At 71.5% G+C, this 57671-nt stretch carries 48 protein-coding genes (1 of these 48 running past the window's edge); 30 read left to right on the forward strand and 18 right to left on the reverse strand.

Annotated elements, in window-relative coordinates; translation table 11 throughout:
- Nucleotides 1-8: 8 nt before the first annotated feature.
- From OO014_RS02150 to OO014_RS02170, 5 genes are read left to right on the forward strand one after another with little or no spacing between them, the layout of a single operon-like run.
- Nucleotides 9-1139: an MFS transporter gene (locus tag OO014_RS02150; protein ID WP_272460672.1), complete on the forward strand. Its 1131-nt coding sequence runs from the start codon at nt 9-11 to the stop codon at nt 1137-1139.
- A gap of 11 nt (nt 1140-1150) precedes the next feature.
- Entirely contained in the window at nt 1151-2305 is a 1155-nt protein-coding gene (locus OO014_RS02155) for a cupin domain-containing protein (RefSeq protein ID WP_272460620.1), read from the forward strand.
- On the forward strand, nt 2302-3165 hold the full coding sequence (locus OO014_RS02160) for a fumarylacetoacetate hydrolase family protein (RefSeq protein ID WP_272460621.1): 864 nt from the start codon (nt 2302-2304) through the stop codon (nt 3163-3165). Before OO014_RS02155 ends, OO014_RS02160 begins: the two co-directional genes overlap by 4 nt.
- Nucleotides 3165-3884: a maleylpyruvate isomerase family mycothiol-dependent enzyme gene (locus tag OO014_RS02165; protein ID WP_272460622.1), complete on the forward strand. Its 720-nt coding sequence runs from the start codon at nt 3165-3167 to the stop codon at nt 3882-3884. Before OO014_RS02160 ends, OO014_RS02165 begins: the two co-directional genes overlap by 1 nt.
- Before the next feature lie 33 nt (nt 3885-3917).
- Nucleotides 3918-5198: an FAD-dependent oxidoreductase gene (locus OO014_RS02170; protein WP_272460623.1), complete on the forward strand. Its 1281-nt coding sequence runs from the start codon at nt 3918-3920 to the stop codon at nt 5196-5198.
- 15 nt (nt 5199-5213) lie between these two features.
- On the opposite strand, the gene OO014_RS02175 is transcribed toward OO014_RS02170, so the two are convergent.
- Both OO014_RS02175 and OO014_RS02180 read right to left on the reverse strand, forming a co-directional pair.
- Nucleotides 5214-6290 carry an FUSC family protein gene (locus tag OO014_RS02175; protein WP_272460624.1) on the reverse strand — a complete coding sequence of 359 codons (1077 nt, stop codon included), beginning with the start codon at nt 6288-6290 and terminating at the stop codon, nt 5214-5216.
- A gap of 114 nt (nt 6291-6404) precedes the next feature.
- On the reverse strand, nt 6405-6824 hold the full coding sequence (locus OO014_RS02180) for a CBS domain-containing protein (RefSeq protein ID WP_272460625.1): 420 nt from the start codon (nt 6822-6824) through the stop codon (nt 6405-6407).
- A 197-nt stretch (nt 6825-7021) separates the two neighbouring features.
- On the opposite strand from OO014_RS02180, the gene OO014_RS02185 reads away from it, so the two are divergent.
- From OO014_RS02185 to OO014_RS02205, 5 genes are all read left to right on the forward strand, one after another.
- Nucleotides 7022-7558: an ASCH domain-containing protein gene (locus OO014_RS02185; protein ID WP_272460626.1), complete on the forward strand. Its 537-nt coding sequence runs from the start codon at nt 7022-7024 to the stop codon at nt 7556-7558.
- Nucleotides 7559-7727: 169 nt separating this feature from the next.
- Nucleotides 7728-8294 carry a dihydrofolate reductase family protein gene (locus OO014_RS02190; RefSeq protein ID WP_272460627.1) on the forward strand — a complete coding sequence of 189 codons (567 nt, stop codon included), beginning with the start codon at nt 7728-7730 and terminating at the stop codon, nt 8292-8294.
- Nucleotides 8295-8313: 19 nt separating this feature from the next.
- The gene (locus OO014_RS02195) at nt 8314-8718 is read left to right on the forward strand and encodes a hypothetical protein (RefSeq protein ID WP_272460628.1); all 405 of its coding nucleotides are present in this window, start codon (nt 8314-8316) and stop codon (nt 8716-8718) included.
- A gap of 81 nt (nt 8719-8799) precedes the next feature.
- Complete coding sequence (locus tag OO014_RS02200) at nt 8800-13602, forward strand: ATP-dependent helicase (RefSeq protein WP_272460629.1); 4803 nt, start codon at nt 8800-8802, stop codon at nt 13600-13602.
- Nucleotides 13603-13626: 24 nt separating this feature from the next.
- A complete protein-coding gene (locus OO014_RS02205; protein WP_272460630.1) occupies nt 13627-14505 on the forward strand; it encodes an Fpg/Nei family DNA glycosylase in 879 nt (292 codons plus the stop codon).
- A gap of 3 nt (nt 14506-14508) precedes the next feature.
- Here OO014_RS02205 and OO014_RS02210 read toward each other — a convergent pair whose 3' ends face one another.
- From OO014_RS02210 to OO014_RS02225, 4 genes are all read right to left on the reverse strand, one after another.
- Nucleotides 14509-15195 (reverse strand): exonuclease domain-containing protein, encoded by a 687-nt coding sequence (locus OO014_RS02210; RefSeq protein WP_272460631.1) that lies wholly within the window; start codon nt 15193-15195, stop codon nt 14509-14511.
- Entirely contained in the window at nt 15192-17054 is a 1863-nt protein-coding gene (locus OO014_RS02215; protein ID WP_272460632.1) for a DUF294 nucleotidyltransferase-like domain-containing protein, read from the reverse strand. The genes OO014_RS02210 and OO014_RS02215 overlap by 4 nt, the downstream gene beginning before the upstream one ends.
- Before the next feature lie 126 nt (nt 17055-17180).
- The gene (locus tag OO014_RS02220; protein ID WP_272460633.1) at nt 17181-18353 is read right to left on the reverse strand and encodes a hypothetical protein; all 1173 of its coding nucleotides are present in this window, start codon (nt 18351-18353) and stop codon (nt 17181-17183) included.
- A 36-nt stretch (nt 18354-18389) separates the two neighbouring features.
- Nucleotides 18390-20102: a glycerol-3-phosphate dehydrogenase/oxidase gene (locus OO014_RS02225; RefSeq protein ID WP_272460634.1), complete on the reverse strand. Its 1713-nt coding sequence runs from the start codon at nt 20100-20102 to the stop codon at nt 18390-18392.
- Between the two features lie 230 nt (nt 20103-20332).
- Between OO014_RS02225 and OO014_RS02230 the strand changes: the two genes are divergently transcribed.
- Both OO014_RS02230 and glpK read left to right on the forward strand, forming a co-directional pair.
- The gene (locus tag OO014_RS02230; protein WP_272460635.1) at nt 20333-22555 is read left to right on the forward strand and encodes an immune inhibitor A domain-containing protein; all 2223 of its coding nucleotides are present in this window, start codon (nt 20333-20335) and stop codon (nt 22553-22555) included.
- Nucleotides 22556-22639: 84 nt separating this feature from the next.
- Entirely contained in the window at nt 22640-24148 is a 1509-nt protein-coding gene (glpK, locus tag OO014_RS02235) for a glycerol kinase GlpK (RefSeq protein WP_272460636.1), read from the forward strand.
- 71 nt (nt 24149-24219) lie between these two features.
- Here the strand turns inward: glpK and tpx are convergent, their stop codons facing one another.
- Nucleotides 24220-24711, reverse strand: coding sequence for a thiol peroxidase (gene tpx / locus OO014_RS02240; RefSeq protein ID WP_272460637.1), 492 nt, complete (start codon nt 24709-24711; stop codon nt 24220-24222).
- Between the two features lie 543 nt (nt 24712-25254).
- Between tpx and OO014_RS02245 the strand changes: the two genes are divergently transcribed.
- The 6 genes from OO014_RS02245 to OO014_RS02270 all read left to right on the forward strand — a co-directional run bounded on the left by OO014_RS02245 (nt 25255) and on the right by OO014_RS02270 (nt 32441).
- Entirely contained in the window at nt 25255-25659 is a 405-nt protein-coding gene (locus OO014_RS02245; protein ID WP_272460638.1) for an ankyrin repeat domain-containing protein, read from the forward strand.
- Nucleotides 25656-25910, forward strand: coding sequence for a hypothetical protein (locus OO014_RS02250; protein ID WP_272460639.1), 255 nt, complete (start codon nt 25656-25658; stop codon nt 25908-25910). The genes OO014_RS02245 and OO014_RS02250 overlap by 4 nt, the downstream gene beginning before the upstream one ends.
- A 40-nt stretch (nt 25911-25950) precedes the next feature.
- The gene (locus OO014_RS02255; RefSeq protein WP_272460640.1) at nt 25951-28866 is read left to right on the forward strand and encodes an alpha/beta fold hydrolase; all 2916 of its coding nucleotides are present in this window, start codon (nt 25951-25953) and stop codon (nt 28864-28866) included.
- Complete coding sequence (locus OO014_RS02260; protein WP_272460641.1) at nt 28863-29801, forward strand: ABC transporter permease; 939 nt, start codon at nt 28863-28865, stop codon at nt 29799-29801. Before OO014_RS02255 ends, OO014_RS02260 begins: the two co-directional genes overlap by 4 nt.
- 160 nt (nt 29802-29961) lie before the next feature.
- Nucleotides 29962-32202, forward strand: a complete 2241-nt coding sequence (locus tag OO014_RS02265; protein ID WP_272460642.1) for a carbon starvation CstA family protein — start codon at nt 29962-29964, stop codon at nt 32200-32202.
- A 2-nt stretch (nt 32203-32204) separates the two neighbouring features.
- On the forward strand, nt 32205-32441 hold the full coding sequence (locus tag OO014_RS02270; protein WP_272460643.1) for a YbdD/YjiX family protein: 237 nt from the start codon (nt 32205-32207) through the stop codon (nt 32439-32441).
- A 136-nt stretch (nt 32442-32577) separates the two neighbouring features.
- Here OO014_RS02270 and OO014_RS02275 read toward each other — a convergent pair whose 3' ends face one another.
- The 3 genes from OO014_RS02275 to OO014_RS02285 form a co-directional block, all read right to left on the reverse strand.
- Nucleotides 32578-34158, reverse strand: a complete 1581-nt coding sequence (locus OO014_RS02275; protein ID WP_272460644.1) for a catalase — start codon at nt 34156-34158, stop codon at nt 32578-32580.
- Nucleotides 34159-34219: 61 nt separating this feature from the next.
- Nucleotides 34220-34645, reverse strand: coding sequence for a Fur family transcriptional regulator (locus OO014_RS02280; protein ID WP_272460673.1), 426 nt, complete (start codon nt 34643-34645; stop codon nt 34220-34222).
- Nucleotides 34646-34921: 276 nt separating this feature from the next.
- Entirely contained in the window at nt 34922-36169 is a 1248-nt protein-coding gene (locus tag OO014_RS02285; protein WP_272460645.1) for a M20 metallopeptidase family protein, read from the reverse strand.
- 70 nt (nt 36170-36239) lie between these two features.
- Between OO014_RS02285 and OO014_RS02290 the strand changes: the two genes are divergently transcribed.
- Nucleotides 36240-36407, forward strand: a complete 168-nt coding sequence (locus tag OO014_RS02290; RefSeq protein WP_272460646.1) for a hypothetical protein — start codon at nt 36240-36242, stop codon at nt 36405-36407.
- Here the strand turns inward: OO014_RS02290 and OO014_RS02295 are convergent.
- From OO014_RS02295 to OO014_RS02310, 4 genes are all read right to left on the reverse strand, one after another.
- The gene (locus OO014_RS02295) at nt 36388-39129 is read right to left on the reverse strand and encodes a multicopper oxidase domain-containing protein (RefSeq protein ID WP_272460647.1); all 2742 of its coding nucleotides are present in this window, start codon (nt 39127-39129) and stop codon (nt 36388-36390) included. The two genes, OO014_RS02290 and OO014_RS02295, sit on opposite strands and share 20 nt — an antisense overlap.
- A complete protein-coding gene (locus OO014_RS02300) occupies nt 39126-40319 on the reverse strand; it encodes a hypothetical protein (RefSeq protein ID WP_272460648.1) in 1194 nt (397 codons plus the stop codon). Before OO014_RS02300 ends, OO014_RS02295 begins: the two co-directional genes overlap by 4 nt.
- Before the next feature lie 114 nt (nt 40320-40433).
- On the reverse strand, nt 40434-41501 hold the full coding sequence (locus tag OO014_RS02305) for an alpha/beta fold hydrolase (protein WP_272460649.1): 1068 nt from the start codon (nt 41499-41501) through the stop codon (nt 40434-40436).
- 142 nt (nt 41502-41643) lie between these two features.
- A complete protein-coding gene (locus OO014_RS02310) occupies nt 41644-42180 on the reverse strand; it encodes a hypothetical protein (RefSeq protein WP_272460650.1) in 537 nt (178 codons plus the stop codon).
- A 169-nt stretch (nt 42181-42349) separates the two neighbouring features.
- On the opposite strand from OO014_RS02310, the gene OO014_RS02315 reads away from it, so the two are divergent.
- Genes OO014_RS02315 through OO014_RS02330 form a run of 5 tightly spaced genes read left to right on the forward strand, consistent with a single transcriptional unit; the run spans nt 42350 to nt 46891 of the window.
- Nucleotides 42350-43873 (forward strand): molybdopterin-dependent oxidoreductase, encoded by a 1524-nt coding sequence (locus tag OO014_RS02315; protein WP_272460651.1) that lies wholly within the window; start codon nt 42350-42352, stop codon nt 43871-43873.
- Between the two features lie 5 nt (nt 43874-43878).
- Nucleotides 43879-44739: a formate transporter FocA gene (gene focA, locus OO014_RS02320; RefSeq protein ID WP_272460652.1), complete on the forward strand. Its 861-nt coding sequence runs from the start codon at nt 43879-43881 to the stop codon at nt 44737-44739.
- 49 nt (nt 44740-44788) lie between these two features.
- The gene (locus OO014_RS19290; protein ID WP_334685025.1) at nt 44789-44896 is read left to right on the forward strand and encodes an SRPBCC family protein; all 108 of its coding nucleotides are present in this window, start codon (nt 44789-44791) and stop codon (nt 44894-44896) included.
- A 59-nt stretch (nt 44897-44955) separates the two neighbouring features.
- A complete protein-coding gene (locus tag OO014_RS02325; protein ID WP_420485468.1) occupies nt 44956-46101 on the forward strand; it encodes an aminotransferase class I/II-fold pyridoxal phosphate-dependent enzyme in 1146 nt (381 codons plus the stop codon).
- 16 nt (nt 46102-46117) lie between these two features.
- Nucleotides 46118-46891 carry a DUF5995 family protein gene (locus tag OO014_RS02330; RefSeq protein WP_272460654.1) on the forward strand — a complete coding sequence of 258 codons (774 nt, stop codon included), beginning with the start codon at nt 46118-46120 and terminating at the stop codon, nt 46889-46891.
- On the opposite strand, the gene OO014_RS02335 is transcribed toward OO014_RS02330, so the two are convergent.
- Nucleotides 46816-48102 (reverse strand): MFS transporter, encoded by a 1287-nt coding sequence (locus tag OO014_RS02335; RefSeq protein ID WP_272460655.1) that lies wholly within the window; start codon nt 48100-48102, stop codon nt 46816-46818. The two genes, OO014_RS02330 and OO014_RS02335, sit on opposite strands and share 76 nt — an antisense overlap.
- A gap of 139 nt (nt 48103-48241) precedes the next feature.
- On the opposite strand from OO014_RS02335, the gene OO014_RS02340 reads away from it, so the two are divergent.
- The 5 genes from OO014_RS02340 (at nt 48242) to OO014_RS02360 (ending at nt 53909) form a co-directional block, all read left to right on the forward strand.
- On the forward strand, nt 48242-48751 hold the full coding sequence (locus OO014_RS02340) for a MarR family winged helix-turn-helix transcriptional regulator (protein ID WP_272460656.1): 510 nt from the start codon (nt 48242-48244) through the stop codon (nt 48749-48751).
- Between the two features lie 60 nt (nt 48752-48811).
- Nucleotides 48812-50515: a 5,6-dimethylbenzimidazole synthase gene (bluB, locus tag OO014_RS02345; protein ID WP_272460657.1), complete on the forward strand. Its 1704-nt coding sequence runs from the start codon at nt 48812-48814 to the stop codon at nt 50513-50515.
- A gap of 45 nt (nt 50516-50560) precedes the next feature.
- Nucleotides 50561-51073, forward strand: a complete 513-nt coding sequence (locus OO014_RS02350) for a gamma carbonic anhydrase family protein (protein WP_272460658.1) — start codon at nt 50561-50563, stop codon at nt 51071-51073.
- Between the two features lie 294 nt (nt 51074-51367).
- A complete protein-coding gene (locus OO014_RS02355) occupies nt 51368-53158 on the forward strand; it encodes a BCCT family transporter (RefSeq protein WP_272460659.1) in 1791 nt (596 codons plus the stop codon).
- A gap of 103 nt (nt 53159-53261) precedes the next feature.
- Nucleotides 53262-53909 (forward strand): 4a-hydroxytetrahydrobiopterin dehydratase, encoded by a 648-nt coding sequence (locus tag OO014_RS02360; protein WP_272460660.1) that lies wholly within the window; start codon nt 53262-53264, stop codon nt 53907-53909.
- 114 nt (nt 53910-54023) lie between these two features.
- Here the strand turns inward: OO014_RS02360 and OO014_RS02365 are convergent, their stop codons facing one another.
- The 3 genes from OO014_RS02365 to OO014_RS02375 all read right to left on the reverse strand — a co-directional run bounded on the left by OO014_RS02365 (nt 54024) and on the right by OO014_RS02375 (nt 56597).
- Nucleotides 54024-54455 carry an Hsp20/alpha crystallin family protein gene (locus OO014_RS02365; RefSeq protein ID WP_272460661.1) on the reverse strand — a complete coding sequence of 144 codons (432 nt, stop codon included), beginning with the start codon at nt 54453-54455 and terminating at the stop codon, nt 54024-54026.
- Between the two features lie 139 nt (nt 54456-54594).
- Nucleotides 54595-56115, reverse strand: a complete 1521-nt coding sequence (locus OO014_RS02370; RefSeq protein WP_272460662.1) for a PH domain-containing protein — start codon at nt 56113-56115, stop codon at nt 54595-54597.
- Nucleotides 56112-56597, reverse strand: a complete 486-nt coding sequence (locus OO014_RS02375; RefSeq protein WP_272460663.1) for a PH domain-containing protein — start codon at nt 56595-56597, stop codon at nt 56112-56114. The genes OO014_RS02370 and OO014_RS02375 overlap by 4 nt, the downstream gene beginning before the upstream one ends.
- A gap of 116 nt (nt 56598-56713) precedes the next feature.
- On the opposite strand from OO014_RS02375, the gene OO014_RS02380 reads away from it, so the two are divergent.
- On the forward strand, nt 56714-57671 hold the 5' portion of the coding sequence (locus tag OO014_RS02380; protein WP_272460664.1) for an LLM class flavin-dependent oxidoreductase. The gene runs 71 nt beyond the window's last position; 958 of the gene's 1029 nt are visible here — the first part of the coding sequence; the start codon lies at nt 56714-56716; its stop codon lies off the right edge, out of view.

The raw sequence follows: 57671 nt of genomic DNA on the forward strand, positions 1-57671 counted from the left end.
TCGCCGGCATGCTCGTTGGCGCCCTGGGCGCCGGCTACCTCGCGGACCGGCTCGGCCGACGACGCACCATCCTCTGGTGCACGCTGTGGTTCTCCCTCTTCACGGCGCTCTGTGCCGTCGCCACCTCACCCGAGGTCTTCGGACTCTTCCGCTTCGTCGCGGGCCTGGGCCTCGGCGGCCTGGTGCCGTCCGCCAACGCGCTGACGGCCGAGTTCGTCTCGCGCAAGCACCGCTCGGCCGTGTCCACGATCATGATGTCCGGCGTCCCGATCGGCGGGTCCGCGGCGGCGCTCGTCGGCCTGTGGCTGCTGCCCGACTTCGGCTGGCGCTCGATGTACGCGGTGGCGTTCCTCGCCGTCGTCGTGCTGCTGCCCCTGTGCTACGTGCTCCTGCCCGAGTCGCCGACCTGGCTGCGGGCCCACGGACGCGAGGAGGAGGCCCGCGTCGTGGAGGCGCGGTACCGCCTGGCCCACGACCCGTCCGAGCACGCCGGCGACGAGCACGCTCCCGGCTTCCGCACCATCCTCAGCGGGCAGTGGCGCCGGCCCACCGTCCTCTTCGCGCTCGCCACCGTCGCCACCCTCTTCGCCTGGTACGGCCTCGGGACCTGGCTGCCCAAGCTGATGGGCTCGGATGCCCGCTTCGAGATGGGCCAGCCGCTCCACTTCCTCCTCGCCCTCAACATCGGTGCGGTGCTCGGCTCCGTCATCACCGCCTGGGCGGGCGTCCGCTTCGGCCCGCTGCGCAGTGCCGCGGTCGCCGCAGCCGCAGCCGCTGCGGGCCTCGGCTTCCTGCTCACCTACCCGTCCGACATCCTGCCGATCTACGGGGCGCTGATCCTCGCCGGCGTCGGCACGCACGGCACCCAGTGCCTCATCATCGCGGCCGTCGCGACGCACTACCCGCCGCGGCTCCGTGGCACGTCGCTCGGCTTCGCGCTCGGCGTCGGCGGGATCGGCGCCGTCCTCGCCCCGCAGGTCGGCGGCTGGCTGCTCGCCGCCAACCTCGGCGTCGGCAGCAACTTCCTCGCCTTCTCCATCGCAGCCGGCATCGCCGCCGTCCTGCTCGTCATCACCCTGCTCGCCACCCGCCCGGTCGCACCCGCCGGCAGCATCCGCGACGAGCTCCTCGTCCACTGAAAGGAAGCCCGATGACCGACACCCGCGCCACCGTCTCTCCCGTCAGCCTCGCCGCGGTCGACGCCCCCGACCAGCCGACCGTGACCCCGGAGCTGGAGGACCTCTATCGCGGCTTCGAGAAGGAGCTGCTCGTCCCGCTCTGGACCGAGATCGGCGACCTCATGCCGCCGCACCCCCGCTCCAAGGCCCAGCCGCACCGCTGGGAGTGGTCCACCCTCCTCGAGCTCGCCGGACGCGCCGGCGACCTGGTGCCCGTCGGCCGTGGCGGCGAGCGTCGCGCCATCGCCCTGGCCAACCCGTCGCTCGGCGGCAAGCCCTACGCCAGCCCGACGCTCTGGGCGGCGATCCAGTACCTCATGCCCGGCGAGGACGCCCCCGAGCACCGGCACACCCAGAACGCCTTCCGCTTCGTCGTCGAGGGCGAAGGGGTCTGGACCGTCGTCGGCCAGGACCCGGTGCCGATGAGCCGCGGTGACTTCCTGCCGCAGGCCGGCTGGAACTGGCACGCGCACCACAATGCCGCGGACCAGCCGATGGCCTGGATCGACGGGCTCGACATCCCGTTCCAGTACGGGATCGAGGGCCAGTTCTTCGAGTTCGGCCGCGACGTCATCTCCGACGCAGAGCGCATCACGCCGGAGCGCTCGCGGTCGCAGCGACTCTGGGGCCACCCGGGCATCGCGCCCGTGTCGCAGCTGGGCTCGACGCAGGGAAGCCCGCTGCTCTGCTACCGCTGGGAGCACACGGACCGCGCCCTGTCCGACCAGCTCGACCTCGAGGCCGAGGGCTACGCAGCGACCATCGAGCGTGGTCACGCCGCGATCCGCTTCACCAACCCGACCAACGGCCTCGACGTGCTCCCGACGATCCGGACCGAGTTCCACCGCGTCGCGTCCGGCGTCGAGACGGCACCGACCCGCGAGACCGGCTCGTCCGTCTACCAGGTCTTCGACGGCGCCGGCACCGTGACCGTCGGTGACTTCACGTGGTCCGTCACCCGCGGCGACCTCTTCGTCGTCCCGTCCTGGCAGCCGCTCTCCATCCGCTCCGAGGCCTCGGCCTCCGACTCCGACTCCGGCGCCCTGGACCTCTTCCGGTTCAGCGACGCGCCCATCTTCGAGAAGCTCAACCTCGCCCGCACCGAGACCGAAGGAACCAACCGATGAAGCTCGCCACCATCCGCACTGCCGACGGCGACACCCAGGCCGTCCGCGTCGACGGGGCGACGACCGTCGCCCTCGGCTTCCCCGACGTCGGCGCCCTGCTCGCCCAGCCGAACTGGCGCGACCTCGCCGCCCAGGCCAGCCCGAGCGACTCCGATGAGGCGCTGGGAGCGAGCTCAGCGGCATACGCCCCCGTTGTCCCCCAGCCGGGCAAGATCGTCTGCGTCGGCCTCAACTACCGCAACCACATCCTCGAGATGGGACGCGACCTGCCCGAGCACCCCACGCTCTTCAGCAAGTTCGCCGACACCCTCGTGGGCGCGGGCGACGACATCCAGCGTCCGACGGAGACGGAGGAGTTCGACTGGGAGGCCGAGCTCGCCGTCATCATCGGCGCGGAGGTGCGCCGCGCGACGACCGAGCAGGCCGAGGCGGCCATCGCCGGCTTCGCCGTCCTCAACGACGTGACCTGCCGCGACTGGCAGTTCCGCACCCGTGAGTGGCTCCAGGGCAAGAACTGGGACTCCACCACGCCGCTCGGCCCGTGGCTCGTCACGCCCGACGAGCTGCCCGGCGGGGTCCGCCCGGCGCTCGCCATCCGCAGCGAGGTCGACGGGGAGGTCATGCAGGAGGACACGACCGGCGACCTGCTCTTCGACCCGGTGGCGCTCGTCGAGTACGTCTCCACGATGATCACGCTCCGTCCCGGTGACGTCATCGCGACCGGCACGCCCGGGGGAGTCGGCCACGCGCGCAAGCCGGCCCGCTACCTCCAGGTCGGCCAGAAGCTCGTGACCGAGATCGAGGGCCTCGGCCGGTGCGAGAACGTCGTGGTCGCCGACGGTCCGGACGCGTCGCGCTGATGGCCCCCGAGCCGGCGCTCTCGCGCCACCTCATGCAGCAGGGGACGGAGCTCTTCCGCCGGGCCCTGGAGAGCGTCACGGACGATCAGCTCGCCGCGCCGACGGCCCTCGCGGGCTGGACCGGCAAGCACGTGGCCGCGCACGTCGCGGCGAACGCCGAGGCGCTCGGCAACCTCGTCAGGTGGGCGCGGACCGGGGAGGAGACCCCGATGTACTCCTCCCCGGAGCAGCGCAACGCCGACATCGAGGCGGGCGCGACGCGTCCCGAGGCGGACCTGCGTGCGTGGGTCGACCGCTCCGCAACCGCTCTGGCGACCGGCCTCGACGCGCTGACGGACGAGCAGTGGGACCGCCAGGTCCGCACCGCCCAGGGGCGGCTCGTCCCGGCCACGGAGATCCCGTGGATGCGCACCCGCGAGGTCATGGTCCACGCCGTCGACCTCGGCGGGTCGGTGGGCTACGCCGACCTCCCCCTCGACTTCCACGCGGCGCTGCTCGACGACATCGTCGCCAAGCGGTCGGCGGCCGCCGACGGGCCGGCGCTCCACCTCGCCCCGACCGACGACGAGCGCCGTTGGGACGTCGCCGGCGCCGGGGAGCCGACCACCGTCAACGGCCCCCTCTCTGAGCTCGCCGCCTACCTCTCGGGGCGGCCGGCCACCGGCCTCGCCGTCGGCGGCGCCACTGCAGACCTGCCCGACCTTCCTCGCTGGCTCTGAGCCGGCCCGCCCGAACATCGAAGGAGATGTGACATGACCCGCAACGCCCTGAGCAAGGCCACCTCGGCCGTCGACGTCATCGTCGTCGGCGGCGGCATCGGCGGCCTCGCCGCCGCGGTCGCCCTGACCCAGAAGGGCCTGCGCGTGCGGGTCCTCGAGCGCGCGCCGGAGTTCGGCGAGGTCGGCGCCGGCCTCCAGATCGCCCCGAACTGCACCCGCATCCTCGACCAGTGGGGGCTGCTCGACGAGGTCAAGTCCCTCGGCGTGCTGCCGAAGAACATCGTCATGAAGGACGCCGTCGACGGGTCGGAGCTGTCGCGCCTCGATCTCGCCGAGACCGAGGCCCGCTACGGCTACCCCTACATGGTCATCCACCGCAGCGACCTGCACGGCACCCTCCTGCGGGCGGCCCGTGCCGCCGGCGTCGACCTCGTCAACAACATCGCCGTCACCGGCTACGAGCAGAGCGAGCGCGGCGCCGTCGTCGTCCACGCGGAGGGTCGCGAGGAGGCGCCCGTCGTCATCGCGGCGGACGGCCTGCACTCCGTCGCCCGCCCGCTCATCTCCGACGACGAGCCGGTCAGCTCGGCCTACGTCGCCTACCGCGGTGCCGTCCCCGTCGACCAGGTCGTCGGCAACGACGTGTCCCTCGACGACGTCGTCGTCTATGTCGGGCCGCAGCGCCACTTCGTCCAGTACGCCCTCCGCGGCGGCGAGATGTTCAACCAGGTCGCCGTCTTCGAGTCGCCCAAGGCGCGCGCGGGTGAGGAGGACTGGGGCACCCCCGACGAGCTCGACGGGGCCTTCGACGGGTCCTGCGAGCAGGTGACCAAGGGCCTGCCGCTCATGTGGCGCGACCGCTGGTGGCGGATGTTCGACCGCAACCCGATCATGAACTGGGTCACCGGTCGCGTCGCCCTCCTCGGCGACGCCGCGCACCCGCCGCTGCAGTACCTCGCCCAGGGCGCCGTCATGGCGATCGAGGACGCGTGGGTCCTTTCCGAGCACGTCGGACGGCAGCTCGCTGCCGGCCGCGGCGTCGCCGAGCTCGACTGGGACGACGTGCTGTCCGCTTACAACGCCGTGCGTCCGGAGCACTGCCGGCGCGTGCTCACCACCGCTCGCGCGTGGGGTGAGCTGTGGCACGTGGACGGGGACGAGCGGCTCTGGCGCAACGAGATCCTGCGCGGGCGGGCCGTCGACGACTACAGCTACGTCGACTGGCTCTACGGTCCGACCGCGCTCACCCCGGAGGAGGAGGCCGACATGTTCGTCCCCCACTCCCAGCGTGAGGTGGCCTCCGCGACCGTCTGACAGCACGTATGCCGCTCAGCCGGGGGCGCTGCCCCCGGCTGAGCGCGCGCTCCGGCGGGGCAGCCGGTCGGGCACGACGAGCAGGACGACCATGGCCACGACCGCCCCGAGCACGGTCTCGAGGAGCCGGTCCCGCAGCAGCGACTCGACCGGGGACGGGGCGACCAGCTGCCCCATCATCAGCGCCAGCGGGGTGACGAAGAGGAGAGCGAGGGCGTAGTTGCGCCCGACGAACAGCTCGGCGAGCACCTGTAGCCCGGCAACGACGAAGACCGCGCCCGCGCCCTCGTGCGGCGACACCGTCAGCACGACGGCGGCGACCGCAACGCCGAGGAGCGTCCCGACGACTCGTTGGGTCCCCCGAGCCAGCCGCGAGGCGAAATCGGGCCCCGCGAGCACGACCACGGACGCGACCATCGCCCAGTAGGGGTGCTCCCAGCCCAGTGCTGTCGCGATGGTGCCGGAGATGGTCAGGGCGACGACGTAGCGCAGCAGGTGGGCACGTGACCCTATGGGGTCCAGGGCGTCGCGGAACCGGGGCCGCGGCAGCGACGGTCGGGCCCACGACCGGGGGTCGCGGAGCGCCCCGACATGGCCGATCAGGAGCGAGAAGGCCGCACTCGCGGCTGCCACGGCGGGGGCGACGAGCAGGTCGGTCGGTGTCGCCGGCACCATCGCACACACGGCGAAGCCGAACACGAGGAACAGCGGACCCGGAGGATGCCACTGGTATGCGTCGGACGTGATCGAGCCCCAGGCCGCCAGCAGGGCGCCCACCGGCACGACCAGCCAGTGGGACGCGGGCGCGAGCGAGACGGCGACGCCGAGGGTCACGGAGACGACGAGGGCCAGACCAGCGATGGCCTGCATCCCGGTCCGCTCGGCGTGCGGGTGCGCCCTGCCGTAGAGCGAGGTGAAGGCCCCGAAGGCGGCGTAGGGCGTCAGGTCGGTCCGGCCGAGCAGGACGAGGAGCAGGAGCGGCACGAGAACAGAGATCCCGGCACGGAGTGCGACGCGGTGCGCTCCGCGATGGGGGCCGAGCGTGACGAGGCTACGGCCCACGTGCCGCAGCGGTGCGTCACTCGGTGCCATGCGCTCAACGTAGACGACAGGGGAAAGCCAGCACAGCGGCATACCGCCTCGTGGCGCAGGGCCCGCCCCTTCTGGGGCAGGCCCTGCGTCGTTGGGTGTGCTGCGGCTGAGGCGTCACGGGCGGGCGAAGACCTTCTCGACGAACTCGCTCAGCTGGTGCTCATCGAGGTGGCGGGCCAGGTCGGCCTCGCTGATCATCCCGACGAGCTGGTGGTCCTCGATGACGGGCAGCCGCTTGATCTGGTCACGGCCCATCACGTCGACGACCTCGGTGATGTCGGTCTTGGCATCGATCCAGGTGACCTCGCCCTGAGCCAGCTGGCCGGCCGTGCAGGTCGCCACGTCCATGCCCTCGGCGAGGCACTTCACGACGATGTCGCGGTCGGTGATGATGCCGTGCAGCTTCTTGTCGTTGCCGCAGATCGGGAGCGAACCCACGCCCATGTCGCGCATCATCCGCGCGGCCTCGAGGAGCGTCTGGTCCTCGTTGATGCAGGTGGCACCAGAGTTCATGATGTCTCGGGCAGTCGTCATGCTTTCCTCCTTCATCCCTCACGGGTTGTGGTGGTGGAGGCGGCGCGTCGGCGCGTGGTGGCGATGACTCCGGGCGTCAGCGGCCATCCGGCACGTCGCCCACGTTCCACTCTCCTCCCGGGGCCTTACCCCGACAAGATCGATAGACACCCCCGCTGGAGATTCGCCGCTCCGAGGGTCCCGCTAGCCTCAGGACCATGAGCGCACCGGAGCCGGGGACCGAGGATTCGTCGCTGATCGAGTCCTTCTGGCAGATCGCCAGGACGCGAGCGAAGCTCAACCCGACCGGCTACTACACGGGGGAGCGGCCCCTGGGGTCGCTCCGGCCGCCGGCCTGGGCCTTCGGGGCCACGCCCGAGCAGGCCGACGAGCTGCTCGACCTGGTCCTGTCCGGCACCAAGACGGCGACTGCCAGTGCGCTCTGGGACTACGAGGCGGAGGGCGAGGCGCTGCCGACCCCGGGCACACTTGGCATCGTCACTGATGGTCGCGGTGCTCCCCACGCCCTGATCGTCACGACTCAGGTGGACGTCGTCCCCTTCGACGAGGTGAGCGCCGAGCACGCCTACCTCGAAGGTGAGGGAGACCGGTCACTGGCCACCTGGCGTGAGGTGCACGAGCGGTTCTTCACCGAGCACGCGATGCACCGTCGCGGTTTCAGCCGGGACATGCCTGTTGTCCTCGAGCGCTTCGACGTCCTCTATGGCGACCAGTCCACCCGCCTGGACCACTGACGACCTGGCTGGTGTCGGGACCCGCCACTGGTAGGCGCTCGTGTCCTCGAGGGCTACCCCACCGAGCCGCCCCCGGGAAAGACCATCATCCGCTGGAGGGTGGTGCGGCACCGACTCGTTGCACCATCCTGAGGGTCACGCTGTTGCTGTCACCTGGGCGGAGGGTCCCATGGGCAAGTTGATCTACGCGGCCAACATCTCGCTTGACGGCTTCCTCGAGGATGAGGCGGGTGCCTTCGACTGGTCCGTGCCGGCCGAGGCCGTGCACGCGTTCTGGAACGAGCACGAGCGGCACATCGGCACGTCGCTCTACGGGCGACGCATGTACGAGACGATGGCCGTCTGGGAGAGGGACGACTGGTTGGCGGACGAGCCGCCGGTGGTCCGGGAGTATGCCGAGATCTGGCGTGACGCCGACAAGGTCGTCTACTCGAGCTCACTCACTGACGTGACGACCGCGCGCACGAGGATCGAGCGGCAGTTCGAGCCCGAGGCGGTGCGCCGGCTCAAGGAGGACTCCGACGCGGACCTGAGCATCGGAGGCGCGGCCATCGCCGCAGAGGCCTTTCGGCACGGTCTGGTCGACGAGTGCGTGCTGCTGCTGTGCCCCGTCCTCGTGGGCGGCGGCAAGCCGGCGCTGCCTCAGGGGCAGCGACTGGACCTCGACCTGATCGACCACGGCCGGTTCGACAACGGCGTGGTCCACGTCCGCTACGCGGTTCGACGCCGCGTCTGACGGACATAGCATCGACCGCGTGGGAACGAGGGGGCAGGCAGTTGTCGCGACGATGTTGGTCCTCGCCGGGTGGACGCTCGTCCTGCGGGGGCTGTACCTGCTGCCGGCTTCGCAGGATCCCGGTCTCGACCTGGACGCGGGGGCGTCGTTCGACCTGAATCTCTCCGTGTATCTGCCTGCAGTCCTCCTGAGCGTGCTGCTCGTGGTGGCCCTCCCGATCGCCGTGGGCCGTCGCGGGGCGGTCCTCCTGAGCGCTGCCCTGGCGACTGCGACGCTCGCCTTTGCCCTGTGGGTGCTCAACCGGCAGGAGCTGACGAGCCACATCCCCGGACTGGCCAGCAGCCTCTGGGGAGCGGCCGGGCTCAGTGCGACCGCTCTCCTCGTGTGCGGCGCTGGACTGGCGCTGCGGTCCACGCGTCACTGAGGGCCGGCATCCCGACCTGCCGCGTCAGCGACAGGTCGGGGAAAGCGTCCGATGTCCCCGGCGGATGGCAGGCTGAGCCCGATGGCCAGTGCAGACGACGCGGGTGACGTGCTCGACCGCTTCTCTCCGGCGACCGCGGCGTGGTTCCGGAGCAGCTTCAGCGCGCCCACGACCGCACAAGCGGGCGCCTGGGAGGCGATCTCGTCGGGTCACCACTGCGTCGTCGTGGCTCCGACCGGCTCGGGCAAGACGCTGTCGGCCTTCCTCTGGGCGATCGACCGGATGGCGCGTGAGCCCGTCCCGGACGACCGGCTGGCCCGCTGCCGGGTCCTCTACATCTCGCCGATGAAGGCGCTCGCGGTGGACGTCGAGCGCAACCTGCGCGCGCCGCTCGTGGGGATCGGCCACGCGGCCACCCGGCTCGGCCTGCCCGTCCCCGACATCGGGGTCTCGGTCCGGTCGGGGGACACGCCGGCGACCGAGCGGCGCGCCTTCGCGCGGACCCCCACGGACATCCTCATCACCACCCCCGAGTCGCTCTTCCTCATGCTGACCTCCTCCGTGCGGGAGGCCCTCCGGGGCGTCGAGACGGTCATCATCGACGAGGTCCACGCCGTCGCCGGCACGAAGCGGGGCGCCCACCTGGCCCTCTCCCTCGAGCGCCTCGACGCGCTGCTCGAGCGCCCGGCCCAGCGGGTCGGGTTGTCCGCGACGGTCCGGCCGGTCGAGGAGGTCGCTCGCTTCCTCGCAGGAGGTCGGCCCGTCGAGGTGGTGCAGCCGCCGTCGACGAAGGAGTGGGACCTCGACGTCGTCGTCCCCGTCCCCGACCTCGCCGAGCTGTCCGGCGCCCCCGCAGAGCTCTCGCCAGGCGTGCCCGACCTCTCCGGCCCAGCGGCCGGCAACGCCCCGCGCGCGTCGATCTGGCCGCACGTCGAGGAGCGGATCGCCGACCTCATCGCCGACCACCGCTCCACCCTCGTCTTCGCCAACTCCCGACGCCTCGCCGAGCGCCTCACCGCCCGCCTCAACGAGATCTGGGAAGAACGACAAACCGAGGCGTATGCCGCTGAGCTCGCTCCCAGCGAAGGCGGCGTGGGCGCGGGGCCGGCCCAGCGGCATACGGCATCCGCAGGGCCACCCGCCCAGGTGATGGCGCAGTCGGGAGCCAGCCGGGGGGCTCCCGCGGTCCTGGCCAGGGCCCACCACGGCTCGGTGAGCAAGGAGCACCGGGCCGCGATCGAGGAGGACCTCAAGGCGGGGCGGCTGCCGGCCGTGGTCGCCACGAGCAGCCTCGAGCTCGGCATCGACATGGGCGCGGTGGACCTCGTCGTCCAGGTCGAGAGCCCGCCGAGCGTCGCGAGCGGACTGCAGCGGGTCGGTCGCGCCGGGCACCAGGTCGGCGCGGTGAGCCGCGGCGTGCTCTTCCCGAAGTTCCGGGGCGACCTGGTCCAGACGGCCGTCGTCGTGGAGCGGATGCGGGCCGGGGCGATCGAGAGCCTGCGCGTGCCCGCCAACCCCGTCGACGTCCTGGCGCAGCACATCGTGGCCATGTGCGCGCTCGACGAGTGGACGGTCGACGAGGTCGAGACGCTGGTCCGCCGCACGGCCAACTTCGCCGGGCTGCCGAGGTCGGTGCTCGAGGCGACGCTTGACATGTTGGCCGGGAAGTACCCGAGCGACGAGTTCGCCGAGCTGCGGCCCCGCATCGTCTGGGACCGCGTCACCGACACGCTGACCGGTCGGCGCGGCGCCCAGCGGCTGGCGGTCACGAGCGGCGGGACGATCCCCGACCGCGGCCTCTACGCGGTGTTCCTCGCGTCCGGGGAGGGCCCGGGGCGTCGGGTCGGCGAGCTCGACGAGGAGATGGTCTACGAATCACGAGTCGGCGACGTCTTCACGCTCGGGACCTCGGCGTGGCGGATCGAGGACATCACCCACGACCGGGTCCTCGTCACGCCAGCGCCGGGGCAGGCCGGGCGCCTGCCGTTCTGGAAGGGCGACCAGCAGGGCCGCCCGGCTGAGCTCGGCCGGGCCGTGGGAGCGTTCGTGCGCGAGGTCGTCGGCCTGTCGCCGGCCAAGGCGCGGGCGCGGGTGGTCGAGGCAGGGCTCGACGAGTGGGCGGCCGACAACCTGCTCGCCTACCTCGCCGAGCAGCGCGAGGCGACCCGCCACGTGCCCGACGACCGGACCATCGTCGTCGAGCGGTTCCGCGACGAGATCGGCGACTGGCGGGTGGCGGTGCTGTCGCCCTTCGGCGGGCAGGTGCATGCACCGTGGGCGCTCTGCGTCGCCGCGCGGATGCGGGAGCGGTTCGGGATCGACGTGCAGGCCATGCACGGCGACGACGGGATCGTCTTCCGGCTGCCGGACCTCGAGTTCGACGACGGCGACGGGGCGTCCGGGCCGGCGGCGTCGAGCAGCGAGATCGGCCGTCAGCTCATGGAGCTGGTCACCCTGGAGCCGGAGGACGTCGCGGAGCTGGTGACGCAGGAGCTCGGCGGTTCGGCTCTGTTCGCCGCCCGCTTCCGCGAGTGTGCCGCTCGGGCGTTGCTCCTGCCGCGCCGCCGGCCGGACCGCCGCCAGCCGCTCTGGCAGCAGCGGCAGCGCGCCGCGCAGCTGCTCGAGGTCGCGAGCCAGTACCCGTCCTTCCCGATCGTCCTCGAGACCGTCCGCGAGTGCGTCCAGGACGTCTTCGACGTGCCCGGGCTGGTCGAGCTGATGACCGACATCCGCTCGCGCGCCGTGTCGGTCGTCGATGTCGAGTCGGGCCAGCCGAGTCCGTTCGCCAAGTCGTTGGCCTTCGGCTACGTCGCGCAGTACCTCTACGAGGGCGACTCGCCCCTCGCCGAGCGCCGGGCCGCGGCGCTGGCCCTGGACCCGACGCTGCTCTCCGAGCTGCTCGGCCAGAGCGACGCCCTGGCCCTGCGCGACCTGCTCGACCCGGCGGCCGTGGCGCGGACCGAGGCCGAGCTGCAGCGGCTCACCCCGGAGCGAGCAGCCCGGGACGCGGAGGACGTCGCCGACCTGGTCCGCGTCCTCGGGCCGCTGTCCACCGCTGACATCGTCGCGCGGTCCGCTGAGGACTTCGCGCCCCGCGACGTCGAGGGGGCTCTGCGCGCGCTGGAGGCGGCGCGCCGGCTCATCGCCGTGCGCGTCGCCGGTGCGGAGCGCTGGGCCGCGGTCGAGGACGCCGGGCGCCTCCGGGACGCCCTGGGGACTGCGCTTCCGGTCGGGGTGCCGGCGGCCTTCCTCGAGTCCGTGCCCGACCCGCTCGGTGACCTCGTCGCCCGGTTCGCCGGGACGCACGGGCCGTTCACCGTCCACACCGTCGCGGAGTGGTGGGGCCTCGGTCCCGCAGTCGTCCACGACGCGCTTCGTCGGCTCGTCTCCGCGGGCCGCGTCGTGGAGGGCGAGCTCCTGCCGACCGAGAGCGGCGGCGGGCACGGAGCGGAGTTCTGCGACGCCGAGGTGCTCCGGCTCCTGCGCCGCCGGTCGCTCGCCGCCCTGCGCCACGAGGTCGAGCCGGTCTCCCGGGACGACTTCGCCCGGTTCGTCCCACAGTGGCAGGGCGTCGGCTGCGGCCAACGGGGGAGAGAAGGACTGCTCCGGGCCGTCGAGCAGCTGACCGGCGCGGTGGTGCCCGCCAGCGCCCTCGAGACGCTGGTCCTGCCCGCCCGGGTCGCCGACTACCGGCCCGCGCTGCTCGACGAGGTGATGAGCTCGGGCGAGGTCGTCTGGCGCGGCCACGGCTCGCTCCCCGGCGACGATGGCTGGGTCAGCCTCCACCTGGCCGACACGGCCTACCTCACCCTGGCGCCCCCGGAGCCGACTGACCTCACCGACGGCGAGGACGCCGTGCTCGAGGCCCTCGCCGGCGGCGGCGCCTGGTTCTTCCACACCCTGGTTGAGCGGGTCCGTGGGGCCGGGGCCGGGGCCGGGCTGAGCGAGGGCGAGATCCTCGACGCGCTCTGGACGCTGCTCTGGTCCGGACGGGTCACCAACGACACCGTCGCCCCACTGCGAGCCCTGCTGTCCGGTGGCCGCACCGCGCACAAGCGCACCTCGACCGCACCGCGCTCCGCACGCTACGCCGGGCGGCGCGGCTCGCTCGGGCGGCTCGGCTCGGTCCGCGGCTCGATCTCAGGGGTCCCCGTGGAGCGCACCGCACCACCGACCGGCGTCGGCCGGTGGACCCTGCTGCCGGCGGCGGAGACCGACCCGACCGTCCGAGCGGTGACGAGCGCCGAGCTGCTCCTCGACCGCTACGGCGTCCTGACCCGCGGCTCCGTGGCCGCGGAGGAGGTGCCCGGTGGCTTCGCGGCCGTCTACCGGGTGCTCGCCGCAGCCGAGGAAGCCGGCCGAGTGCGGCGCGGCTACTTCGTCGAGTCGCTGGGCGCCTCCCAGTTCGGGTCGACGGGCGCCGTGGACCGGCTGCGCGCCTCGGGGAGGCTGGTCGCGGGGAGCGAGCCCAGCGGCATACGGCAGGCTTCGGCTCCCAACGCGCTCGTCCTCGCGGCGAGCGACCCGGCCAACCCCTACGGCGCCGCGCTGGCGTGGCCGGACCGGCCGACCGACGAGGCGGGCGCGCGCAAGGGGCACCAACCCGGCCGCAAGGCGGGCGCGCTCGTCGTGCTCGTGGACGGGGCGCTCGTGCTCTACGTCGAGCGCGGCGGCAGGACGATGCTGTGCTGGGCCGACGACCCGTCCGTCCTCCAGGCGGCGGCCGACGCCCTCGCGCTGGCCGTGCGAGAGGGCGCTCTCGGGCGGCTCACCGTCGAGAAGGCGGACGGCGCACCGGTCCTCGGCTCCGACCACCCGCTCGTCGCGGCCCTGTCGGCGGCCGGCTTCCACATGACCCCGCGTGGGCTCCGGCTGCGCCGGTGACCGCGACCGGGGAAGGGGGCTGACGTGCCGGAGGGCGACACCGTCTGGCGCACCGCGCGCCGGCTCCACGAGGCGCTCGCGGGCCGAGACATCGTCGAGTCCGACCTGCGCTGGCCGTCGATCGCCACCGTGGACCTCCGAGGCCGCAGCACCCTCGAGGTCGTCAGCCGGGGCAAGCACCTGCTCCATCGGATCGATGGAGGACTCACCCTTCACTCGCACCTGCGGATGGAGGGCCAGTGGCGCATCGAGGCGACCGCACGGCTCAAGCCGGGTTGGCGCCGATCGCCGGACCTGCGTGCGCTCGTCGCGACGGCGGACTGGACCGCCCTCGGGCTGCGCCTCGGGATGCTCGACCTCGTCGAGACCCGTGACGAGGCCCAGCTCGTCGGGCACCTCGGACCCGACCTCCTCGGCGACGACTGGGACGCCAGCGTGGCCGTCGACCACCTCGCCGCCGCGCGGGTGCCGTTGGGTGAGGCTCTGCTGGACCAGCGCAACCTCGCTGGGCTGGGGACTCTCTGGGCGTCCGAGACGCTCTTCGTGCTGCGCCTCCACCCGTGGACCATCGCGTCCACCCTCGACCGGGCGGTGCTCGAGCAGGTCGTGGACCGAGCGCGGCGGCTCATCGACGGTGGCCGTCGCGACGCGATCCAGTCATCGACGGGGTCGCTGGCCAAGGGAGAGACCACCTACGTGCACGGCCGCAGCGGCCGCCCCTGCCGACGCTGTGGGGGCACGGTGCGAGTAGCGATGATCGGGCCACCGACCCGGGAACGGACGATGTTCTACTGCCCGTCGTGCCAAGGCGGTCTCGGACCCGCCGACGACGGGCGGCCCCAGCGACCGCTCGGGTCGGAGACGAGCCGCGGGGCCGGGCGGGGGCGTCGACGGCCAGACTGACCGTCAGCGCTGAAGCGCCTTGAGCGACAGGGGCCGTCCGCCGCTGAGGCGCGCCACTTGCGCCAGGTAGAGCTCGGCGCAGGCGAGGGCGTCGGTCAGGGCCTCGTGCGCCGCGTAACGCGGCAGCCCCACGTGGGCACGGGCGGTCGTGAGTCGCAGGGCCCCCGGCGGCAGGTCTGCCCCCGTGTGGCTGCCGAGCACTCGAGCCTGCAGCTGCATCGTGTCGACCGACTCGGTCAGGAGCGGGACGCCGTGCGTGCGCTGGGAGGCCGCGGACAGGAAGTCCCGTTCGATGACCGCGTGATGGGCCAGCAGGACCCGTCCCCTGAGGGCCGACGCCACCCGCTCCACCACCTCACCGAGCTCGAGGCCGTCCGCGAGGGCATCGTCGGTGATCCCGTGCACCACGGCGCTCTGGCCCACCTCCGCGTCTGCGCGACAGAGCAGCCGCGTCGCGCCGGACAGGTCGATGACGAGGCCGTCGAGGGGGACGAAGCCGACGGCGAGGATGTGGTCGGTGCGCGGGTCGAGACCGGTCGTCTCGAGGTCGATGGCCAGCAGCCGCAGCTCGGCGACGTCGGTCCGGGCTGCTGGTTGCGGAGTGCTGAGGAGGTCACGGACCGGGCCGGGCGGGGCCTGTCCGGCCCACCGGGCCCGCCGCCGCTCGAGACCCAGCAGGCCTCCGATCACGTGACGAACCCGAGCGGATAGCTCTGCACCACCGTCTGCTGGGCCGACCGGACGATGTGGAAGGCGTCGCGCAGGTGCCGCTTCTCGAAGCTGCTCAGCTCCTCGGGAGAGACGAAGTTGTCGGGCTGGCGGCCCTCGCGCAGCTGCCGGGCCTGGTGGGTGAGCCGCACGTAGCGGATGAACTCGAAGGCGTCATGGAGGTTGGCGGCGGTCTCTGGTGCGAGGGCTCCTGCACCCGAGGCTGCGCTGATCCGGGCCAGCGTGTTGACCTGCGGAAGCCCCCGCGACAGGGCCTGGACGCGGGCGATCTCGACGATGGCGTGGAACCCGCCGCGCTTGAGGTCGAGCCGGTCCTTGTGCTCTCCCTTGCGTTCGAGGACGAACCCTCGGAAGAAGCCGAGCGGCGGCTCGTTGTGCGCCGCGTTGCGGGCGAGATGCGCCAGGAACCGGCCGCTCTGGCGTGCGGTCGCCGCGATCTGGGCGTGCAGCGCGTCGACGAGGCGCCGCTCGCCGTGGAGGATGCGCAGGTCGAAGAAGATCGCGGACCGGAGGACAGCCTCGGGGGTGGGCTCGTTGACCCAGCGAGCGAACATGGCCTGCCACTCGCGCAGCGGACGACGCCACTCGGGATTGCTCGCCATGATGCCGCCCGGGCAGGGCGGGTAGCCGCAGGCGACGAGGCCGTCGACGACGAACGCCGCGAACGACTCGAACCACGCCAGGTCCTCGGGCCGGGCCTCGTCGGACAGCACGAGGGCGTTGTCCTGGTCGCTGCCGGGGCCCTGCTCGAGGCGGGCCTGCGACCCGAGGACGATCCAGGCGTAGGGGACGGGCGCCGGGCCGAGGGCCTGCTCGGCGAGGGTGATGAGGCGCTTCTCGATGGCGTCGCCCACCGCCGTGACGATCCGGCCGATGCCGTCGGCGGTCGCGTCCTCGTGGACCAGCTGATCGACGATCCGGGGGAGACGCTGGCTGAGGAGCACGAGCGCGTCGAGGTCCTTCGCCTTGGCCACGTCGCCGACGAGGTGGATCGGGTTGGCCCGCTCCAGCCGCATGAGGTCGGTGCTCGTCAGCATCCCGAGTGGCCGGTCGCCATCCACGACGGGCATGTGGTGGATGTTGCGGGAGGTCATCTCGAGGATGAGCTCCATGGCGATGGCATCCGGTGACGAGGTGACCGGGCCCGCCGTCATGATCGCGCTGACCGGCTGGCCGGTGTCGAGGCCGGCGGCGAGCACCCGGGTGCGCAGGTCGCGGTCCGTGACGATGCCGGTGAGGCGGTCCCCGTCGACGACGAGGAGCGAGGACACCTGCTCGCGGGCCATCAGCTCGGCGGCGGCCCGGATCGTCGCGTCGCCGGTCGTCGTGATCGGCTCCCGGCGGAGCAGGTCCCGCAGGCGGGTCTGGAGCACCGCGCTGTGCCGGTCCTGATGGGGCAGGGACACGAGCGCGTGCCGCAGCCTGGCCTCACGTTGCTCGGAGAAGAAGTCCCGCACGGCCGAGCAGCGGCCGGCGAGGTCGGTGAAGACCTCGGACGACATCACCAGCAACAGGCTGTCCTCGATCGCGACGACATCGAAGCGGGACGGCTGCCCCCCGAGCGCGGTCGTGCCGAAGCCCGTCCCCTCGCCGCCGCGTTCCACCAGGGAGCCGTTCTCGTCGGTGATCTGCACCGCGCCCGACCGGACGACGAAGACCTCGTCGTTGCCCTTCCCGACGCTCATCAGGTGCGTCCCGCGTCGGGCGTAGCGGACCGTCAGGTGGCGCCCGAGGCGCTCGAGGTCCTCACGCGGCACCGCGGCAAAGGGGGCGTGCTCGGCGAGGAAGTCGGTGACCTCGGGAAGGTCCAGATCCGTCACGGCGCCATCGTCGCACTGGAGCGGCCGCAGACCTAGGCTCGTCGGGCCAGAACCAAGGGCGATGGACTTCTACCGGGACGTCCTCGGCGGTGGATGGTCAACATCGCCGGCAGTGCCGGAGCCGCGTCAGGAGCGGGTCACGCCGAGGATGCCCAGGCACATCTCGTCGGTCGTCCCCTCTCCCCAGACGACGTAGCGCTCGGGGGTGCCCTGCAGGGCAGGGAGGCGGTCGCGCCACGCCTGGTCGTGCGTGCAGGTGACGGTGATCCGGTCGCCTGGACGGATCTTCGTGGCGCGGACCCGGCGTGCCGACTGGTCGTCGAAGTCCCACTCCCCGATGTCGAGCAGCGTCCGGGCCCCGGCGGTGCCGGCGTTGAGCTCGATGCGGATGCTCGAGCCGAGCAGGTGCATGTGCCCGGCCGCCGACCTGATCGTCGCCGACTCCTTCACGGTGCGGGTGCAGGACTGGGTGGGACCGGGATCAGCCTCGAACGATCCTTGGCACAGGAGCTGGAGGCCCGCCACGGTCTGTCCGGCTCGTTTGCCGAAGCGCTTCGCGACGTCCCACACGGCGGCCTCGCGGTCACACAGTGGCCCGGACCTGCCCGCGCGGCAGGGCAGCTCGACGGGAGCGGGGTAGAGCACGGTCTCCAGCGCTGAGAGCCTCGGCGACGTGGAGAGGCGGAGGTCGACAGCAGTCCGGTCGGGCTTGGCGCCGTGGAGCAGGTTGTAGTGCACCTGGAGGACGAGCTGCGAGCCCTTGTCGAGCGGGATGCCGAGGTCCTCGTCGAGGAGTCGCTCCGCCCCACCCGGTGCCCAGGCACCGACCCAGGGCGCGTCGTCCAGGCTGGCGCCCTGCTGCTCGATCCCCGTCCCCCCGAAGCAGGTCCAGCCGTCGCCGGGCGTCTCGGCGTCCTGCGCTCGCGCGAGGTTCACCTTGTCGGCGGGCACGCGGTAGAGGATGACGTGGTGGACGACGGAGACGTCGCCGGGCACGACGTCGTAGCCGGTGACGAAGCTGTCCCGCCTCACCTCGGGGTCCAGCAGGAAGCAGCGGTAGTCGTCGGTGGCGCCGCCCGGTGCCCGGGGGACGTAGTCGGCCGGCATGCCGACCCGCTTGACCCTCTCGCCGGCCCGCAGCGCGGCCCTCGCCGGCTCCGGGCTGGCTGCGGTCGTGGGGCTGGTCGACGGGGCGTCCAACCTCTCGGGCGCAGCCTGGTCGGGCTCCCCGCCCGCGCAGCCGGCACCGAGGATCCCGAGGGCCGCGCCCAGCGCGACGAGGAAGCGCCCTTTCCTCACCCGGACAGTCTAGGAGCGGTCCTGGCGCGGGGCAGGCTACTGACGGCTGACGGGGATCCGGCGAGGATCGGGGGCACTGAGTCGTTCCGCGTTGGCCTCGGAGTCCACGAGCTCTCGTTGTGACTCGCGCTCCGCCTCGACGCGATCGACGTAGGCGGCCACCTCGGCCTCCACGCGGTCGGCGTCCCAGCCGAGCACGGGCGCCACGAGGGCGGCTGCGGCGCGGGCACTGTCGACTCCGCGGTGGGGGGTCTCGATCGAGATCCGGGTGCGCCGGGTGAGCAGGTCGTCGAGGTGGAGCGCGGCCTCGTGGGTGGCGGCATAGACGATCTCCACCTTGAGGTACTCCTCCGCGCCCGGCAGGGGCTCGTAGAGGCTGCGGTCGCCCTCGGCCAGCGCGAAGAGCTCGTGGACGAGGGAGCCGTAGCGCTCGAGCAGGTGGCGGATCCGCCAGACCGGCAGGCCCTGCGTGCGGGCCAGGCGGTCGAGCTGGTTGACGAGGGCCACGTAGCCCTCGGCGCCCGACAGCGGGATGAACTCGGTGACGCTGTCGCTGACATCGCCGCCGATGTCCCCGCGCGCCGCGTCGACCGCATCCTCGGCCATGACGCGGTAGGTCGTGTACTTGCCCCCGGCGATCGAGATGAGGCCGGGTTGCGGTCGGGCGACGGCGTGCTCGCGGGACAGCTGGGCGGTCACGTCGGCGTCACCGGAGAGGAGGGGGCGCAGACCGGCGTAGACGCCCTGGATGTCGTCGTGCGTCAGCGGCTCCTTGAGCACGGTGTTGAGGTGCTCGAGGAGGTAGTCGATGTCGGCCCGGGTCGCTGCCGGGTGGGCGCGGTCGAGGTCCCAGTCGGTGTCGGTCGTGCCGATGATCCAGTGGGTGCCCCACGGGATGACGAAGAGGACGGACTTCTCGGTCCGCAGGATGAGGCCGGTCTCGGAGTTGATGCGGTCCCGGGCGACGACGACGTGGACGCCCTTGGACGCCCGCACCCGGAAGTGCCCGCGGCCGCCGGCCATCTCCTGGACCTCGTCGGTCCACACGCCCGTGCAGTTGATGACGACGGAGGCGCTCACCTGGTGGCTCTCACCCGTCTCGACGTCCTCGACGACGGCGCCGACGACTCGCTCCCCGGCCCGGAGGAGCCCGGTGACGCGGGCCGAGTTGAGGACGGTGGCGCCGTAGGCCGCGGCGGTCCGGACCGTCGTCAGGGTGTGCCGGGCGTCGTCGGTCTGGGCGTCGTAGTAGAGCAGCCCACCGGTCAGCGCCTCGCGCTTGAGTGCCGGGGCGAGCTTGAGGGCGCCGCTCCGGGTCAGCTGCCGGTGCCGCGGCATCGAGCGGGTGCCGCCCATCGAGTCGTAGAGCGTCAGTCCCGCTGTGACATAGGGGCGCTCCCAGCCGCGGCCGGTGAGCGGGTAGAGGAAGGACACGGGACGGACCAGGTGCGGGGCGATGGTCTTGAGGGTGAGGTCCCGCTCCCGCAGCGCCTCGCGGACGAGGTCGAAGTTCATCTGCTCGAGGTAGCGAAGGCCGCCGTGGAAGAGCTTGGACGACCGCGACGAGGTGCCCGACGCGAAGTCGCGCTGCTCCACCAGGGCGGTGGAGAGGCCCCGGGTCGCGGCGTCGAGCGCGACACCGGCGCCGGTGATCCCGCCGCCGATCACGAGGACGTCGAACTGCTTGGCGCCCAAGCGTCTCCAGGCCGTCGAGCGGTAGTCCGCATCGAGGCGCACCGGAGTCGTCATGCCCTTCCCCTCACGTCGGGTGCGGTGACGATCCCACCCTAACCAAGGCGCTCGCGCGCTGTCGGCCGTATGCCGCTGGGCTGGCTCCGCGGCCAAGTCCGCCGCGGGCACTGGGTGTGAGGTGAGTCACAGCGTGCCCCAATTGCCCCGCAGAGAGGGGGGTAGTGCCAGCGTGGGCAGCACGGGCGTGGCCCGAAGGTCGGGCGTGCCCTTCGGAAGTGAGGCGTCACATGAATCGACTCGTTCGCCGTGCGCTGCCGCTCGGCGTCGTGTTGGCCGTCACTGCCGTCGCCCCCGTCTACGCCGCAGGCGTCGGGGCGGGTGCCGCGCAGGGCCCCAACGGGGAGACCCAGTCCGCCCGTCAGCGGACCGACAACCGGATGGACCCACTGACCGGCAGACAACTGGACCTGCGCAAGCGGGGTCTCGAGGCCAAGCTCAACGGCAAGGCCAAGGGCAAGGCCTACGAGGTGGCCAAGGGCCAGTACGTCCAGCTCGAGCGCGAGGGTGAGGGTGCCCTCTGGACGGTGCTCGGCGAGTTCGCGGACCTCAAGCACAACGCGATCCCGGAGCCGGATCGCGAGGTGAACAACACGACGATGTGGCGTGCGGACTTCGACCGGCAGTCCTACGTGGACCTGCTCTTCGATGACTCCCGCGGCGCCAACTCGATGCGCAACTTCTACCTCGAGCAGTCCTCAGGCCGCTACACGGTCCACGGTGACGTCACCGACTGGGTCGAGGTGCCGGGGGAGGCCGCGACCTACGACGACGACATCGACAACCCGGCCGGTGGCAATGCGGTCTGGTACTTCCTCAAGGACTCGGTCAACGGCTGGTACGACGCCCAGATCGCGGCAGGCAAGACGCCGGCGGAGATCAACGCCGAGCTGAGCGCGTTCGACGTCTGGGACCGCTACGACTACAACGGCAACGGCAACTTCGACGAGCCCGACGGCTACATCGACACCTTCCAGTCCGTCCACGCCGGCGAGGGCAACGAGGCCGGGGGTGGCATCCTCGGTGACGCCGCCATCTGGAGCCACAGCTGGTACGCCTTCTACGGCGACATCGGCGTCACGGGCCCGGACTTCAACAAGCTCGGCGGGATCCGGATCGGCGACAGCGATGTCTGGGTCGGCAAGTACACGATCCAGCCGGAGAACGGCGGCGTCGGCGTCTTCACGCACGAGTACGGCCACGACCTCGGTCTGCCGGACCTCTACGACACGTCCGGCGGCGAGAACGGCACTGGCTTCTGGACGCTCATGTCGTCCGGTTCGTGGCTGAATGACGGCACCGTGGACATCGGCTCCAAGGCGAGCCACATGGGCGCGTGGGAGAAGTTCCAGCTCGGCTGGCTCAACTACGAGGTGGCGCGGGCAGGCCAGCGGTCGGCGCACAGAATGGGGCCGATGGAGTTCAACACGAAGCAGGCCCAGGGCCTCTTCGTGGTGCTGCCGAAGAAGGCGGTGACGGAGCAGATCGCAGCGCCCTACGCCGGTGAGCACTTCTACTTCAGCGGCTCGGCCAACAACCTCAACAACAAGATGTACCGGGCGTTCACCCTCCCGGCCGGCGCCTCCCTCGACGCGATGGTCAACTACGGCATCGAGGAGGGCTACGACTTCGCGAGCGTCATCGTCTCGACCGACGGCGGCGCGACGTGGAGCGTCGTCCCGACGAACCTGTCCAACTCCAGCGTCAAGGACGGCGGCATCGACGGGTTCTCCGAGGGCTGGGTCCCGCTGACCGCCGACCTGTCGGGCTACACCGGGGACGTGCTCCTCGGCTTCGGCTACAACAGTGACGGCGGGGTCAATGAGGCCGGCTTCATGATCGACGAGATCAACGTCACCGGCTCGGCGATCGATGGCGCCGAGGCCGATGCGGGCTGGACCTTCCAGGGGTTCCGCGTCACGACCGGCACGGAGCAGAAGGAGTACAGCCGGTACTACGTGGCCGAGTACCGCACCTACCGCGGCTACGACTCGACCCTGAAGACCGGTCCGTACTACTTCGGCTACCCGGACATGCCGGACTATGTCGACCACTTCGCCTACCAGGACGGGTTGCTCATCAACCTCTGGGACACGTCGCAGGCGGACAACAACGTCAAGAAGCACCCGGGCGAGGGTTTGATCCTGCCGATCGACTCGCACCCTGGGGCGCTCTACCGCGTGGATGACAAGCTGTGGCGCAACCGGATCCAGTCCTACGACTCGACGTTCACGCTCGACCGGACGGACGGCATCCCGAACATCCACCACCTCGGTGTCCTCTCGCCGGTGTCCAGCCTGCCGGCCGTCCCGGTCTTCGATGACCGGACGGAGTACTGGGACCCCGCGAACCCGTGGGGCAGCGTGAAGAACCCCAACACGGGGACGCAGATCCGGATCGTGAAGATCAGTGCAACCGGATTCATGCAGATCGAGGTCCGACCCGCCAAGTAGGCGCCCGGGCCATCGCACCAACGGAGAGGGCCGTCACCATCTGGTGGCGGCCCTCGCCGCAGTCTCGGGCGCTACGGTCGGCGCATGGACTACGTCGTCGCGATCGATCAGGGGACCACGAGCACGCGGGCCATGGTGTTCGACCGTGCCGGGAGCATCGTCGCGATGGACCAGCGGGAGCACCGCCAGATCTTCCCCCGCGCGGGCTGGGTGGAGCACGATCCGCTGGAGGTCTGGGAGAACACCCGAGCCGTCGTCGGCGGTGCCCTCGGCAAGGCCAATCTCGACGCCAAGCGCATCATGGCCGTGGGCATCACGAACCAGCGCGAGACCACGGTCGTGTGGGACCGGGTCACCGGCCGGCCGGTGCATCACGCGATCGTCTGGCAGGACACCCGGACGCAGGCGATCTGCGACGAGCTCGCGGGCGACGTCGGGCCGGAGCGCTTCAAGGAGCAGACCGGCCTGCCGCTCGCGACCTACTTCGCCGGACCCAAGATCCGGTGGGTCCTCGATCACGTCGACGGTGCCCGCGCCCGCGCCGAGCACGGCGAGCTGCTCGCCGGGACGATGGACACCTGGATCCTGTGGAACCTCACCGGCGGCCCGGACGGCGGCGTCCACGTCACGGACGTCACCAACGCGAGCCGCACGCTGCTCATGGACCTGCGAACGCTTGCGTGGGACGAGGCGATCGCGGCCGAGATGCGGGTGCCGCTCAGCATGCTCCCCGAGGTCCGCTCGTCCTCCGAGACCTACGGCACCTGCCAGCCGGGCATCCTGCTCGACGTGCCGGTGGCCGGGATCCTCGGGGACCAGCAGGCGGCGACGTTCGGGCAGGCCTGCCTGGAGCCCGGCTCGGCCAAGAACACCTACGGCACCGGCAACTTCATGCTGCTCAACACCGGTGAGGAGATCGTGCCCTCGCAGCACGGACTGCTGACGACGGTCTGCTACCGGCTGGGCGAGGCCGCGCCGGTCTACGCCCTCGAGGGGTCGATCGCCGTGACCGGGTCCCTCGTCCAGTGGCTCCGCGACAACCTCGGCCTGATCCGCGACGCGGCCGAGGTCGAGGCGCTCGCGGCCTCGGTCGAGGACAACGGTGGCGCCTACTTCGTCCCGGCGTTCTCGGGGCTCTTCGCGCCGCACTGGCGGCCGGATGCGCGGGGCGCGCTCGTCGGTCTGACGCGGTTCGTCAACAAGGGCCACATCGCCCGGGCGGCCCTGGAGGCGACGGCATTCCAGACGCGCGAGGTCCTCGACGCGATGAACGCCGACTCGGGCGTCCCGTTGACCGAGCTGCGCGTCGACGGCGGGATGGTCGTCAACGACACGCTGATGCAGTTCCAGGCCGACCTGCTCGGCGTCGACGTCGTCCGCCCACGGGTCGCCGAGACGACGGCGCTCGGGGCGGCCTATGCGGCCGGGCTCGCGGTCGGCTACTGGTCCAGCCCGGGCGAGGTCACCGAGAACTGGGGCGAGGATCGCCGGTGGTCGCCGTCGATGGACCCCGCCGAGCGCGAGCGCCTCTACCGCAACTGGAAGAAGGCGGTGCAGCGCACGCTCGACTGGGTCGACGACGACACCCCCTGACCCCCCTCCCCATCGAAAGAGCAGTTCGCGACACCCGCTCCGTGGAGGGGCGTCGCGAACTGCTCTTTCGATCAGTTGAGGGCCGCGATGGCCGCGTCGTAGTCCGGCTCCTGCGAGATGTCCGGGACGAGCTCGGTGTGCAGGACGGTGCCCTCCTCGTCGATGACGACCACCGACCGGGCGAGCAGCCCGCGCATCGCGCCTTCGGCGAGGGTGACGCCGTAGTCCTCGCCGAAGGTCGACCGGAAGCTCGACGCCGCCGTGACCTTGTCGATGCCCTCGGAGCCGCAGAAACGCTTGAGCGCGAAGGGCAGGTCCTCGGAGGCGCAGATGACCTCGGTGTTCTCGAGGCCGGCGGCGAGCTCGTTGAACCGGCGGACGCTCTGGGCGCAGACTCCGGTGTCGATGCTCGGGAAGATGTTGAGCACCAGGCGAGTGCCGTGCTTGAGGGGGACGTCGGTGAGGTCGGCGCCCGCGAGGACGAAGTCCGGGGCCACGTCGCCGACGGTGGGCAGGTCCCCGGTCGTCTCGACGGGAGTGCCGCGCAGTGCAGTGGTAGCCATGAGGATGTTTCTATCCCGGTTACTCGCCAGTTGCCATTCCATCCCGGGTCCCGGACAGCCTCTGGGACAAACGTGGACGTATGCCGCTGGGCTGGCCCTGCGCCTCGAGCTGACTCGAGTGGCCCCGCCGTCCACAGGCCGCACCGGGGTGGGAGCCGGCTCAGCGGCGTACGGGTGTGGAGACTGGGGCCACTCGAGGTGGGAGCTCACGTGCGGGCACCCCCGGGGGCTGGCTCTGCGCCTGCGCTGACTCGAGTGGCCCCGCCGTCCACAGGCCGCGCCGGGGTGGGGAGCCGGCCCGGCGGCGTACGGGTGTGGAAGGTGGGGCCACTCGAGGTGGGAGCTCACGTGCGGGCACCCCTGGGGGCTGGCTCTGCGCCCCGAGCTGACTCGAGTGGCCCCGCCGTCCACAGACCGCGCCGGGGTGGGGAGCCGGCCCGGCGGCGTACGGCTGTGGAAGGTGGGGCCACTCGAGGTGGGTCGAGGTACTGGATGCCGCTGGGCTGGGTCCCAGCCGGGCGTGGCGTCAGTAGGTTGGTGGCCATGACAGACACCCCGGGCTCACGGTCCCTCACACCGGAGGAACAGCAGCGGATCATCGACATCGCCATGGAGCTGGCCCGGACGGGGCAGACGGGCGACCTGCTCGACTTCCTCGACCACGGGGTGCCGGTCGACATGCAGGACCGCGACGGCAACTCCTTCCTCATGCTGGCTGCGTATCACGGTCGTGACGAGACGGTCCGGGCCCTGGTCGCCCGCGGCGCCGACGTCGACCTTCGCAACGCGCGGGACCAGTCGCCCGTCGCGGGTGCAGTCTTCAAGGGCGAGGACGCGGTGGTGCGGGCCCTGGTCGCGGCCGGGGCGAACGTCGACGTGGGCACACCGACGGCCCGCCAGGCCGCCGAGATGTTCGGCCGACAGCACCTGCTCGAGGTGGAGCGGTGACCGAGCCTGCCGCCGGAGGGACCGGCGCCGGCCGCCGGTTCGTCATCAACATGGTCGGCGCCGTCGGACTCGTCTTCGGATTCATCCCGATGCTGCGCTACCTGCTCGACCTCGACCTGTTCGCCTTCACCGTGGCGCCCTACGAGTGGCTCGAGCTCGAGGGTGCGGCGCGGCTGCTCCCGCCGGCCATGGTGCTCGTCGCGGCCCTCGTTGTCGCCTATGTCCTGGAGCGTGGCGCCCCCAAGACCTGAGCGCTGCGGGACTGACACCCCGGCGTGATCCAATTGGGCAATGTCGCTGTCTTCGCGGGCCCGCCCGCCCCGGCTCCGCGCCGGTCTGGTCGCGCTCGGCCTCGCCGTCGTCGCGACGACCGGCACGGCCCTGGCCGCGCCCGCCAGCGGAGTCGCCTCGCTCACGGCGGCCACGACCGAGGACGTCTCCGTGCCGGTCGGGGCCGAGTCGGACGGCAGCGCGGTCACGCTCGATGTCGCCGTCTGGAAGCCGGCCGGTGCCGGCCCCCACCCCGCCGTCCTGCTGGCCCACGGCTTCGGCGGTTCCAAGGACTCGGTGAAGGACGAGGCGACCGACCTCCAGGAGCGCGGCTACCTCGTCGTCACCTGGTCCGCCCGGGGACACGGTGGCTCCGGGGGACGGATCCACCTCAACGACCCGGACTTCGAGATCGCGGACGCCAAGGCCCTCGTCGACCTGGTCGCGAAGCGGTCCGACGTGCGGCTCGACTCAGCCGGAGACCCCCGGGTCGGCGTGATGGGCGGCTCCTACGGCGGCGCGCTGGGGCTCATGCTCGCCGGCGCGGACCCCCGCCTCGACGCGGTCGTCGCCGCCATCACGTGGAACGATCTCGCCGACGCCTTCTTCCCGCAGTCGGCCAGTACGTCGACCGGCCCCACCCCGGCAGGACGCGAGCCGATCGACAGCCCCGGCCCGTTCAAGCAGGTCTGGGCCAGCAACTTCTTCCTCGGCGCCAACGCCTCTGCCCTTTCGGCGCTCTCGCCCGACGGGCAGCCGACGCAAGCACCGACGGGCGGCGCCTCGGCGGGTGCGCCGAAGGAGCCGCCGTCGACGTGTGGGCGGTTCGACCCGACGATCTGCGCCGAGTTCCTCGCCGCATCCGAGACCGGTGAGCCGAGCCCGGAGCTCGTCGCGCAACTGCGAAGGCACAGCCCCCGGCCCACCCTCGAGGGCGTGACAGCGCCGACCCTGCTCGTGCAGGGCATCGCCGACTCGCTCTTCGGTCTCGAGCACGCCGACGCGACCGCTGCGGCCCTGGCCGCCGCCGGCACTCCCGTCGCGGTGCGCTGGAGCGACGGCGGGCACGACGGCCCGAGCAGCCGCGAGGTCGAGGAGACCGAGGCGGGACAGGCCTGGCTCGACCACTACGTCAGGGACGGCGGGTCTCGCGACTCGGCGCTCCCCGTGCCCGGTTTCACCTTCCCGACGCCGTCGAGCGGCCGCGGCCAGCCGGCGGACCTGTGGACGATGCCGGCCTATCCGGGCCTCGACGGTGCGGCGGGCACCGCCACCCAAGAGCTTCCGCTCGCCGGCACGACCGGCGGCCTCCTCCACCCGCCCGGTGGCCAACCCGCGTCGATGGTCGCGGTCCCCGGGCTGGCCAGCCTCGGCGTCACTGTCTCCACCTTCCAGGTCGCCGCCCTGCCGGGACTCTCGACCACCTTCGAGACCGAGCCCGCGCCGCGCAGCCTGACGGTCGCCGGTTCCCCGACCCTGCGCCTGACGCTCACCTCCGACCAGCCGGTGGTGACGCTCTTCGCCTCCCTCTGGCGGGTCTCGGGCGAGCAGGCCACCCTGCCCGCCTCGCTCGTCGCGCCGATCCGCGTGCCCGTCACCCCGGGCCGGCCGACGACGGTCACGGTCTCGCTGCCCGCCGCCACCTACGAGGTGCCGACCGGCAGCCGCTGGCGCGTCCTGCTGACGAGCACCGAGGCCACCTACGCCAACGACCGCGAGCCCGCGCGCATCCTCGTCCGGGCCGACGGCGCCCTGACCGTCCCGGTCGTCGAGGCGACTCCCGTCGGGACCTCGATCGCCGGCACCGACACCGAGTCGGCGCTCGCCGTCGGCCTCCTCGCGGCCCTGCTCCTCCTCGCGGCCGGCAGTGCGCTCTGGCGGCGCCGGCAGCGCAGGCACGAGGAGCCACGGCCCGACCTCGCCGACGTGCCGCTGGTCGTGACCGACCTCGTCAAGTCCTACGCCGACGGGCACCGCGCGGTCGACGGGGTGTCCTGGCGGGCTGAGAAGGGGCAGGTCGTCGGCCTGCTCGGTCCCAACGGCGCCGGCAAGACGACGACGATGCGGATGGTGATGGGCCTCATCGCGCCCGACTCCGGGTCGGTCCACGTCCTCGGCCAGCCGGTCACGGCCGGCTCCGACGTCCTCGAGCGCGTCGGCGCCCTCATCGAGGGACCGGGCTTCCTGCCGCACCTCACCGGCCGCCAGAACCTCGAAGCCTACTGGGCTGCGACCGGACGACCGCTCGAGGAGGCCCACCTCGACGAGGCCCTCGAGGTCGCCGCGCTCGGTGGCGCCGTCGAACGTCCGGTGCGCTCCTACAGCCACGGTATGAAGCAGCGGCTCGGGATCGCCCAGGCCATGCTCGGCCTGCCCGAGCTGCTCGTCCTCGACGAGCCGACCAACGGCCTCGACCCGCCACAGATCGCCGCCATGAGACCCATCCTGCGGCGCTACGCGGAGACCGGCCGCACGGTCGTGGTCTCCAGTCACCTGCTCGCCGAGGTCGAGATGACGTGCACGCACGTCGTGGTCATGCACGCCGGTCGCGTCGTGACCCAGGGTCCGGTCGCCGACCTCGTCGACAGCGACGACACGACCCTCCTCGACCTCGACACGCTCGTCGTCGAGGCCGACGAGGACTCCGCCTCGCCGCAGCTCCCGAGCCGGCTCAGTGCGCTGCGCGCGGTCGACGGGATCACCGAGGTCCGCCGCGACACCGAGACGCGGGTCGTCGTCGTGGCGCAGCGCCCGCGGGTCGAGGTCGTCGGCGCCGCCGTCGAGGCCGGCCTGCCCGTCGTCGGGGTGAGCAGCCGGCGGCACCTCGAGGAGGTCTTCCTCGGCGTCATCTCCAGCGCGTCCACCAACGGCTCCGGCCCCACCGACGCCACCGACGCGTCCCTGATCGAGCGACTGAGGCAGGTGCGGGCCCGATGACCCAGCCCAAGACCAGCGAGCCGGCGCGGGAAGCCAGCCCAGGCAGTGAGCACGACGGGGGTGCACGGGGGCGGAGCCCCCGTGGGTCGGCATACGGCATCACCCGCGTGCGCGACCCGCTTTCCTGGCGGGCGGAGTGGGGACGGCAGTGGGGGCGCCGGCGCACGCTCGTCGCCTTCGGGCTCCTGCTCGCGCTGCCGCTCATCCTCGTCGTCGCCTTCGCCTTCGGGGACGACGACGATGGTGGGCGTCGGGGGAGCGCGGCCTCGCGGATCTTCGACCTCGCACAGAGCGGCGCAGCGAACTTCAGCCTCGTCGTCGTGTTCCTCGCATCCGAGCTGCTGCTCATCCTCATCGCCGCGCTCTTCTGCGGTGACGCCGTCCCGAGCGAGGCCTCGTGGTCCTCGCTGCGCTACCTCCTCGTCGCGCCGGTGCGCCGCGCCCGGCTGCTGACGAGCAAGGCCGTCATCGGGCTCGCGTCGACGATGCTCGCCACGGCCCTGCTGCCCGCCTGGGCGCTGCTCGTCGGCGGCATCGCCTACGGCTGGGACCCGTTGACCAACCCGCTCGGCGAGAACCTCACGTGGGCGCAGTTCCTGCCGCGCCTCGCGCTCGCGTGCGCCTACATCTTCATCACGCTGCTGCCCATCGCCGCGATCGCCTTCTGGCTCGGGACGCGGTCCGACGCCCCGCTGGCCGCCGTCGGTGGAGCTGTCCTCATCAACATCCTCGCCAACATCCTCGACCAGCTCGACGCGCTCGACCCCTACCGCAACGCCCTGCCCGGGCACTACGGCCGGGCGTGGCAGGACGCGCTCGCCATCGAGCCGCAGTGGGCCGACATGATCCACGGCACGCTGTGGTCGCTCGTCTGGGCCGTGGCGTTCACGATGCTCGCCTACCGGCGTTTCCGGCGGGCCGACATCCTCAGCTAGGGCCCCGCCCGGTGTCCGAAACGTCACCAAAACGACACCAGGGCAGATGCCCCTCGGGGTAGGGAGCAGCGGAGTAGCGTGGCGACGACGTGACCGCCCCCGGTCGATCGCTCGGCCACTCGGCACGCCGCTTGTATCCCGTCCCCGAGAGGTGAGGTGAATGAGCAACATCGCTCCTGAACAGTCCGAGCTGCCACCGGCAGCGGTGGATCCCCAGGTTGCCGAAGAGTACGACCGGCGCTGGACGCCGCAGAAGATCATCACCTGGGCCATCGTCGCCCTCGTCGGCGCCGTCGCCTGGTCCATGATCGCGATCTTCCGCGGGGAGACGATCAACGCGATCTGGTTCGTCTTCGCCGCCGCGTCGACCTATCTGATCGCTTTCCGGTTCTACTCGAAGTACATCGAGCGCAACATCACCAAGCCGGACGACACCCGGGCCACGCCGGCCGAGTACAACGACAACGGCAAGGACTTCATGCCGACCGACCGGCGAGTCCTCTACGGGCACCACTTCGCCGCGATCGCCGGCGCCGGCCCACTGGTCGGACCCGTCCTCGCCGCCCAGATGGGCTACCTGCCCGGCACGATCTGGATCATCGTCGGCGTCGTCCTTGCCGGCGCCGTCCAGGACTACCTGGTCATGTTCTTCTCGATGCGTCGCGGCGGACGCTCGCTCGGGCAGATGGCCCGCGAGGAGTTGGGCATCATCGGCGGCACGGCCGCCCTGATCGCGACCCTCACGATCATGATCATCATCACCGCGATCCTCGCGCTCGTCGTCGTGAACGCCCTCGGTGAGTCCCCTTGGGGCGTCTACTCGGTCGGCCTCACGCTCCCGATCGCACTCTTCATGGGCGTCTACCTGCGCTTCATCCGGCCCGGCAAGGTCATGGAGGTGTCGGTCATCGGCTTCGCGCTGCTGATGTTCGCCATCATCTCCGGCCGCTGGGTGGCCGAGTCCGCGTGGGGTGCGGAGTTCTTCCACCTCGACCGCACGACCATCGCGTGGATGATCATCATCTACGGCTTCATCGCCGCGGTCCTGCCGGTGTGGCTGCTGCTCGCCCCGCGCGACTACCTGTCGACCTTCATGAAGATCGGCGTCATCTTCCTGCTCGCCATCGCGATCATCGTCGTCCGGCCGACCGTCAACTTCCCGGCCATCTCGGAGTTCGCGAGCCGCGACAACGGACCTGTCGTCCCAGGATCGCTGTTCCCGTTCCTGTTCGTGACCATCGCCTGCGGAGCCCTATCCGGGTTCCACGCCCTCATCTCGTCGGGCACGACCCCCAAGCTCGTCGAGAAGGAGCGGCAGACACGGTTCCTCGGCTACGGCGGCATGCTCATGGAGTCGTTCGTCGCGATCATGGCCCTCGTCGCGGCCATCACCATCGACCGCGGCATCTACTTCGCGATGAACTCGTCCGCGGCGGCCACCGGCGGCACGATCGAGGGCGCGGCCGCCTTCGTCAACTCGCTCGGGCTGACCGGGGTCAACCTCACGCCGGACATGCTCGCCGAACTGGCCCGCAACGTCGGTGAGGAGTCTGTCGTGTCCCGCACCGGTGGCGCGCCCACCCTCGCGGTCGGCATCGCCACGGTCCTGCACCAGTGGTTCGGCGGCACCGCCCTGATGGGCTTCTGGTACCACTTCGCCATCATGTTCGAGGCGCTCTTCATCCTCACCGCCGTCGACGCCGGCACCCGCGTCGCGCGCTTCATGCTCCAGGACACGATCGGCAACTTCATCCCGAAGTTCAAGGACACGTCATGGACCTTGGGGGCGTGGATCTGCACGGCGATCATGGTCGGCGGGTGGGGCTACATCCTCGTGCTGGGTGTCACCGATCCCCTCGGTGGCATCAACACGTTCTTCCCGCTCTTCGGCATCGCCAACCAGCTCCTCGCCGTCATCGCGCTCTCCGTCGTGATGGCGATCATCGCCCGGCGCCGCAACTTCAAGCACCTCTGGGTCGTCGTCGTGCCGCTGAGCTTCGCCGGTGTCGTCACCGTCACGGCGTCGATGTACAAGATCTTCTCGCCCGTCCCGGCGGTCGGCTACTGGGCGCAGAACAACGCCTTCCGCACCGCTCTCGACGAGGGCAAGACGAGCTTCGGCACCGCCAAGACCACGGAGGCCATGGAGGCCGTCGTCCGGAACACCACGGTTCAGGGCACCCTCTCCGTCGTCTTCGTCGTCCTGACCCTGATCGTGCTCATCGCCTCGATCATCGCGACGATCCGGGCTGCCCGGGGCCATGTCGGCGTCAACACCGAGGACCCGCGCGTCGAGTCTCGGATCTACGCACCGGCCAGCCTCTTCCCGACGCCCCCCGAGCGCGAGCTCGAGGCGCAGTGGGCCAAGGTCCCGGTGACCCGGCCGCGGCGGCACCACTGATCATGGCCGGTGCCACGGGCGCGCGTCCGCCGGGGCTCTCGAGACTCTTCTCGGGAGGCCTGGCGGGCGCCCGCGGCGTCGTGACCTATCTGCGGGGCGTGATGGGCGCCGACGCCTACGAGCGATACTGCGCCCACCTCGCCGTGAACCATCCGGACCAGGAGCCCCCGACGGAGAAGCAGTTCTGGCGGGACCACATGGACTGGATGGAGAAGAACCCGCAGGGCCGCTGCTGCTGACCCGCTGACCCGCTGACCCGACCGACCCCTCAGGTCAGCGGGCAGCGGGAACCAGCCCAGCGGCATACGGCCGGAACGCGAGAAACCCCGCCATCTCGGGACCACGGTCCCGAGATGGCGGGGTTTCTGCGCGTCGTCAGAGGACGTCGGCGAAGTCGTCCTTGCGGTCGATCGGCGCACCGTCGACCGGCGCGTTGGCGTTGGCCGCACCCTTGGCGACCTCGTCAGCGTCCGCAGCCGCGGCGTTGAGCGCGTCGATCGCCGCGCGCACACCGGCGCCGTAGGCCGGGTCGGCCTTGGTGCAGTTGGCGATGTGCCGCTCGATCGTCTCGCGCGAGGCGCCGGAGATGGCGCGCGCGGTGTTCTCGAAGAGGGCCTGCTGCTGCTCGGGAGTCATCTTCTCGCGGAAGAGGATCCCCGGCTGCGTGAAGTAGTCCTCGTCGTCCTCGCGGTGGTTGAACCGGTCGGCGAAGGGGTCGATCTTCCACGCCGGCTCCTTGTACTGCGGCTGGCTGGAGTAGCGCCCGTAGGAGTTCGGCGTGATCGCCGGCGTCGCACCCGCGTCGATGCGCATCGCGCCGTCACGGTGGGGGCTGTTGACCACACCCGCCGCCTTGGGGGCGTTGACGGGGATCTGGTGGTGGTTGACCCCGAGCCGGTAGCGCTGGGCGTCACCGTAGGAGAAGAGGCGGCCCTGGAGCATCCGGTCGGGCGAGAAGCTGATGCCCGGCACGACGTTCGCGGGGGAGAAGGCAGCCTGCTCGACCTCGGCGTGGTAGTTCTCCGGGTTGCGGTTGAGCTCCCACTCGCCGACCTCGATGAGCGGGTAGTCGCCCTTCGGCCACACCTTGGTCAGGTCGAACGGGTGGTAGGGCACCTTGAGGGCGTCGGCCTCGGGCATGACCTGGACGTAGAGCTTCCACTTGGGGAAGTCGCCGTTCTCGATGGCCTCGAAGAGGTCGCGCTGGTGCGACTCGCGGTCCGCACCGATCAGGGCGGCCGACTCGGCGTCGGTGAGGTTCTTGATGCCCTGCTGGGTGCGGTGGTGGAACTTGACCCAGAAGCGCTCGCCCTCGGCGTTGTAGAACGAGTACGTGTGCGAGCCGAAGCCGTGCATGTGGCGGTAGGTCGCCGGGATGCCGCGGTCCGACATGACGATGGTGACCTGGTGCAGCGCCTCGGGCAGGTTGGTCCAGAAGTCCCAGTTGTTCTCGGCGTTGCGCAGGTTGGTCTTCGGGTCGCGCTTGACCGCGTGGTTCAGGTCGGGGAACTGCAGCGGGTCGCGGAAGAAGAAGACGGGCGTGTTGTTGCCGACGATGTCCCAGTTGCCCTCCTCCGTGTAGAACTTCACGGCGAAGCCACGGATGTCGCGCTCGGCGTCGGCGGCGCCGCGCTCACCGGCGACGGTGGAGAACCGGACGAACAGCTCGGTCTGCTTGCCGACCTCGGAGAAGATCTTGGCGCAGGAGTACTTCGTGATGTCGTTGGTGACGGTGAACGTCCCGTAGGCGCCCGAGCCCTTGGCGTGCATCCGCCGCTCCGGGATGACCTCACGGTCGAAGTGCGCGAGCTTCTCGAGGAACCACACGTCCTGCAGCAGCAGCGGGCCGCGCGGCCCGGCGGTGACGCTGTTCTCGCCGTCCCAGACGGGGGCGCCCGCGACCGTGGTCAGCGGCTGGGTGTTGCCCGGGTCCTGCCGGGGTCCTTCGACAGACATGTGTCTCCTCGTGGTGTGGTGTTGCGGTGGTTGGGGCAGATCAGGTCGTATGCCGCTGGGCTCAGTCAGCGGGCAGCGCTGGGTCAGCGGGTCGGTCGGCCCGACAGGCCGGGCACGTCCCCCAGTAGATGACCTCGGCCTCGTCGATCTCGAAGCCGTGGTCGTGGGAGACGTGGAGGCAGGGGCGCTCACCGACAGCGCAGTCGATGTCGACGATCCGGCTGCAGGTGCGGCAGATGAGGTGGTGGTGGTTGTCGCCGACGCGCAGCTCGTAACGGCTGGGGGAGCCGGCGGGCTCGATCCGCCGGACCAGCCCGGCCTCGGTGAGCGCGGCGAGGACGTCGTAGACCGCCTGGGTGGAGACGGCGCCGAGCTCCTGGCGGGCGGCCCGGGCGATGGTGTCGGCGTCGGCGTGGGCGTGGTGCGAGAGGACCTCGAGCACCGTGAGCCGTGGACGGGTGACCCGCAGCTGCGCGTCCCGCAGCATCGTCGTCGGGTCGGTCGTCGTCACGCCCTGACTCAATCACCTGATCTGGAATGAGTCAAGAAAACCGATCCCGCGTCTCAGGTGACGAGTGCGCACTTCTGGTTGCGGTGCGTGCTTGCTGGAACGGTGCCGGCAGGAGCGCGCACTCCTGCCGCCACGGCGTGCACGACCCACGGGTGCGCACTTGTCGCCCGGAAGGATCCGGCCAACCGACGGCTCGGGCGCGCGGGGGCCAGCCCAGCGGCATACCGCTGCGGTGGCTTGAGGAGCGCAGCGTCAGGGTGCGGCGACGGCGAGGCGGCGGAGCGCGACCTCGGCCAGGTAGGCCGCTGCGTCGGGCAGGACCGAGTCGTCGAAGGCAGCCCGCGGCGAGTGGTTGTCGTCGGCCAGCTCCGGGTCCCCCGTCGCGCAGGCACTGAGGTTGAGGTAGGCGCCCGGGACGTGCTCGAAGACGACCGCCATGTCCTCGGACCCGAGCTCCGGGTTGGCCATGTCCACCCAGCGGTCCGCGCCGAACAGGTCGACCACCGTGTCCCGCGCTAAGTCGAACTCCGCCTCGTCGTTCACGGTCACGGGGTAGGCGCCGGAGGCCCAGGTGATCTCGACCTCGAGGCCGTGGGCGTGGGCGATCCCGCGGCAGGCCCGCTCGATGTCCGCGATCGCCTGGGTGCGAGCAGCGGTGGAGAGCGTGCGAACCGTCCCCTCGAAGACGGCGTCGTCGGGAATGATGTTGTCCTTCGTGCCGGCGGCGAACCGCCCGACCGTCACGACCACCGGGTCGAAGACGTCGAAGCCACGCGTCACCCGAGTCTGCAGGGCGAGCACCATCTCGCAGGCCGCGGGGATCGGGTCGCTGGCCCGGTGCGGCTGGGAGCCGTGGCCGCCCTGGCCGATCACGCGCACGGTCATCTCGTCGGCGGCGGCCATCTGGGGGCCGGGCCGCCCGAACCACGTCCCGAGCGAGTGCTCCGCGGAGAAGACGTGCAAGGTGTAAGCGGCACTGACCGGAGTGCCGCTCGCCTCGAGGAGACCCTCCTCGATCATCACTGCCGCACCGCCCGGTCCCTCCTCACCGGGCTGGAACATCAGCACGACATCGCCGGCCAGCTCGTCACGTCGCTCGGCCAGGATCCGGGCCGCGCCGACGAGCGCCGCGACGTGGAGGTCGTGGCCGCACGCGTGCATCGCGCCGTTCGTCGAGCGGTAGTCCACCTCGACCTCCTCCGTCACCGGCAACGCGTCCATGTCCCCGCGGAGCAGCACCGACGGCCGGGGCGCCCCCTCGGGCACGGCCGCACCCCGAAGGACGGCCACCACGGACGACAGGGCGCGGCCCGTGGTCACCTCGAGCCCCAGTCCCTCGAGCGCCTCGAGCACCAGCGCCTGGGTCTGCGGCAGGTCCAGCCCGATCTCCGGCACCTGGTGCAGCCGCCGCCGCAAGCCGACGAGCTCTGATCCGATCGACCGGGCCATCTCGAGCGAAGGGGAGGGGGCGGCTCCGGTGGCCCGCGACCAGGTCGACATGCCGTCAGCCTAGGACCCGACGCTACGATCGCTCGAGGCCGCTAGGGCCTCGAATCTCAGGGGGAACATCATGTCACGCAGCTCACGCACTCGCACCATCCTGGCGACCGCTCTCGTCATCCCGGCGCTCGTCCTCGTCGGCACCTACAGCTCGTCGAGCCTGGCACCGGTGGCGTGGATCGCCGCCCTGGTGCTCCTCCTGGCTGTGCTCTCGCTGGCTACTCGCTCACCGCGATGAAGCCCCGGGCGCCCCGCTCGGCGTCGACCATGATGTGGCTGACCAAGGGATAACGACCCGGCTCCGGGAAGCCCAGCTCGACGAAACCGCCCTGTGCCGCAGCCAGATCCAGCGCCTGGGAGCCGCCGGTGGTCGTCCCGGGCGGGTCGAGCGCACCTCGTCCGTTCTTCAGCAGGTAGGTGCCCTCCTTGTAGACGGTGTCGAACTGCCCGCCGACGACGTGGAAGGACGTGGGTCGGTTGGGCCCGATGTCGAGCACCCAGATGCGCACCCGCTCGCCGACTCGCGCCTCGAGCGGGTGGTCGACGTACTGGTTGGCGTGGCCGTTGAAGACGACGGCGTCGGGCTGCTCGGCTGCGACCTTGTCGGCGTTGACCGGGTCGCCCTGCGCGCCGAGGTAGATCTCGGACTGCGCGAGCACGTAGGACCGGTCGACCTCGGGCAGCCCCTCTGGCTCGATGATCACGGCGCCGGCCATCCCGGCCGCGATGTGGGAGGTCATCGGCATGGTGCCGCAGTGGTACATCCAGATGCCGGAGCGCTTGGCGGTGAAGCGGTAGACGAGGCTCTCGCCCGGTTGGATGGTCCGCATCGGACCCTCGGGGGCGAGCTCGCTGGCGTGGAAGTCGATGGAGTGGCCCATCGAGCCCTGGTTGACGAGGGTCACCTCGAACGTGTCGCCGACTCGCCCGTGCAGCGTGGGCGCGATGGACGAGCCGTTGTAGGTCCAGCGGGTCTGCGTGACGCCCGGCGCGACCTCGAGCTTGACCTCGCGGACGGTGAGCGTGATGCGGCGGACCTTCTCGTCGGTGAGGGGCGGCAGCACTGGGTCGTATGCCGCTGAGCTCCCTCCCCACTTCGCCATGAAGTCGATCGCGGGGCTGGCTCCCGAGCCCCCTGGGGTGCCGTGTCCGGTCGAGCCGTGGGCGGTCGTGCCGCTCGTGCCGGTGCTGCCTTCACCTTGCGCGTCGGAGCCCGCAGTGGGCTCGGCCCCGATGGCGTTGACGGTGAAGAGCATGCCCATCTGGCGGTGGCCTACGACCGAGCACCAACCGTCGCTCGAGGCGCGCACGACGTCGATCTCCAGTCGTCCGGTGCCGCCGGGGCTGACGCGGCCGGAGCGTTCGCCGGACGCGAGGACGAGGTCGTGGACGTCGCCTGGATCGGCGTTGACGAGCTCGATGACGAGGCGGTTGCCGACCGGGACGTCGACCGAGTCGGGGGTGAACCGCATGTCCTTCATGGTCACCTTGACCGTGGTGGTCTCCCCGGTGGGCGAGACCTGGGCGGCCGCGGGCGCGGTGCCGCTGGCCATGGTGAGTCCGGCTGCCGACGGGTCGAGGCCGACGCCGAGGGTGGCGCCGACGGCGATGATCGTGACGCCCGCGATGAGCTGGGGGCGCGACCAGCTCTGCGACTGGGACTCGGCCGTCCGGGCGGCCACCTCGTCCTTGGAGAGTGGTGCGCCGACAGCCGGTGCGCCCGGGTCGCCGCCGGAGTCCTTGGCCCGCTTCGCCCGGACCGAGGCCCGGATCCCGCGGAAGACCAGGGGGATCGACGTGGCGAGCGCAGCGAGAGTGAGCACCGAGACGACGACGCGGACGAGGCTGGGGACCGGCAGCAGGCAGATGGCCAGGCCGAGGTTGGCCACGGCGACGCGGGCCGTGCTCCACCGCTCGAGCTCGGCCATCCCGGCCCGGACGACGGACGGGCCGCCGCCGATGACGACGGGCAGCAGGTAGGACAACGCCCCGAGCAGCACCTGGAGCGCGAAGCCCACGACGAAGATCGTCGTCAGCGCGCCGTAGTTGTCGGCGATGGCCTCCCAGGAGCCGCGTGCTCCGAGCGACCAGGCCATGAGCAGCAGGCCGACGGGCAGCCAGAGCAGTCCGGCGCCGACGGACAGGGTGGGGAAGGCATACGGGGGGCGCTGCCGCGCCGCGGTGAGGATGGGCCGATAGACCCAGAGCGCGCCGGCGAGGTAGAGGCCGATCCCGATCGCGCCGACGACCGGCAGGTCGATGAACGGCGACGTGACGACGAGGGCGAGACCGCCGACGAGGACGGGCAGGGCGTGCCGGGACGCCGATTCGGCACTGTCGGCCATCCGCGTGCGCAGCATCGTGGGCCAGAGGGTGACGAGCGTGCCGAGGATGGTGAGCCCGATCCAGCCGAGCAGGTTGACCATGGTGTGGGCGACGAGGAGCTGGGCGTGGGTCGCGTCGGCTCCGGCTGCCGCGTGGTCGTGGCCACTGGCGAGGAGGATGCCGAAGGTCGCCCCGACAGGGAGCATGAGCGCCGCCACGACGTAGTAGCGCACGGTGATGCGGAAGCGTCCGGGGAGGGCGGCCTTGAGGCGGCGGACCAGCATGACCGCGTGCCACAGGACGGCCCCGGAGACGAGGGTGCCGCCGATCATCGTCAGCACGGACAGCTCGGACGGCACGCCGACGAGGACGAGCAGGACGCCGGCCTGGAAGACGCCGAGCCGGATCGTCTGGATCCGCCGCGGCTCGAAGTCGGCCCGCGTCTTGAGCAGCGCCTCGGTGAAGTGCACGCTCCACACCATCGCCGCGTGGGTGACCGCGCCGAGCACGACGAGGTGGACCATGAGCCACCGCGAGTAGGCGAAGAAGGGGTGGACGAGGCTGACGAGCAGGGCTGCGATCAGCCAGATGACGACGGGTCGGTCGCGCATGAACCACGTGCCGCGGGTGCTCATGAGGGGCTCCGGGTGCCGGTAGGGAAGAGGGTGGGGGTCGCTGGGCTCTGAGGAGTTGGACTGGGACGGGGCGTGAGGTCGGGCCTGGCGCTCGGCACGCGCCGCGGGCGCTGCACCGGCCCGGCGAGGCTCGAGCCGGCGGCGACGACGAAGAAGAGGAGGAGCGCGACGACGTTGACGACCGAGCCGACCTGCCACACGGTCCGTAGCCCGGCGAGGTCTCCGGCGAGGATGCGGGCGGCGAGGCCGGCGTGCATCAGGCCCAGGGGCACCCACATGATGGCCCGGTAGGGCAGGGGGCGTCTGAGGACTGCGGGCAGGATGATCGGCGCGTGCGCCATCACCATCGACATGCCGAAGCCGAGCATGACGGCGTGGACGACGGCGTCGTAGCCGACGCCTTCGGTCTGGCCGCCGGTGGCCACCCAGGTGACGGCGGCGACGAGGAGCCAGGCGTAGCCGCCCAGCAGCGCGGCGGCGCTGAAGCGGGGCAGGCCGGTGGTCCGCACGGTCCGGCGGGCGACGTCGTGGCGCACGAGCCAGAGCACGAGGGAGATGAGGACGAGCCCGGTCGCCCGAGCCCCGAGGTCGGTGGCGAAGAGCGTGAGCATCAGCGTGGTCGTCAGTGCCGCGGCGTGGAGGACGAGCGTGCGCCCGCCCGAGGCCGGCATCGCGAGCCGCGCCAGCTCGACGCGCTCGGCGCAGATCGTCAGGACGATGAAGCCGACGAGCCACGGCATGAGCCAGGGGACGTCGAGGCGGAGCCAGAGGACCGCGGCGAGGGTCAGGTGGACCGCGCCGAGCAGCTCGACGAGGACGACGTCGTCGTGGTTGCGGCGCCAGAGCGCCCCGTAGACGGCGACGAGAGCGACGCAGCCGTCGAGGAGGAGGAGCTGGCCGAGGGCGAGCGGGGCGGGCGTGAGCAGTGCGACGCCGCCGAGTCCGAGCAGCCCGGGAGCGACGAAGCCGAGCGGGTGCCGCAGCGCCACCGCCCGCTCCATCGCGATGAGGGTGCCGAGGAAGCCCGCGACCATGAGCATGCCGTGGAGGTCGCCGAGGCGGGCGGACTGCACCGGTGCCCCGACCCCGACGAGGAGGAGCGCGGCGTTCGCGCCGGCCAGCATCGCGATCCCGGCGGGGACCAGGAAGACGCCCCGGGCGAGGGTCGCACGCGACCTACTATTTTCCACGGACCCCACTGTAGATAATGGGTGGGTTCCCCACCAAGCCGGGCTGCGGTGTCCTCTGCCACAGCCCCACCCCTGGCCGTATGCCGCTGGGCCGGCTCCGCGGCGACACCGTCCTCAGCGCGTGGCGAGGCGGGTGATCTCCGCGGCGATGCGGTCCGGGACCTCGAGGGGCAGGCCGTGCGCGATGCCCTCGAGCTCGACCTCCCGGACAAGGCTCTGCTGCCCCGGCTGCGCGGCGTACCCCTCGAGCACGGCTCGCGTCTGCTGCTTCATCGGCTGCGGTGGCACCGCGTCCGCCCCCGGCCAGCCCGGCACCGCTCCCATCTCGCCGAGGGTGCCGAAGTCGAACATCGACCGGTCGGCGCAGACCATGTCCTCGGTCCCGTGCACCCACGTGATGGGGATGCCCGCGGTGCTGCGGGCGATGGCCGAGGTGTCGTAGTGCTTGGGGGACATCGTGTTGAGGACGCCCCGGTCACCGGGGGCGAGCATCGGCCAGTTCTCCGACGGCCGGCTGTCGCCCGGATAGAAGTCGTCACCGACCCGGGTGGTCAGGGCCTCGGTGAGCAGGAACTCCTCGTCGACGTTCGCCGCGTTGGCACCGGCGCCGAAGAACGACCGCAGGACCACGCGCGGGCTGGACGTGGACTCCTCGCTCCGGTCCTTCTCGCGCAGCCGCTGGACGAACTCCGGTGCGGCGCCCCCGCCTCCGCTCCCCGCGGCATCCTCGTAGGCCCGGGTGCCGGCGGCATCGATGGTGCCGCCGAAGCCGTGGGGGGAGACCGGTGCGACGAGCACGAGCCCCCCGAGGTCGTCCGGGTGCTCGAGGAGCAGCTGCTGGAGGACGCCTCCCCCCATGGACCAGCCCGCGGCCGTGACGCGCCGGGCACCAGCGAGGCCCAGGGTCCCCAGGAGGCCGTGCACGTCCTCGGACAGGTCACCCAGGCCGCGCGTGGCGTCGATGGGGGCCGCGTCCGTCAGGCCGAAGCCGCGCAGGTCCGGCGCGATGACGCGCACGTCGTCGGGGAGGGCGGCCGCGACGTACTTCCAGAAGCCGCCCGTGGTCAGGTTGCCGTGGATGAGCAGGACGGGCGTGCCGTCCTCGGGCCCACTGGTCCAGACGTTCATGGCCAGCCGTGGGGTCTCGACGATGGAGCAGCTGAAGTCCGATGTGGGTGCCACGGGCGGTGCCTTTCTGCGGTTGGTCGGCGACGTCGTGTGTCTACCAGCCCGTCGCCGCTGGGTCAGTGTGTCGGGCGCCCACACGTCACGGGTGTCGATGTGAGGCACGGTCCCTGCCGGATCCAGTGCGAGGCTGCACCGCTCAGGGGATCGGCCCGGCCGGATGGGTGGCAGCGGCGGCGCGCTCCTGCGGCGTGAGCGAGGCCGGGTCCACGATGTGCACCACCTCGACCCGGTCATGGACCGGGCACCGCATGATCCGCCACGGCCCGAGGCGGAGGCTGCGGAACGACGCCCCCGGCACCCACAAGGTCTCGAAGAGGCCGCCTCGGGCGCAGCGGACGACGACGACGAACCGGTCCCGGCGTGCTGAGAGGTGCGCGGGCGCGTAGACCGTCTCCCGGTCCCGCTCCAGCTGAGCAGGTGTGGGCTCGGGAAGCCTGTCGAAGGCTGCCTCCTCGAGCGTGAGGACGACCCGAGCGGTGGTCAGGCGGTCGACGTGCCTGCGCTCGACGAACCGCCAGCCCTGCCGTCCCCTGACCACGATCCCGCGGAAGATGTCCTGCTCGTAGTCGGCCACGACCCGGTCCACGACACCCAGGCGGGCACCTGCCGCGCTCAGGACCGGGATGCCGAGCGGCAGCGCGGTGTAGGCGATCGGCCTCTCCTCGTCTGCCATGCGCGACGCCTCCTGCTCACGGACGCAGCAGACAGCCTACTTCCGCACAAGAGAGCCCACTGTGAAGTGGCCCACATCCCTTGATTTTGCACGGCTTAAGCCGTAGAAATACTACTCAATGTAGTCGTACGTCACGTAGTAGACATTCCCGACGCTTCCGGAGTCCTCGATGACCGAGTTCGATTTCCCCGCCTGGCTGCGCATCTCCCACCTCCTCAACTTCTTCCTCATCGGCCTGCTGCTCCGCTCGGGCTGGCAGATCATCGCCACGCACCCGCGCTTCTACTGGCGCAGCGACTGCGGGCCCGGCACGGAGTGGATCAAGTTCACGCGTCGGGTCGTGCCTCCCGAGGAGGGTGCCTACACCGCTCACGACGACGAGCTCGAGCCGCCGAGCTGGCTGACCCTGCCCGGCAGGCGCAACCCGGGCCTCGGCCGGCACTGGCACGGACTCGTCACCCTGCTCTGGGTCCTCAACGGCCTCGGGTACGTCTCGCTGCTCTTCCTCACCGGGGAGTGGCGCCGCATCGTGCCGACCTCTTGGAGCGTCTTCCCGGAGGCCTGGGAGTCGCTGCAGATCTATGCCGGCCTCGGCGTGCCGTCCATCGAGCACTTCACGCCGTATGACGCCCTGCAGCGGCTCACCTACTTCGCCGTCGTCTTCATCGTGGCGCCGCTGATGATGGTGACCGGTCCGGTCATGTCGCCGGCCGTCAGCAGCCGGTTCCCCTGGCTGCCGAAGCTCTTCGGCGGACGTCAGGCCGCCCGGTCCATCCACTTCCTCGGGATGGTGATTCTCTCGGTCTTCATCCTCGGTCACGTGGCGCTCGTCTTCATCTCGCACCGCGAGTACAACGTCACCCACATGGTCTTCGGTGAGTACGACCCGACGCGCGTCGCGCAGGCCACGACGATCATCCTGACCACGATCGCCGTCGTGGTCGCCGTGTGGATCGCGCTCAGCTACCTCAGCCTGCGGGACCGCCGCAGGACGCAGCGCTTCCTCTTCGCCCTGCTGGAGCCCGTCCGCCGCCTGACCGTCAACAAGCTGAAGCCGCGCAACCGCCGCGCCCAGGCCTACACGGAGAAGGACATCTCGCCGTACCACTGGACGAACGGGCGCTACCCCGCGCCGGAGGAGTCGCCGGAGTGGCACGAGCTCGCCGCGCACGACTTCCGCGACTACGCGCTCGAGATCGGGCCGTCCAACGACCCGGAGCGGATCGTCCGGATCTCGTTGGAGCAGCTCAAGGCGCTGCCGCAGCAGGAGCAGATCGTGGCGCACGCCTGCATGCAGGGCTGGACCGGCATCGCGAAGTGGAAGGGCCCCAAGGTCATGGATGTCATGGCCCTCGCCGGGCCCCCGCCGGCCGATGCGAAGTACCTGCTCGTCACCTCGTTCGGACTCGCGCAGAGCATGCACGACGGTCGGCCGCTCGAGCCGTTCTACTCCTGCATCCCGATCGAGGACTGCTACGAGGACGAGTCGATCTTCGCCTGGTCGATGAACGACAAGCCGCTGCCGTGGACGTTCGGGGCTCCGCTGCGGATCCGGGTCGAGTCCTACGTCGGCTACAAGATGATCAAGTACCTCCGCTCAGCCGAGTGGATCGCGGACTACCGGACCGTCGGCGACGGCATGGGTGGCACCCGCGAGGACTCCGGCTACCAGGCGATCAACGCGAGGATCTGAGCGCCGTGACCGCCACCACCATCCTGTCCCCGTCCCAGATGGCCAGGGCGGCGGAGGACGCCGCCTATGCGAAGGCCACCAGCAGTGCGCTCAAGTCCTTCCTGCTCGGCCTCACGGCCGGCGGCTACATCGCCCTGGGGTTCGTCTTCTTCACGACGAGCCAGGTGGGTGCCCAGGCGCTCCCCTGGGGTGTGGCCAAGGTGCTCGGTGGTCTCACCTTCTCGACCGGCCTGGCCCTCGTCGTCCTCACCGGCGCCGAGCTCTTCACGTCGTCGACGCTCACGCTGACGGCGCGGGCGAGCGGCCGGATCACGTGGCTGCAGCTGCTGCGCAACTGGACCGTGGTCTACGTCGCCAACTTCGTCGGGGCGCTGACGATGGTGGGTCTCGTCTTCTTCGCCGGGACCTGGCACAGCGCCGGGGGCGGCTGGGGGAAGGTCGTGCTGTCCACGGCGTCGTACAAGCTGCACCACACGTGGGCGGAGGCGTTCTTCCTCGGCGTCCTGTGCAACCTCATGGTCTGCCTCGCCATCTGGGCGGCCTACTCCGGGCGCACGACGACGGACAAGGTGCTCGCGGTGACCATGCCGATCGCCCTCTTCGTCGCGACCGGCTTCGAGCACTCGGTCGCCAACATGTTCATGGTGCCGCTGGGCATCCTCATCAAGGGTTCCGCCGGCGCCGACTTCTGGGCCGCGACCGGTCTCGACCCCGCGGCGTTCGCGCACCTCACCTGGCAGCAGTTCCTCACCGGCAACCTGCTGCCGGTCACCCTCGGCAACATCGTCGGTGGCGGCGTCATGATCGGAGTCCTCTACTGGACGGTCTTCCACCACCTCGAGCGCCGCACGGCTGCCTCTCGCTGAGGCAGGGCGCGCGTGGCGCCGCCCCCGCAGAGTCGGACACACTGGCCCCATGCCGACCGTCGAACGTTCCGTCGTCATCGCCTGCCCCGTCGACGAGGCGTTCGCCTACCTCGCGGACCCGACCAACGGCCGCGAGTGGCGGACACTGGAACCGTGACCAGTAGTCGCCGCCTGTTCCAGCCGTCCCGCCGCTCCGACGTCCCACCCTTCGAGGTGATGGACGTCCTCGACCGGGTGGCGGTGCTCCGCGCAGCCGGCCGGGATGTCATCTCGCTCTGCGCCGGGGAGCCCTCGGGCGGCGCGCCGACCGCGGTGTCCCACGCGGCTGCGGCCGTGCACGCATCGGGGCAGGCCCTGACCTACACGTCCGCTCTCGGCATCCGGCCGCTGCGTGAGGCGCTCGCCGGGCACTACCGACGCTGGTACGGCCTCGAGGTGGACCCGGCCAGGGTCGCTGTCACCACGGGTTCGTCCGGCGGCTTCATGCTCGCCTTCCTCGCGGCCTTCGACGCTGGTGACCGTGTCGCGCTGGCCAGGCCGGGCTATCCGGCCTACCGCAACATCCTCGCCGCGCTCGGCTGCGAGGTCGTCGAGATCGACTGCGGGCCGGAGGTGCGCTTCCAGCCCACACCCGAGCTGCTGGAGGCGGCCCACCGGGAGGCGCCGCTCACGGGTCTCATCGTCGCCTCCCCGGCCAACCCGACGGGCACCATGGTCGACCGGGCGGAGCTGACTGCCATCACCGCGTGGTGTGCCGCCAACGGCGTGCGCCTCGTCAGCGACGAGATCTACCACGGGGTGACCTACCCCGAGCCCGGCGCTCCCGACCCGCGCGGCGTCTGCGCGTGGGAGCTCGACGAGTCGGCCATTGTCGTCAGCTCCTTCTCCAAGTACTGGGGCATGACCGGCTGGCGGCTCGGCTGGCTGCTCCTTCCCGAGGACCTCGTGCGCCCGGTCGACGCGCTCGCCGGCAACGTCGCGCTGTGCCCGCCGGCGCCGGCGCAGTACGCCGCGGTCGAGGCCTTCACCGAGGACTCCTACGCCGAGTGCGACGAGGCCGTCGCGGAGTTCGCCCGGACGCGCAAGCTCCTCCTCGACCACGCACCCAGCCTCGGCTGGGGGACGGCCGCGCCCGCCGACGGCGCGTTCTACTACTACGCCGACCTGGGAGGCCAGCTCGACTGCTGGCCGAGCTCAGCGGCATACGCCTCGGCCTTGCTCGATCGGGAGGGCGTCGCCCTGACGCCGGGCGGCGACTTCGACGACCGGGCCGGTGCCCGCTCGGTCCGACTCAGCTTCGCCGCCGGCTCGGCCGCGGTGGGCGAGGCGATCGAGCGAATCCGGAGGTTCCACGGGGGCTGACCCGCTACCGTCGAGCATGGGCTGGCTCTCGGGGATCGTCGACGGCATCCGGTCGTGGTGGACCGGCCGGCAACCGGGCTCGGGCCCGGCCACACCGGTGGGCGAGGCTGCGGCGATCGCCACCATCGAGGCGCTCGTGGAGCGGATGCGAGCCGTGGACGCGACCCTCGACCCCACCGACGGGGTTCACGCGTTCAGCCGGATGTATCTCCGGGTCACGGAGCTCGTGCTGGAACGGGCCACCGAGGGCTACTTCGGCAACGTCCGCTTCCTCACCCGGCTCGACATCCTCTTCGCCGGCCTCTATCTCGACACGCTCCGCAGCAGCGCGCCCACCGCCGCGTGGGCGCCGGTCTTCGAGCTGAGGAGCGCGCCCGGCCGGCTGCCGATCCAGTTCGCCCTGGCCGGGATGAACGCTCACATCAACCATGACCTGCCAATCGCCGTCGTGGCGGCCTGCCGCGAGCTGCGGCTCTCCCCGACGAGCCCGGGCATCCACGACGACTACCTCAAGGTCAACGCGCTGCTCGCGGCCGTGCAGGAGGAGGTGCGGCAGTCGTTCCTCGACGGGCTGGCGCTCGAGGTCGACCGCACCCACGCCGGACCCGTGGCCAACCTCGTCGGCGCCTGGAGCATCAACCGGGCGCGCGACGCCGCGTGGACCAATGCCAACGTGCTCTGGCGGCTCGACGGCCACGAGCCGTTGCGCAGTGACTACGCGGCGACGCTCTCGCGCTCGGTCGGGCTGGCCGGCAGGCTGCTGCTCACACCGGTCGACGACCTCGTCTGAGCAGGGGCCGGCCGGGCCGCCATGACCCGCCGCAGGCGCCACGCGGCATGGACGGCGAGGAGGCTGATCGCGAGGTGCAGCCCGAGGAAGCCCTGGGCGAGGCCTGCGCCGAGGAGCGCGCCGGCCACCAGCGGCCCGATCGCCGAGAACGTCGTCTGGAGCGCGGCGAAGGTGCCCAGGGTCTGGCCGACCATGCCCTTGGGTGCGAGCGACGCCGTCAACGGGTTGAGCACGGGGGAGTACATCGTCTCGCCCACCGCGAAGACGCCGTACGTCGTGATGAACAGCGCCGCCGCGATCTCGGGTCGGAACTGCGCCGCGGAGAGGATGAGCCAGGAGAGCACCCAGATGGACCCGACCGCCATGAGCAGGGTCGGGGCGCTGCGGCGCGCGGTGAGGCGGACCACGACGACCTGGATCAGCACGATGATGATCGCGTTGACCGCGGCCGCGGTGCCGATCGCCGCGGAGTCGACGTCGAGCACGGTGATCGCGTAGGCCGGCAGGCCTGCCTCGAACTGCGCGTAGAAGCCGAGCGCCAGCGTGACCGTGATGACGGCGGTCCAGCGCAGGGCCGGGCTCGCGACGATGGCACGCAGCGCGTCGAGTGGACGCCCGGGGTTGGCATCGCCGGCATCGAGTCCGCTCTCGGGGTGCGCCTCCGCGCCCACTCCGGCCAGGCCGATGATGACAGCCGACAGGGTGAAGCCGAGCGCAGCGGTCAGGAAGCCCACGTCGAGCCCGTCCGCGCGGCCGAGGTCGACGAGGTGCCCCGCGACGTAGGCCCCGAGCGCCATGCCGAGGGCCTCGCCGGTGAACTTGTAGGCGAAGACCTTGCGGCGGTCCCGGACGGCGACCCAGCGCAGCACGAGGACCTGCTTGGCCGGCATCGCGGCGGCGAGGCCGAGGCCGAAGACGAACATGCCGACGAGGAAGGTGACCGGTGACTCCGCCCGGACGAGGGCGCCCACGCCCAGGGCCGCGAGCAGCTGGGCGAGCACGGTCACGGCGACGGGGTTGAACCGGTCGGCGAGGCGCCCACCGAAGGGAGCGGCGACCAGCGCGCCGACCGAGAAGAGGGACGAGGCCGCCGCGGCCGCGAGGGAGCCCCAGCCGCGGGTGTCAGCGGCATACGCGTACTGGTAGGGCAGCACGGCGCCCCAGCCGAGCATCCCGATCGAGGACGCGAGGATGAGCAGCTTGGACCGCATGTCGATGTCACCCCTTCTGGTGTCGTGGGGGCGACTCGGTCGCCGCCCGTGGAGAACGCGGCTTCGATGCCGAACATTTCGAACTCTAAGTTCGATTTCGAAAGGTTAGCAGTCGAAGGAGCCGTGGCACAATCGAGTGGTGGCACCGAGACCGAGGACGGCCCAGGAGCAGCACCGCAAGGCCGTGGCGGCCTATGTCGCGGCGGGGGGTGAGGAGTCGGTCCAGCGCGTGATCACCGCCATCTACGGCGTGACCAAGAAGCTCGACCAGTGGTACGGCCGGCAGCTCGCCGACCTCGGGCTGACGCAGGGGGAGTGGGCCGTCGTGGCGGCGCTCGCCAAGGCGGGCGAGACCTGCCTGACCCCGAGCCAGCTCGCCGATCTCACCAATGTCGCGCCGTCGTCGATGACGCACCGTCTCGACAAGATGGCCGAGCGCGGTCTCATCCGGCGCAGCCCCGACGAGGCCAACCGCACGCGGACGCTCATCTCGCTCACCGGCGACGGCTGGGACCTCTTCAGCGAGGCGATCCGCGAGTCCAACGTCGTCGAGAGCGACATCCTGCGTGGCCTGTCGGGTGACGAGCGCGCCGACCTCGCAGGCCTCCTCGAGCGGGTCATCGAGCAGCTCGACCGCGTCGAGGCGTGAGCCGCGGGCACGACGAGGCCGTATGCCGCTGGGCTCGGTCCCGTCGTTAGGCTCCCCCGGGTGACCTACCGCCGGCCCGTCCCCTCCATCGGCGACCCGACCTCCGCGGCGGAGCGGGCTGCCGCGCCCGACGCCTGGGCGCTCACCGACGCCATCGACCCGCTGGCCGAGGTCGTCGCGGCCCGGCGGGACATCCGCCGCTTCCGCCCGGACCCCGTCCCGGACGACGTGCTCACCGCGGTGCTCACTGCGGGACACCGGGGGCCATCGGTCGGGCACTCGCAACCGTGGCGGTTCATCGTCGTCACCGAGGCCGAGTCGCGCGATGCCGCAGCAGTGATGGCGGACCGGTGCCGGCTCAGGCAGGCGGCGGGGATGTCCGAGGACTCGGCCCGCAGCCTGCGTGACCTGCGTCTCGAGGGGATCCGCGAGGCGCCCGTCGGGATCGTCGTCGCCTGTGACCGGCGCACGCCCGCGGCCGGGGTGCTCGGCCGGGCGACCTTCCCGGACGCCGACCTCTGGTCCTGTGCGGCGGCCATCGAGAACATGTGGCTGACGGCCCGCGCCCACGGGCTCGGGCTCGGCTGGGTCACCCTCTTCGAGCCCTCCGAGCTCGCCGCGCTGCTCGGTCTGCCCGACGGTGTCGTGACCCTCGGCTGGCTCTGCCTCGGCTGGCCCGACGAGCGGCCCCCGGAGCCGGGCCTCGAACGGGCCGGCTGGTCCAAGCGGCTGCCGCTCGACCAGGTCGTGATGCGCGAGCGCTGGACCGAGCGGCCGGCGCCCGTCTCGCACCTGCGCGCCCCCTCGCAGGAGCACGTCGTGGCCGCCCGCGACCGGGCCGACGACCTGCTCACCGTCCCCGAGTCGCTCGGAGCGCTCGACACGGTGCTCAACCGGATCGAGGCCCTCGGGCGGCGCGCGCAGGGCGGCACGCTCGTCATCGCGGCGGCCGACCATGGCGTCGTCGCGCACGGCGTGACGGCCTTCGACCCCTCGGTGACAGCGGACGTCGTCCGGGCCACCCGGGAGGGCACCTCCATGGGGGCGGTGGCCGCCCGCTCGGCAGGCCTGGCCGTCGAGCTCGTCGACGCCGGGGTGGGCAGCCCCGGGGGCGACCTCGTCCACACCGACGCGCTCGACGAGGAGGCGTATGCCGCCCTGCTTGCTCGCGGACGCACGCTGGGTCAGGCCGTGGCCGGGTCCGGGCTCGTCGCGCTCGGTGAGGTCGGCGTCGGCAACACGACGGTCGCGGCGTGCCTGGCAGCGGCCCTCCTCGGGCGCCCGGCCGGTGACGTCGTCGGGCGCGGCTCCTCCGCGGACTCGGCCATGGTCGCGCGCAAGGTCGACGTCGTCGAGCAGGCGCTGCGCCGCGTCGGGCTCCCACCCACCCCCACCCCCACCCCAAACTCGAGTGGCCCCGGCATCCACACCCTGCTCCGGCGTCTCGGCGGGGGCGAGCTCGCCGTCCTCACCGGGGTCGTCCTCGGAGCGGCCGAGGCCGGCGGAGTCGTCGTCCTCGACGGGCTCGCCACCTCCGTGGCCGCCTTGGCAGCCGTCCGGCTCGAGCCCGCAGTGGCCGCGCACCTCGTCGCGGGGCAGCGATCGCGCGAACGGGCCCACGGCCTCGTCCTCGACGAGCTCGGTCTGGAGCCGGTCCTCGACCTGCGCATCCGTGCCGGCGAGGGCGTCGGCGCGGCCCTAGCGTGCGGTGTGCTCGCCGGAGCCCACCGACTCCGGACCGACGTGGCCCGCACCACAGCGTGAGGTGCGATGGGGCTGGGAGCGAGCTCAGCGGCATACCCTCTGCTCATGCTGACCCCCCTCGGTGACCACGCCCCCGACGTCCACGCCACCGCCTGGGTGGCCCCCAGCGCGGACGTCATCGGCCGCGTCGAGCTCCGCGAGCACTCGAGCGTCTGGTACACGGCCGTGCTGCGCGCCGAGCTCGAGCCGATCGTCCTCGGAGAGCGCAGCAACCTCCAGGACGGCGTCATCGTCCACACCGACGCCGGCAAGCCCGCCACCATCGGCGCGGGCGTCTCGGTCGGCCATCGCGCCGTCCTGCACGGGTGCACCATCGAGGACGACTGCCTCATCGGGATGGGCGCCATCGTCCTCAACCAGGCCCACATCGGCGCCGGCTCACTCATCGCCGCCGGAGCCGTGATCCAGGAGGGTGCGGTCATCCCGCCGCGCTCCCTCGTCGCCGGCGTCCCCGGCAAGGTGCGGCGCGAGCTGACCGACGCCGACGTCGAGCGGATCCGGGCCAATGCCGAGGGGTACGTGGGGCTGAAGGACATCCACCAGAACGCCCGCGGCTGAGGGTTCGTGGCTGCGGGCCTCCCCACGCAAGCACGCGCTGCTGCGCACTGGCCCAAGCCGCGGAGCGGGACGAGCACCTCTGCGACGGTCAGAAATGACAGAGCTGACACAGTGTTCGGGGGCTGCTGGGGGACAGTCTGGTTCACGATTCAACGGAATGCTCGGCTTGCGGTCCGGGCCGACTCGACTTGCTTTCGGGCGAAAGACCCCGGCAGGGTGGGCGGCCGAACGTGACCCCTGAGATACGCAACGTGAGGAGTGGCGGCGCCCTGCTGGGCTCGCCGCCGATGAACCATGACCCGAGCAAACCGACCTTTCGAGGATGCGCTGCATCCCGCCCTGGAACCCCCACCCGTCCGCCGCCACGGCGAGGCCCCGTCAAGCATCGACCGCATCGTCTTCGGCGTCGCGGCCGCCGTGGCCATCGGCTTCGTGCTGTGGGGCGCCCTGTCGACAGAGACGCTGAGCGACTCCGCTGCCGTCGGTCTCGACTTCGTCGTCCACAACACCGGCTGGCTCTTCTCCCTCGTCGCCTCCGGCTTCGTCGTCTTCGTCATCTGGCTGGCGGCGAGCCGGTTCGGCAACATCCCGCTCGGTGGGGACGGCGAGGAGCCGGAGTTCCGCACCTCCTCGTGGGTCGCCATGATGTTCTCCGCGGGCATGGGCATCGGCCTGATGTTCTACGGCGTGACCGAGCCGGTGAGCCACCTCGTGTCCCCACCACCGGGCACGGTCGCCGCCGACAGCCCGCAAGCCGTCAAGACCGCGATGGCCACGACGATGTTCCACTGGTCGCTGCACCCGTGGGCCATCTACGCCGTCGTCGGCCTCGCCATCGCCTATGGCGTCTTCCGCAAGGGTCGCTCGCTGCTCATCAGCTCCGCCTTTGCGCCGATCTTCGGTGAGCGCCGCGCGAACGGGCCGGCGGGCAAGGTGATCGACATCTTCGCGATCTTCGCGACGCTCTTCGGCTCTGCCACCTCGCTGGGCCTCGGCGCGCTGCAGATCGGCTCCGGGCTCGAGATCGTCGCAGGCGTCGGCCCGGTCGGCAACGGCCTGCTCATCGGCATCATCGTCGTGCTGACGATCGCCTTCGTCCTCTCGGCGGTGTCCGGCGTCGCCAAGGGCATCCAGTGGCTGTCGAACATCAACATGGTGCTCGCACTCGGGCTCGCCCTCTTCGTCTTCGTCGTCGGGCCGACGGTCTTCATCCTCAACCTCGTCCCCACGACGATCGGCTCCTACGTCCAGGACCTCGCGATGATGTCGGCCCGGACCGACGCCGCGGGTGGCTCCGGCATGCAGGAGTGGCTGGCCGGCTGGACGATCTTCTACTGGGCGTGGTGGGTCAGCTGGACGCCGTTCGTCGGGATGTTCATCGCGCGCATCTCGCGGGGACGCACGATCCGCCAGTTCGTGTCGGGCGTACTGCTCGTTCCCTCCGTGGTGTCACTCATCTGGTTCGCCATCTTCGGTGGTGCCGGAATCGCTCAGCAGCGCAATGGCATCGACATCGCGGGGCAGTCCTCCTCGGAGGGGACGCTCTTCGCGATGCTCGGCAACCTGCCCTGGCCGACCTTCACCGCGATCGTCGTCATGGTCCTCGTCGCGATCTTCTTCGTCTCGGGCGCGGACGCGGCCTCCGTCGTCATGGGCACCCTCTCCGAGCGCGGAACGCTGCGTCCCTCGCGGTCGACGGTGATCTTCTGGGGTGCAGCCACCGGCGCCGTGGCCGCCGTGATGCTCGTCCTGGGCGGGGCGGACGCGCTGTCCGGGCTCCAGAACGTCACCATCGTCGCGGCGCTGCCCTTCGTCGTGATCATGGTCGGCCTGGCCGTGGCCCTGGTGAAGGACCTGGCCCGCGACCCGCAGGTCGTACGGCGCCAGTACGCGGTCGCCGCCATCGAGCACGCCGTGGTGGCCGGCGTCAGCGAGCACGGGGACGACTTCGCCCTCACCGTCCAGGAGACGCCTCCGGGGGAGGGGGTCGGCGAGCTCGTGCCCACCGAGCCGGTGGCTGCCGAGGAGGTCGTGGCGGAGGTGCCCGACCTGGAGAGTCGCGACCCGGCAACCGCGGGAGTCTGATCGCCACCGCCGGGTGGCGACGGTGCTCCGTCGTGGGTCAACTCGATCTGGCCGCCCCGCTTCCGGGGCGGCCAGATCGCTTTCTCGGACCTACGCTGGACTGATGGACAGCCTCACGACAGAGCAGATCCTCGACGCCCACCTTGACGACTGGCGCAAGCTGGCCCAAGCCCTCCACGCCCGCTACCTCACGGGAGACTTCGCCGCCGGACTGCGGTTCGTGACCGCGGTCGGGGCCGCCGCCGAGGGCGCCAACCACCATCCCGATGTGACCCTGACCTACCCCCACGTCGACCTCAAGCTGATCAGCCACGACGCGGGTGCGCTGACGCAGCGCGACGTCGACCTGGCTCGACGCATCAGCGAGATTGCCAGGGAGCAGGGGGTCGCGGCGGACCCGCACGCCGTGGCCGAGATCGAGCTCGCCCTGGACACGGCCGATCTCGCCGCGGTGGGCCCGTTCTGGGCGGCCCTGCTGACGGGGAGCACGGACGCGCTGCACGGCTCGGACGTCGTGGACCCCAAGGGCCGGCTGCCGCTGCTGTGGTTCCAGGACACCGACCATCACCGGACGCCGCGCCAGCGCTTCCACGTCGACCTCTGGCTGCCGCACGACATCGCTGAGTCGCGGATCGCTGCTGCCGTTGCGGCAGGCGGGACGGTCGTGGACAACGACAACGCGCCGTCGTTCGTCGTGCTGGCCGACCCAGAGGGCAACCGGTCCTGCGTCTGCACCTGCCTCGACCGCTGACCCGGGGCGCTACCGGCCGGCGGGGACGGCTTAACCGCGCCGGCCAGTGGCGGCACCCGGACGGCGAGGGCCCCGACCTCGAGGTGAGGTCGGGGCCCTCGTGGCCGCTGGGGATCAGCTGGCCTGGCTCTCGATCGCGGTCTTCTTGTCGTCGCTGTGTGACACCGAGATCTTGCGTGGCTTGGCCTCCTCGGCGACAGGGATCGTCAGGGTGAGGACGCCGTTGCGGTAGTCCGCCTGGATGTCGTCGAGCGCGAGCCCGCGCCCGAGCGAGAGCTGCCGGGCAAACGTGCCGGTGGGGCGCTCGTGGGACAGCCAGCGGACGTCGTCGAGGTTCTCACGCAGTCGCTCGGCGCGGACGGTGAGCGTGCGGTCCTCGACGTCGATGTCGATCGAACCGGGGTCGACGCCCGGAAGGTCGATCTGGGCGATGAAGGTCTCACCGCGGCGGTAGAGGTCCATCGGCATCGGGCTTGCCGTGGTCGTGCGGAAACCCTCGCCGAAGAGTCGGTCCATCTCCCGGAACGGGTCGAAGGTCCTGGTCATGACAGTCACTCCTCAGTTGAACTCGAACAGCTGCTCGGCCCCGAGCCGGGCAGACGCACCTTTCTTGAGTGGTAACGACTCAACTTTGCCCCGCATTCCCGACCCAGTCAAGACCGGCCCAGCGCCGGCCCAGCGCAGGTCAGGTGAACTGCGTCACGAGCTCCGGGGCCAGCTCACGGAGCAGCTCGTCGGCGCGCTCCGGCGTCAGGTCGAGGAGGTCGTAGTGCTGGCGCCCCGCAGCGGTCGTCGCCGTGAGGGTGACGACTCCCGCTCGCCGCTGGAACCAGGACTGCCGGAGCTTCCACCCGATCACGCCGCTGCGCGCGAGCACGACCCGTCGGCGGTCGAGCGACCCGCTGCGCGCGACGAGGTGGCGGCCGGTCACCAGGTGCCCGAGGCCGCGATAGCGGTCCCGTCCGAGCAGCCATCCGCCTCCCACCAGGGGCAGCGCCCCCACCAGCCACCAGAGGGGCCAGTCACCCACATCCCAGCCAACCGCCAGAGCGACGACGAGGGCGGCGGGGGGTGTGACCGCACGGGTGAGCCGTCGACGGCGGGCAGCCGGCCCGTGGTCAGTCACGGTCCCCCCGACGGCCACAGGGTCCCCCAGCACCGCCGCCGCAACGCCCTCGACCACGGAGGCCGGAGCGGGCGGTGACAGCCAGTCGGAACCACCGCCGGCCTCGCCCTGCAGGCCCGTGCTGACTGCCTTGAGCCGGCGCCCGCCGGCCAGCCGCAACCCGAGTGGCTCACCCAGCTCGACGCCGCGGACGCGAGTGTGGTCGATCCCGACCTCCCGGCTCGTGAGGAGACCGCGCCGGGTGTGGAGGCTGCCGGTGTGGTTGCGGCTCAGGCGGAAGCCCCAGAACGACAGGATGTAGGCGCCGACCGCGAGGAGGGAGACGAGCACGAGCAGCCCCACGACACTGGGCAGCCACCCCTGCTCCTCGAGCCACCTGGCGCTGGACTCGTAGTAGTCACCCTGCTCCGAGAACCGCCCGATCCCTTGGCTGACGAACCCGAGAACGGCCGCAGCGGTCCCGATCCCGGTCATCGTGAACGGCGCGAACCGCAGCCAGGACGGGTGGAGCCGCAGCAGCTCCTCCTCGGCGCCGACCTCGTCGACCTCCGAGGCGGGCGCACCCACGTCGAGGGCCGGGCCGGTCGGCGGCGGCAGTGCGGCCAGTGCGGGGTCGACGGTCCGGAGCCGGTCCAGCAGCTGGGCCCGCAGGCGGCGTCCCTCGTCGATGCCGAGCGAGTCGAGGACGAGCCGGTCCTTGCCGGCGCTGCCGGTCGAGATCTCGACCTTCGCCAGCCCGAGCGCCCGGTGGTGCAGCTGGGCGGTCAGGTCCACGGTGCGGACCTTGTCCAGCCGGGCCGTGCGCGACTGTTTGTGGAGCAGACCGTGTCTCAGCTCGATCTGGTCGCCCGTGATCCGGTAGCGGGTCGTCACCCAGCGCAGCAGGCCGAAGGCGACCACCACGGGCAGGGCGAGCAGCTCCCAGCGGTCGGAGTCGTCGGCGCCGATGCGCGCGACGAAGAGCGCGAGGATGGCCGGGAGGGCCTGGAGCAGCGACTGGAAGGGGTGGATGAGCAGCATCCGCTTGTCCAGGCGACGCCACTCCGTCTCGCCGACGACCTCACCGGGCGGATCGCTCACGTGGCGTCGCCCTTCTCCGCCACGGCAGCGCTCGTGAGGGTGTCGACGAGCTCACGGGCGACACCGACCTCCAGCCCGACGATCTCCAGGGCGCCGGCAGCGGAAGCGGTCGTGACGGTGACGGTGGCCAGCCCGAACAGCTGGGCCAGCGGCCCGCGCTCGAGGTCGACCGTCTGCACCCGGGAGAGGGGCGCGATCCGGCGCTCCTGGTTGAACCACCCCGTCTGCGTGTAGATCGCGTGCGGCGTTGCCTCCCAACGGTGGACGCGGTAGCGCCAGCGCGGCATCCCGATCGCGTAGGCCGCGGACAGCAGCAGCCAGAGCGCGCCCACGACCACGTGCAGCGTGCGGTCCGGTGCGTCGTCGAGGAACCACCAGCCCAGCTGCGCGGCACCGAGGAAGAGCGCACCGAGAACCGCCTCGACGGTCCACATCCGGATGGCTCTCGGGGACACCAGATGGGCGGGCTCACGCAGCTGCACGTGACCACCGTTTCACACGTCGCTGACGTCCCCCAGGTCGTATGCCGCTGAGCTCGCTCGCGCGAGCCCGCCCGGTCCTGCTCCTCCCGCTCCTGCGCTTCGCCTACCGTGGGTCCATGAGCCTCGAACTCGGCCTCGACACCTTCGGCGACATCGCGAACGGCCCGGACGGGCAGCCGCTCCACCCGGCCGTGGTCATCCGGGAGGTGCTGGCCGAGGGGGAGCTGGCGGACCAGCTCGGCCTGGACTTCTTCGGCGTCGGCGAGCACCACCGCAAGGACTACGCGGTCTCCGCGCCCGACACGGTCCTGGCGGCGCTCGCCGCCCGGACCGAGCGGATCCGCCTCGGCACGTCGGTGACCGTCCTGTCGTCCGACGACCCGATCCGCGTCTTCCAGCGGTTCTCGACGGTGGACGCGGTCTCCCGGGGAAGGGCCGAGATCACCGTCGGGCGAGGCTCGTTCATCGAGTCGTTCCCCCTCTTCGGCCTTGACCTCTCCGAGTACGAGACGCTCTTCGACGAGAAGCTGAGCCTGCTGGCGGCGGTCGTCGCCGAGCAGCCGGTGAAGTGGCAGGGCTCGATCCGGCCGCCTGTCGACGTCGAGTTCGTCCAACCCGCAACGGAGTCCGGACACCTTCCGGTCTGGGTCGGGGTCGGCGGCACGCCGCAGTCCGTGGTCCGTGCGGCGCACTACGGCTTCCCCGTCGTCATCGCCATCATCGGTGGGTCGGCCCGCCAGTTCGCGCCTCTGGCCGACCTCTACCGGCGCGCTCTCGACGAGATGGGCAAGGAGCCCCGGCCGATCGGCGTCCACTCGCCGGGATACCTGGCAGCGACGGACGAGCAGGCCCTGGAGGAGTTCCTGCCGCATCAGGTCGCCTACATGAACAAGCTCGGACGCGAGCGGCGTTGGGCGCCGATGACGCTCGACCAGGCCAAGCAGCAGCTCGGGCCCGACGGCGCGGTCTACTGCGGTTCGCCGGAGACGGTGGCCCAGAAGATCGCCGACACGATGAGGACTCTCGGCGCGACGCGTTTCCAGCTGAAGTACTCCGTCGGCACCCTGCCGCACG

The organism is Intrasporangium calvum (genome assembly GCF_028446585.1).
GTDB lineage: Bacteria > Actinomycetota > Actinomycetes > Actinomycetales > Dermatophilaceae > Intrasporangium > Intrasporangium calvum_A.

Coding starts and splice junctions, on each gene's coding strand:
- OO014_RS02150 (WP_272460672.1), top strand. CDS start 9: ATGCTCGTTGGCGCCCTGGGCGCCGGCTACCTCGCGGACCGGCTCGGC.
- OO014_RS02155 (WP_272460620.1), top strand. CDS start 1,151: ATGACCGACACCCGCGCCACCGTCTCTCCCGTCAGCCTCGCCGCGGTC.
- OO014_RS02160 (WP_272460621.1), top strand. CDS start 2,302: ATGAAGCTCGCCACCATCCGCACTGCCGACGGCGACACCCAGGCCGTC.
- OO014_RS02165 (WP_272460622.1), top strand. CDS start 3,165: ATGGCCCCCGAGCCGGCGCTCTCGCGCCACCTCATGCAGCAGGGGACG.
- OO014_RS02170 (WP_272460623.1), top strand. CDS start 3,918: ATGACCCGCAACGCCCTGAGCAAGGCCACCTCGGCCGTCGACGTCATC.
- OO014_RS02175 (WP_272460624.1), bottom strand. CDS start 6,290: ATGGCACCGAGTGACGCACCGCTGCGGCACGTGGGCCGTAGCCTCGTC.
- OO014_RS02180 (WP_272460625.1), bottom strand. CDS start 6,824: ATGACGACTGCCCGAGACATCATGAACTCTGGTGCCACCTGCATCAAC.
- OO014_RS02185 (WP_272460626.1), top strand. CDS start 7,022: ATGAGCGCACCGGAGCCGGGGACCGAGGATTCGTCGCTGATCGAGTCC.
- OO014_RS02190 (WP_272460627.1), top strand. CDS start 7,728: ATGGGCAAGTTGATCTACGCGGCCAACATCTCGCTTGACGGCTTCCTC.
- OO014_RS02200 (WP_272460629.1), top strand. CDS start 8,800: ATGGCCAGTGCAGACGACGCGGGTGACGTGCTCGACCGCTTCTCTCCG.
- OO014_RS02225 (WP_272460634.1), bottom strand. CDS start 20,102: ATGACGACTCCGGTGCGCCTCGATGCGGACTACCGCTCGACGGCCTGG.
- OO014_RS02230 (WP_272460635.1), top strand. CDS start 20,333: ATGAATCGACTCGTTCGCCGTGCGCTGCCGCTCGGCGTCGTGTTGGCC.
- glpK (WP_272460636.1), top strand. CDS start 22,640: ATGGACTACGTCGTCGCGATCGATCAGGGGACCACGAGCACGCGGGCC.
- tpx (WP_272460637.1), bottom strand. CDS start 24,711: ATGGCTACCACTGCACTGCGCGGCACTCCCGTCGAGACGACCGGGGAC.
- OO014_RS02245 (WP_272460638.1), top strand. CDS start 25,255: ATGACAGACACCCCGGGCTCACGGTCCCTCACACCGGAGGAACAGCAG.
- OO014_RS02255 (WP_272460640.1), top strand. CDS start 25,951: ATGTCGCTGTCTTCGCGGGCCCGCCCGCCCCGGCTCCGCGCCGGTCTG.
- OO014_RS02260 (WP_272460641.1), top strand. CDS start 28,863: ATGACCCAGCCCAAGACCAGCGAGCCGGCGCGGGAAGCCAGCCCAGGC.
- OO014_RS02265 (WP_272460642.1), top strand. CDS start 29,962: ATGAGCAACATCGCTCCTGAACAGTCCGAGCTGCCACCGGCAGCGGTG.
- OO014_RS02270 (WP_272460643.1), top strand. CDS start 32,205: ATGGCCGGTGCCACGGGCGCGCGTCCGCCGGGGCTCTCGAGACTCTTC.
- OO014_RS02275 (WP_272460644.1), bottom strand. CDS start 34,158: ATGTCTGTCGAAGGACCCCGGCAGGACCCGGGCAACACCCAGCCGCTG.
- OO014_RS02280 (WP_272460673.1), bottom strand. CDS start 34,645: ATGCTGCGGGACGCGCAGCTGCGGGTCACCCGTCCACGGCTCACGGTG.
- OO014_RS02285 (WP_272460645.1), bottom strand. CDS start 36,169: ATGTCGACCTGGTCGCGGGCCACCGGAGCCGCCCCCTCCCCTTCGCTC.
- OO014_RS02290 (WP_272460646.1), top strand. CDS start 36,240: ATGTCACGCAGCTCACGCACTCGCACCATCCTGGCGACCGCTCTCGTC.
- OO014_RS02295 (WP_272460647.1), bottom strand. CDS start 39,129: ATGAGCACCCGCGGCACGTGGTTCATGCGCGACCGACCCGTCGTCATC.
- OO014_RS02310 (WP_272460650.1), bottom strand. CDS start 42,180: ATGGCAGACGAGGAGAGGCCGATCGCCTACACCGCGCTGCCGCTCGGC.
- OO014_RS02315 (WP_272460651.1), top strand. CDS start 42,350: ATGACCGAGTTCGATTTCCCCGCCTGGCTGCGCATCTCCCACCTCCTC.
- OO014_RS19290 (WP_334685025.1), top strand. CDS start 44,789: ATGCCGACCGTCGAACGTTCCGTCGTCATCGCCTGCCCCGTCGACGAG.
- OO014_RS02325 (WP_420485468.1), top strand. CDS start 44,956: ATGGACGTCCTCGACCGGGTGGCGGTGCTCCGCGCAGCCGGCCGGGAT.
- OO014_RS02330 (WP_272460654.1), top strand. CDS start 46,118: ATGGGCTGGCTCTCGGGGATCGTCGACGGCATCCGGTCGTGGTGGACC.
- OO014_RS02335 (WP_272460655.1), bottom strand. CDS start 48,102: ATGCGGTCCAAGCTGCTCATCCTCGCGTCCTCGATCGGGATGCTCGGC.
- OO014_RS02350 (WP_272460658.1), top strand. CDS start 50,561: ATGCTGACCCCCCTCGGTGACCACGCCCCCGACGTCCACGCCACCGCC.
- OO014_RS02355 (WP_272460659.1), top strand. CDS start 51,368: ATGACCCGAGCAAACCGACCTTTCGAGGATGCGCTGCATCCCGCCCTG.
- OO014_RS02360 (WP_272460660.1), top strand. CDS start 53,262: ATGGACAGCCTCACGACAGAGCAGATCCTCGACGCCCACCTTGACGAC.
- OO014_RS02365 (WP_272460661.1), bottom strand. CDS start 54,455: ATGACCAGGACCTTCGACCCGTTCCGGGAGATGGACCGACTCTTCGGC.